This window comes from Pseudoalteromonas sp. MTN2-4, from assembly GCF_042848605.1.
Taxonomy (GTDB): Bacteria; Pseudomonadota; Gammaproteobacteria; order Enterobacterales; family Alteromonadaceae; genus Pseudoalteromonas.
On the sequence record NZ_BTGK01000002.1, the window covers coordinates 749,727 to 807,397 of the forward strand.

General features: G+C 39.4%; 44 protein-coding genes (2 of these 44 cut by a window edge). 17 read left to right on the top strand and 27 right to left on the bottom strand.

What is annotated here, in order from left to right; all coding sequences use genetic code 11:
- The 8 genes from ACGHEH_RS08250 to ACGHEH_RS08285 form a co-directional block, all read right to left on the bottom strand.
- Positions 1-344, bottom strand: partial view of a S24 family peptidase gene (locus ACGHEH_RS08250; RefSeq protein ID WP_390443860.1) — the 5' end (the start) only. The gene continues 1,207 nt to the left of window position 1, outside the view; the window shows 344 of its 1,551 coding nt (coding positions 1-344); the start codon lies at positions 342-344; the stop codon falls past the left edge of the window.
- An 83-nt stretch (positions 345-427) separates the two neighbouring features.
- On the bottom strand, positions 428-1,042 hold the full coding sequence (locus ACGHEH_RS08255) for a class I SAM-dependent DNA methyltransferase (RefSeq protein ID WP_390443862.1): 615 nt from the start codon (positions 1,040-1,042) through the stop codon (positions 428-430).
- Between the two features lie 298 nt (positions 1,043-1,340).
- Positions 1,341-3,035 carry an LruC domain-containing protein gene (locus ACGHEH_RS08260; protein WP_390443865.1) on the bottom strand — a complete coding sequence of 565 codons (1,695 nt, stop codon included), beginning with the start codon at positions 3,033-3,035 and terminating at the stop codon, positions 1,341-1,343.
- On the bottom strand, positions 3,032-3,604 hold the full coding sequence (locus ACGHEH_RS08265) for a hypothetical protein (protein WP_390443867.1): 573 nt from the start codon (positions 3,602-3,604) through the stop codon (positions 3,032-3,034). Before ACGHEH_RS08265 ends, ACGHEH_RS08260 begins: the two co-directional genes overlap by 4 nt.
- Positions 3,605-3,902: 298 nt before the next feature.
- On the bottom strand, positions 3,903-5,789 hold the full coding sequence (locus ACGHEH_RS08270) for a M6 family metalloprotease domain-containing protein (protein ID WP_390443870.1): 1,887 nt from the start codon (positions 5,787-5,789) through the stop codon (positions 3,903-3,905).
- A gap of 144 nt (positions 5,790-5,933) precedes the next feature.
- Positions 5,934-8,426 (bottom strand): cation:proton antiporter, encoded by a 2,493-nt coding sequence (locus tag ACGHEH_RS08275; RefSeq protein WP_390443872.1) that lies wholly within the window; start codon positions 8,424-8,426, stop codon positions 5,934-5,936.
- A gap of 57 nt (positions 8,427-8,483) precedes the next feature.
- A complete protein-coding gene (locus ACGHEH_RS08280; RefSeq protein WP_390443875.1) occupies positions 8,484-9,452 on the bottom strand; it encodes a glutathione S-transferase family protein in 969 nt (322 codons plus the stop codon).
- A gap of 108 nt (positions 9,453-9,560) precedes the next feature.
- Positions 9,561-10,043, bottom strand: coding sequence for a DoxX family protein (locus ACGHEH_RS08285; protein WP_390443878.1), 483 nt, complete (start codon positions 10,041-10,043; stop codon positions 9,561-9,563).
- A gap of 158 nt (positions 10,044-10,201) precedes the next feature.
- Here ACGHEH_RS08285 and ACGHEH_RS08290 point away from each other — a divergent pair, with 158 nt between their 5' ends.
- The 4 genes from ACGHEH_RS08290 to ACGHEH_RS08305 all read left to right on the top strand — a co-directional run bounded on the left by ACGHEH_RS08290 (position 10,202) and on the right by ACGHEH_RS08305 (position 17,064).
- Positions 10,202-11,095 (top strand): LysR substrate-binding domain-containing protein, encoded by an 894-nt coding sequence (locus ACGHEH_RS08290; protein WP_390443881.1) that lies wholly within the window; start codon positions 10,202-10,204, stop codon positions 11,093-11,095.
- A gap of 113 nt (positions 11,096-11,208) precedes the next feature.
- A complete protein-coding gene (locus ACGHEH_RS08295; RefSeq protein WP_349287636.1) occupies positions 11,209-13,191 on the top strand; it encodes a HAMP domain-containing sensor histidine kinase in 1,983 nt (660 codons plus the stop codon).
- A gap of 764 nt (positions 13,192-13,955) precedes the next feature.
- Positions 13,956-15,545 (top strand): ATP-binding protein, encoded by a 1,590-nt coding sequence (locus ACGHEH_RS08300; RefSeq protein WP_390443884.1) that lies wholly within the window; start codon positions 13,956-13,958, stop codon positions 15,543-15,545.
- Positions 15,532-17,064: a DUF3369 domain-containing protein gene (locus tag ACGHEH_RS08305; RefSeq protein WP_349287634.1), complete on the top strand. Its 1,533-nt coding sequence runs from the start codon at positions 15,532-15,534 to the stop codon at positions 17,062-17,064. The genes ACGHEH_RS08300 and ACGHEH_RS08305 overlap by 14 nt, the downstream gene beginning before the upstream one ends.
- A gap of 58 nt (positions 17,065-17,122) precedes the next feature.
- On the opposite strand, the gene ACGHEH_RS08310 is transcribed toward ACGHEH_RS08305, so the two are convergent.
- Positions 17,123-17,746, bottom strand: coding sequence for a LysE family translocator (locus ACGHEH_RS08310; protein WP_390443887.1), 624 nt, complete (start codon positions 17,744-17,746; stop codon positions 17,123-17,125).
- A gap of 255 nt (positions 17,747-18,001) precedes the next feature.
- Here ACGHEH_RS08310 and ACGHEH_RS08315 point away from each other — a divergent pair, with 255 nt between their 5' ends.
- The 3 genes from ACGHEH_RS08315 to ACGHEH_RS08325 all read left to right on the top strand — a co-directional run bounded on the left by ACGHEH_RS08315 (position 18,002) and on the right by ACGHEH_RS08325 (position 22,235).
- Entirely contained in the window at positions 18,002-18,682 is a 681-nt protein-coding gene (locus ACGHEH_RS08315; RefSeq protein ID WP_349287632.1) for a response regulator transcription factor, read from the top strand.
- Positions 18,679-20,022 carry a histidine kinase sensor domain-containing protein gene (locus tag ACGHEH_RS08320; protein WP_390443890.1) on the top strand — a complete coding sequence of 448 codons (1,344 nt, stop codon included), beginning with the start codon at positions 18,679-18,681 and terminating at the stop codon, positions 20,020-20,022. The genes ACGHEH_RS08315 and ACGHEH_RS08320 overlap by 4 nt, the downstream gene beginning before the upstream one ends.
- An 80-nt stretch (positions 20,023-20,102) precedes the next feature.
- Positions 20,103-22,235 carry a TonB-dependent receptor gene (locus ACGHEH_RS08325; protein ID WP_390443893.1) on the top strand — a complete coding sequence of 711 codons (2,133 nt, stop codon included), beginning with the start codon at positions 20,103-20,105 and terminating at the stop codon, positions 22,233-22,235.
- A 108-nt stretch (positions 22,236-22,343) separates the two neighbouring features.
- On the opposite strand, the gene ACGHEH_RS08330 is transcribed toward ACGHEH_RS08325, so the two are convergent.
- The 6 genes from ACGHEH_RS08330 to ACGHEH_RS08355 form a co-directional block, all read right to left on the bottom strand.
- Positions 22,344-22,580: a hypothetical protein gene (locus ACGHEH_RS08330; protein ID WP_390443895.1), complete on the bottom strand. Its 237-nt coding sequence runs from the start codon at positions 22,578-22,580 to the stop codon at positions 22,344-22,346.
- 93 nt (positions 22,581-22,673) lie between these two features.
- Positions 22,674-25,832 carry an efflux RND transporter permease subunit gene (locus ACGHEH_RS08335; protein ID WP_390443898.1) on the bottom strand — a complete coding sequence of 1,053 codons (3,159 nt, stop codon included), beginning with the start codon at positions 25,830-25,832 and terminating at the stop codon, positions 22,674-22,676.
- A gap of 15 nt (positions 25,833-25,847) precedes the next feature.
- On the bottom strand, positions 25,848-27,605 hold the full coding sequence (locus tag ACGHEH_RS08340) for an efflux RND transporter periplasmic adaptor subunit (protein ID WP_390443901.1): 1,758 nt from the start codon (positions 27,603-27,605) through the stop codon (positions 25,848-25,850).
- Positions 27,605-28,090 carry a DUF411 domain-containing protein gene (locus ACGHEH_RS08345; protein ID WP_390443904.1) on the bottom strand — a complete coding sequence of 162 codons (486 nt, stop codon included), beginning with the start codon at positions 28,088-28,090 and terminating at the stop codon, positions 27,605-27,607. The genes ACGHEH_RS08340 and ACGHEH_RS08345 overlap by 1 nt, the downstream gene beginning before the upstream one ends.
- 91 nt (positions 28,091-28,181) lie before the next feature.
- Positions 28,182-28,550 carry a hypothetical protein gene (locus ACGHEH_RS08350; RefSeq protein ID WP_390443907.1) on the bottom strand — a complete coding sequence of 123 codons (369 nt, stop codon included), beginning with the start codon at positions 28,548-28,550 and terminating at the stop codon, positions 28,182-28,184.
- Positions 28,551-28,581: 31 nt separating this feature from the next.
- Positions 28,582-28,974: a hypothetical protein gene (locus tag ACGHEH_RS08355; protein WP_390443908.1), complete on the bottom strand. Its 393-nt coding sequence runs from the start codon at positions 28,972-28,974 to the stop codon at positions 28,582-28,584.
- Between the two features lie 156 nt (positions 28,975-29,130).
- Here ACGHEH_RS08355 and ACGHEH_RS08360 point away from each other — a divergent pair, with 156 nt between their 5' ends.
- From ACGHEH_RS08360 to ACGHEH_RS08375, 4 genes are all read left to right on the top strand, one after another.
- Positions 29,131-31,272, top strand: coding sequence for a DUF6351 family protein (locus tag ACGHEH_RS08360; RefSeq protein WP_390443911.1), 2,142 nt, complete (start codon positions 29,131-29,133; stop codon positions 31,270-31,272).
- 289 nt (positions 31,273-31,561) lie between these two features.
- A complete protein-coding gene (locus ACGHEH_RS08365; protein WP_390443914.1) occupies positions 31,562-31,897 on the top strand; it encodes a gamma-glutamylcyclotransferase family protein in 336 nt (111 codons plus the stop codon).
- A 157-nt stretch (positions 31,898-32,054) separates the two neighbouring features.
- A complete protein-coding gene (locus tag ACGHEH_RS08370) occupies positions 32,055-32,810 on the top strand; it encodes a hypothetical protein (protein ID WP_390443916.1) in 756 nt (251 codons plus the stop codon).
- 261 nt (positions 32,811-33,071) lie between these two features.
- Entirely contained in the window at positions 33,072-33,506 is a 435-nt protein-coding gene (locus ACGHEH_RS08375; protein ID WP_390443919.1) for a hypothetical protein, read from the top strand.
- Positions 33,507-33,551: 45 nt separating this feature from the next.
- Here the strand turns inward: ACGHEH_RS08375 and ACGHEH_RS08380 are convergent, their stop codons facing one another.
- The 9 genes from ACGHEH_RS08380 to ACGHEH_RS08420 all read right to left on the bottom strand — a co-directional run bounded on the left by ACGHEH_RS08380 (position 33,552) and on the right by ACGHEH_RS08420 (position 46,588).
- Positions 33,552-34,124 (bottom strand): PepSY-associated TM helix domain-containing protein, encoded by a 573-nt coding sequence (locus ACGHEH_RS08380; RefSeq protein WP_390443921.1) that lies wholly within the window; start codon positions 34,122-34,124, stop codon positions 33,552-33,554.
- The gene (locus ACGHEH_RS08385) at positions 34,114-34,587 is read right to left on the bottom strand and encodes a DUF4920 domain-containing protein (RefSeq protein ID WP_349287618.1); all 474 of its coding nucleotides are present in this window, start codon (positions 34,585-34,587) and stop codon (positions 34,114-34,116) included. Before ACGHEH_RS08385 ends, ACGHEH_RS08380 begins: the two co-directional genes overlap by 11 nt.
- An 11-nt stretch (positions 34,588-34,598) precedes the next feature.
- Positions 34,599-35,744 (bottom strand): cytochrome-c peroxidase, encoded by a 1,146-nt coding sequence (locus tag ACGHEH_RS08390; RefSeq protein WP_390443924.1) that lies wholly within the window; start codon positions 35,742-35,744, stop codon positions 34,599-34,601.
- Between the two features lies 1 nt (position 35,745).
- Entirely contained in the window at positions 35,746-35,970 is a 225-nt protein-coding gene (locus ACGHEH_RS08395; protein ID WP_390443927.1) for a hypothetical protein, read from the bottom strand.
- Between the two features lie 37 nt (positions 35,971-36,007).
- On the bottom strand, positions 36,008-38,710 hold the full coding sequence (locus tag ACGHEH_RS08400; protein ID WP_390443929.1) for a TonB-dependent receptor plug domain-containing protein: 2,703 nt from the start codon (positions 38,708-38,710) through the stop codon (positions 36,008-36,010).
- Positions 38,711-38,712: 2 nt separating this feature from the next.
- Positions 38,713-41,526 (bottom strand): cadherin-like domain-containing protein, encoded by a 2,814-nt coding sequence (locus ACGHEH_RS08405; protein WP_390443931.1) that lies wholly within the window; start codon positions 41,524-41,526, stop codon positions 38,713-38,715.
- A gap of 277 nt (positions 41,527-41,803) precedes the next feature.
- Entirely contained in the window at positions 41,804-42,979 is a 1,176-nt protein-coding gene (locus ACGHEH_RS08410; RefSeq protein WP_390443934.1) for an anhydro-N-acetylmuramic acid kinase, read from the bottom strand.
- A gap of 2 nt (positions 42,980-42,981) precedes the next feature.
- Positions 42,982-44,925 (bottom strand): ATP-dependent DNA helicase RecQ, encoded by a 1,944-nt coding sequence (locus tag ACGHEH_RS08415; RefSeq protein ID WP_390444195.1) that lies wholly within the window; start codon positions 44,923-44,925, stop codon positions 42,982-42,984.
- Positions 44,926-45,037: 112 nt separating this feature from the next.
- The gene (locus ACGHEH_RS08420) at positions 45,038-46,588 is read right to left on the bottom strand and encodes a methyl-accepting chemotaxis protein (protein ID WP_390443936.1); all 1,551 of its coding nucleotides are present in this window, start codon (positions 46,586-46,588) and stop codon (positions 45,038-45,040) included.
- A 259-nt stretch (positions 46,589-46,847) separates the two neighbouring features.
- On the opposite strand from ACGHEH_RS08420, the gene hemH reads away from it, so the two are divergent.
- Positions 46,848-47,864, top strand: coding sequence for a ferrochelatase (gene hemH, locus ACGHEH_RS08425; protein ID WP_390443939.1), 1,017 nt, complete (start codon positions 46,848-46,850; stop codon positions 47,862-47,864).
- 48 nt (positions 47,865-47,912) lie between these two features.
- Here hemH and ACGHEH_RS08430 read toward each other — a convergent pair whose 3' ends face one another.
- From ACGHEH_RS08430 to ACGHEH_RS08440, 3 genes are all read right to left on the bottom strand, one after another.
- Positions 47,913-50,423, bottom strand: coding sequence for a putative bifunctional diguanylate cyclase/phosphodiesterase (locus ACGHEH_RS08430; protein WP_390443941.1), 2,511 nt, complete (start codon positions 50,421-50,423; stop codon positions 47,913-47,915).
- Positions 50,424-50,569: 146 nt separating this feature from the next.
- The gene (locus ACGHEH_RS08435; protein WP_390443942.1) at positions 50,570-51,973 is read right to left on the bottom strand and encodes a YfcC family protein; all 1,404 of its coding nucleotides are present in this window, start codon (positions 51,971-51,973) and stop codon (positions 50,570-50,572) included.
- Positions 51,974-52,095: 122 nt separating this feature from the next.
- Positions 52,096-53,679 carry a diguanylate cyclase domain-containing protein gene (locus ACGHEH_RS08440; protein WP_390443945.1) on the bottom strand — a complete coding sequence of 528 codons (1,584 nt, stop codon included), beginning with the start codon at positions 53,677-53,679 and terminating at the stop codon, positions 52,096-52,098.
- Between the two features lie 555 nt (positions 53,680-54,234).
- On the opposite strand from ACGHEH_RS08440, the gene ACGHEH_RS08445 reads away from it, so the two are divergent.
- The 5 genes from ACGHEH_RS08445 to ACGHEH_RS08465 form a co-directional block, all read left to right on the top strand.
- Positions 54,235-54,708 (top strand): DM13 domain-containing protein, encoded by a 474-nt coding sequence (locus ACGHEH_RS08445; protein WP_390443948.1) that lies wholly within the window; start codon positions 54,235-54,237, stop codon positions 54,706-54,708.
- Between the two features lie 152 nt (positions 54,709-54,860).
- Entirely contained in the window at positions 54,861-55,289 is a 429-nt protein-coding gene (locus tag ACGHEH_RS08450) for a DUF3429 domain-containing protein (RefSeq protein ID WP_390443950.1), read from the top strand.
- A gap of 48 nt (positions 55,290-55,337) precedes the next feature.
- Positions 55,338-56,177: a GGDEF domain-containing protein gene (locus ACGHEH_RS08455; protein WP_390443953.1), complete on the top strand. Its 840-nt coding sequence runs from the start codon at positions 55,338-55,340 to the stop codon at positions 56,175-56,177.
- 72 nt (positions 56,178-56,249) lie between these two features.
- Entirely contained in the window at positions 56,250-57,338 is a 1,089-nt protein-coding gene (locus ACGHEH_RS08460; RefSeq protein WP_390443956.1) for a methyl-accepting chemotaxis protein, read from the top strand.
- 95 nt (positions 57,339-57,433) lie between these two features.
- Positions 57,434-57,671, top strand: partial view of a class I SAM-dependent methyltransferase gene (locus ACGHEH_RS08465; RefSeq protein ID WP_390443958.1) — the beginning only. Its footprint extends 554 nt past the window's final position; only the first 238 of its 792 coding nucleotides appear in the window; the start codon lies at positions 57,434-57,436; the stop codon falls past the right edge of the window.

Below are 57,671 nucleotides of genomic sequence, written 5' to 3' on the forward strand. Positions count from 1 at the left end.
TGTCCTAAACTACGAATATTATTTTGTTGGCATTCATATAACACTGAAATGACTTTAGATTGCGCTCCGGAATTTTGTTTGAGGAGCGCATCTGCTCCCGACTTAAGATTCGAAAACGGCATAGCATGATGCCAATATAATTGAAGTATCTTCTCAGCTAATAAACTATGCTCAATTTTGAGGCTCTCATTAGTACTAACATCAAGCTTTTCTATACATATATCTGCAATCGCATTTAACAATGCATACTTATAGGTAGCAACAAAGTCGCCCTCAGATAAAATTCTCTGGATAAATGAAATAAATTCTAACTGTAGTTTTTCGTTTGGCTTTATATCTTTCACGTCCTAGCATATTCCTTATACAACGATGTAGGATGTTTTAGTTAGATGCGAATTAATCATTAGCCGCACCTGAGTAGGTGTTTTTATTTCTTTCTAATCAACCCATTCAACCAAATCTCGCCTTTTCGCTCTGGCCTTTGATCTTCACTTTGCCATGTTTTTTCAAGCGTTAACTGTGGCTCTGCGTCTATCAATGCTTCTAAGCTTTCTTCGGTTAAGTTTGTGTAGTGCCTGTCATTTATATCTCGCTCACCCTCACCATATTTAAAACTAACGTAAAGTACACCGTTTGATTTTAAGGCGTTGGATAATTTGGTGAAACGGTCTGGCAGTTCACGGTATGCAACATGAAGTAAGCTTGCACAACACCAAATTCCGTCGTATTGGTTTTGGTCTGTGATTTGTTTAAAAGTTTTAACGTAAACAGGTTGCTCTAGGTGAAAGCTAGCAATTTCGGCTAATTCTGCACAAGCATCAATCGCCGTTACTTTATATCCTAAATTTTTGAAATACAGAGCATCTCGGCCTGAGCCACAGCCAGCATCTAAAATATGCGGTTTTAAGCCATTCGGGCAACCTTCGGCTGATGGTAAGTGTGGTAAGAAGGCATTGTAAAAATCGCTCATATCTATATGAAGCGTGCTGTCTGCGAATGCGCTGGCATTCTGAGCGTAGTAGTCGAGCGTTTGTTGTGTCATGTGTTTATTCTTTACCAGTGTGAGAGTGGTGACGTTGGGTTTCACGCCTGTGTAGTTTAATATAGCTGCTGCTCGCCAAGTTTCTTTGTAACTTAGTTGTTTGCTAATTTAGCTTAATTTTTTCTAGATGAGTAGTGATAAGAATCAATAAGTTATTCATGTTTGCTATTAATAAGCTTTTGATTTAATTTTTGTTTAAAACTTAATCGAATGCACTTATTCGTAAGTCTCTATTATTGCCAAAAAAAAGGCCACCCGAAGGTGGCACAGTTACTCTCAGTCTAGTTGGGAAAACTAGCTAGTTACACTTCCAACATTTACCGCTTGCCGGCAATGTGTACCAGTTTCCATGGGAGTTCTTATTAGACTCAACCCAATTTTTTAATGTTGGATACGCAATGGTGATGTCTACTTGTTCGTAAGGGTGTTTCCAACCACTCTCGATAATGTCTACAGCCCATGGTAAGCCAGACGCTGTCATGTAAGTTTCACCACCAATTGAAGTGTTGTCATCTGCGGTACCAAACTTAGAAGTATCAGCTAACGCTGTATGGGAATGGTTTGGAAGGTGTATCTCATTGCCTCGTTCAAAAGTACTATAAATAAAAGGATTAAATGGTGCTGCACCTAATGCCGTTCTATTTACAGCTTGGGTAAATACGACGCGCATAGTGACGGGAATTTCGGCTCTATCGTCACCTTGTTCGGTATTGAAAAAGCTAAAACCTTCAGTGCTTGGTGCATGTTGATTAGCATTATCAACAATCACAAGTACCAGCTCTTCTGAGTGCCCAGCTTCTGGGGTTAAAGTGCTATTTACTCCGGCTATGCTGAAGCTGGCTTGTGCAACATTTGCATCGGTCGTACCTGCCATGGCAATGGCAAAACTATTGGCTTTACTTGCGCCTCTGCCTTGTATTGCGGCGGTCATGGTGACTTCTTTTACTTCGTTGCTTGCATTGGTAATAACATTAAATGAATGCGTTAAAACAAAATCATTTAAATCGAAGTCGCCTTTGGAAGGCCAGTTGTCTTCGAAAATCAAAGTACCCGGTGTTGACTCATTATTGAATGCTCTTTCAGAGTCTTCTGGATAATCATCATTATCGTCATCAATACCATCACCATCACAGTCGTTTACCTTATTCCAAGTATAAACAACGGGGTCGCTGCTCAAGCCATTGTCATCTACCGCGATGACTTCTACACGCCATATTTCATCATCAAGTACTTGTGAAGCTAAAACCGTATTACCTGTATGGTTGGTTTTGCCAGCAAACTCGTCGTCGATTAAGTAGCCTTGGCCAACATCAACATACCATCTATATGAATAAGTAACGGGGTCGCCATCGGGATCGGCATTAGCTGAGTTGCCAATATTTACACTGAGATCTGTTGTACCATCTATACAGCCTGCTGGTAAGCCAACTAGCTCGGGTGTGTTTGGCGCATTGTTTTCTGTGAAAGTATAAGTAATGGTGAGCAAACTATAATCTAGAGTGGTTGCCCACCTTCTAGATGTATGGTTCATATCTATATCTAGAAAAACATTAATCAAACCATCATCAGTAATATTTGATGTTGGGATTGTAAAAGTTGTTTCTGACCACTCTTCATTTTGGCCTTGTAAAAGACCTGGGTTTAAATCAACTCCATCGACTGAAATACCATCATATTCGCCACTTGTTCCATGAAACGGCTCTGAATCTACATCCCAGCCTCTGATCAGCATGGTCGCACTCAATATTTGCAAACCACTTGTATTATAATCAGCAAAACTATGCTGCCATCCATAGTCTTCATTAAACCAAGAGTATTCTTCAAAACCATAGCCATTTGGCGCTATGTAATGTGGTGCACTACTGCTTTCGTCAACTCTTTGAGTATAAGTAAAAGTGCCATCACCATTGTCTACTGTCGTTTGTGAACTTGGATCTGAGTTGGCAGCCAAACTTACGAATGCCATTGTGATAATTGATATGTGCTTTTTCATTGTGAATCCTCCAGATCAGAGGCAACCGGAATGTCGCATTCAATATTCAAAGACGTTGTTAGCTCACTAACTGGTATGTTTTTTGTGCAATTCTGACCATTCGCTTTTGCTGAGATCCTTACTTGCATAACACTCGGGGATAACTTCATCACAGTGCGTACACTACCCACTTGAGAAGTGAGACTTTTTAATGGGGTACTAACTACATTTTCATTCTCATCTAACGCTTCAACTTTGATGAAATGCTTGCCACCAATTGGAGCTCCCTCGATTATGGTTTGGTTATCTGAGCTTTCGGCTTCTATTTGAGTGATTGAGCTCACAACGTTAACCGATACCTCTTTGGTTTCTGATGTAGCCCAATCAAAATTTGCAGGAATTATTAAATCTGACAGCGATGTGTCATCTTCTGATGAAGTCACATAATTATCGTTTGACGAAGCGCTACTTGATGTTGAGTCTGTTGGCTGAGCTTGTTGTTGAGCTGGTACTGAGCTACTGTCATCGCCGCCTCCACCACCACAAGCTGTCAAATATATTAGTACGACCGTTAAAATTATTGCACGCATAACATTGCTCCCGATTATGGATATAACAATGTCACGCAAGTCTCAAGCCACATGTGTTATCACTTATTTTCAGTAACTTAAACTTTTATAAATATGCGATTTGTGCATTTTGCAACGCAATTTCATAATGAAGTGTTTTAAAAGGAGGTTTTCTCGAAAAGACTTTCAAAAAGTATTTAAGTTCGCTTATAAAGTTTTTAAGCGTGTGAGCCTTACTAAGAATAAATACTGCTAAACATGTTTGATAGGCAATAAAACAAAATGCTTCGCAGTACTAGTTCGCTTTAAATAATCTAACTTATCTGGTTTCTTCTAAACGATAATTACCCGCACCAGAATACGAATAAACAATATAACGATAGTAGCCAGACGATGCTTGATAATTGATAGACTCTGTTGAAGTCGGCGACTCAGACAAGCCTACTTGTTGCCAACGACCACCTTGCCAACGCTCAATTTTTAGATCAAAGTCTGCAGAGGTTGGGCCGGTTAATTTTAAGCTTATGTAGCCCCCATCGTAATAAAACCAACTACCGTTTGGCTCAACAGCTTGTTGTTTATCAGCTAAATAGCCTGTGTAAACAGTCCCGGTTGGCGGCTCTATCACTTGCTCGTTTACTTTAAAACTGATGGTTTGCGCTGCAGCACTAATGTTTGAAATGCTTAAGCCCGAGTCACTGCCATTCCACCAAAGTGAATTAGTGCCTCGTGAGGTTAGTGCATTAGGCAAGGTGTTTGAAAACTCACCTGCATAATCAAATAAATCTGAACTATCACCGCGATTACGTTTATTTTCTGGATCGCGATTGCCATCTGCGTGCTCCATTTGAATATAGGGCTTCCACTCATTTGAATTATTACCCGAGCTATCGACGTGCCAAATTGCTAGCCCTTGATCTGGCTGCTCTGAGTTCTGCCCGCTTTTATAAATGGCTTCGATATAAAACGCTTCGTTTTGGTTGCTCGGGTTAGTCCATTTATACGAAGCGTTTGAACCTGAAGTATGACTCAGTGTGCCTTTTGGCGCATTTGCATTTATTGCTGGGTTTAGCTCGGTGACAGTGTCCCATCCTGCAATTGCTCGAAAATGTGCGACTGGTGGGGTTGGTTTAAATCGGTTAGTTTGCCCTATTGCGCCATATCCCATTACACCAAAACTGGCGACCGAGCCTTCTGAGCTGCCATCGTAATCGTATAAGTCGGGCCAATTTGTGATTAAGTGGCCAGACTCATGCACAAAGGTACCGATTGATAAACTACTGCGCATGTCGGTTATTTGGTAGCGGTCGGTACACACGCCGTCGGCACAAAACCTTGGACTAAGGCGTGCCATGTGTGGCCATAAGCCTTTTGACCAACTGCTGTCTGAATTACCTGCATAGAAAATGTTTAAGCCACGAATTTGATTACTGCTGTTGGTAGTGAGTGTCGAAAAGTCGAAACCTTGTTGATACTCAAGCCAATTAAGCGCTTCTTTGATTAACTCTTGTGAGCGAACTGTTGAGCTTAAGCTAGAGTCGGCATAGTAGGCTTTGTTCTTCTTCGCCGTGTAGTATTGCGTGACAGTGTTGGTGTAATCAAGCTTTCCACCCGACACTTTTGTGAAGTAGCCTCTTACAGATTGTGCATTGCCAAACTCGGTGTAATTGGCATCATTGAGAAAACGCTCAATTTGGGCTTTACTGATCGTGCCACGCTCATCAGGAAAGTCGATAATGATAGTAAGACCTTTCACCTGCCCTGATATTTGTGCGTCTAACTGTGATGTTTGCAAGCGTGATTGTACTGAGTGAGTATGTGCATCATACTCACCCAACATGCGCTGCTGCTTTGCTTCAACTAAGCGTAGTTTGGCTTCGGTACTTAGCCCTTCTTGTTTTGTGTGAAGCTTCGTACTTTGAATGCCTAGCTGATTTTTAGTGCTCACTAATACACCAGTTGAGATTAACTCGCTCCCTTCGTCATTTAATTTGGCATATACCATTCCCTTTAATGCGTTATCAAAAACAACGAGACGACCATCTACCGTTCTTTGCTCTGCGTAATAGCTATTACCATTGAGTGTTAGGGTGATCACTTCACCATTGGGTTGTGAGAACTGGTATTGCTCATTCTTGTATGGAATAGCAGCAAACGCAGTAGAGCTGCATAGTAAGGTTGCTAATGCGGTGAGTTTTAAGTTCATGATTATTCCTTTCAGTTTGTCTGTCCCCAAATCGGACAAGAAAACTATTAACCTAAAATTTACATTTGGCAAATATTTTGTGAAAGGAATTACAAACGGCCTTTAATAATTCTTTAATTTTGTACTTCGCTCTTAATAAAAAACTTAACTTGAATAATTAGCCAATAGTTTGCACATTACTCGTGTTAGATCCGGATCGTCAGCCATTAATGCTTTCAACTTTTCGCAAGGTAGCCACATAATTTCAACTGGTGTTTCACTCACATATTCTATGGCATTTTGATTCGCTAATAATGCAAGCACACCAATGGTTTCTCCAGGTCCTTTACTAATATGAACTTTGTTTATGTGGCCATTTTCAGTTTGTTTAAATTTTTCTGCAATGCTACCTCGGCTAACAACGCCAATTTTATTGATTTGCTGATTTTCGGCACAAATCACCTGCCCGGTCTCGTAAACACTGACCTCAGTTAAAGCTGAAATTTTTTCTCTGGTCTGGCTTTTTAAGTCTTTTAGCCATGAAATTTCAGCCTTTAATTTCTGCTCTCTAGATTTATTAAATATCGACACTTTTTGTAATGCCGCCATTCTATGCTCAACATCATCAAGCAACCTTTGCGCCTCTGGTTTATCTAGCACAGCTTGCTTTAATTGCTCTTTGATAATTGCTCTTTCTCGATTAAGTAATAAACGCGTTGCTGATTGTGATTGTAAGGCCTGAATAATTTCAGGAAAACTTGTATAAAGATCTTGAATTCGTTCAATAGTGAGTTGTTTATTAGCCTGTACAGCTGAGCGAACGGCTGCTGCAGCTGCTGGTGAATGTGCTAAGGTATCGATGTGACTTTCTAACGTTTCTTGCGCTTGAATAAATCCTCTTGCAATATCGTAACCCAAAGCTAACTTGCTAAAATATAGCTTCAACAACAACTTATTCGACCAACTATAGGCCCTAAATGGTTCAAGCCACGCAGGTAATTGCCAAACACTAAAAAGTTTTTCTCTATCCTCTATTTTTGGCTCTCCATCGAGCGCTCTTTCGACGGCTTCAACCAAGCGATTTGTCGCTTGTTTACCTAGCACACCTTGCTCAAATTGAGTCCAATAATGCTTTCTTTCTGTTTCAAGTAAACGGCGTTTATATGCAGTGTCTAATTCTTCTTGAGAAACTTCACTTGAATCTTCAACTTCATTAAGGGCTTTAATTTGTGCCGATTGCTTCACACTCGTCCAGTCTGCACCTTTTAAGAACTCATTACTCATCATATCTGGTAACAAGTCATGTAATGCCAAATTCACTTTATTTTTTGCTTTATCAACTGTCGCTTGTTTTGCAGGAGGAAGACTATTCAAACCTAAAAGTTTTAACAGTGCCCCCATTGTTCCACCATTAATAACTATGGTTAAAACTACAATACCAGCAGTGAGAAATAGCACTCTGTCTCCGAGCTCTTTTGGCAAAACATCACTCGCAGCAACTGTGAGCGCTAACGCCAAAGATACCGCACCTCTTAATCCTCCCCAGCAAAGTACCGCTGATTTTTGAAAATTGATACCTATACCAATTCTTTTCAGCACAGGCATAAATACTGTGATAGAAAATGCGCGAATGATTAAAATTCCTAAATAGAGAAGAAATAGAGCCTGCCAAGCGTCTAGGTCATTCAATGGGACGCGAATTGCGACCAAAATACCTACTAAAAGGAAAATGATTGTATTGGCCATATAAGCCATCATTTCCCAAAAGTGGTGAAGAAAGTCAGCCACTTCGGGACTGATCCGTGTTCGTCCAACACTTGCAAAAATAATCGCAAGAGTCACGACTGCAACCACACCAGAGACATGAAAAGTTTCAGCAATAAAAAAGACCGAATATGCTGCTGCAATTGTTAGTGATATCTCAATCATGGGATCATTAAACACCCTGTCTATCCATAAGACGCAAAGCCAACCCATAATCAAGCCAATTACTAAGCCCACCAAAACCACGATTAAAAATTGCAGAACAACTTCCCAAGGAGGGGCTAAGGTTGCAGCAGAGCCAGAGCTCGCACTTGCAATAACCCAAGCATAAAATAACGAAAAGAAAACAATTGCTGTACCATCATTTAATAATGACTCACCTTCAATTAATGTTTCAAGTCGCTTCCTTGAGCTCACTTCTTTTAGTAAAGCGACAACCGCTACAGGATCAGTGGCGCTAATTAAAGCACCAAACATAAGGCAAATCGCCCATGTCCATCCCCAATGTGAAGGCACTAAGACATTGATTAATTCTGCAGTTAACCAAATTGCTAACATCAAACCAGGTACGGCCAGAGTTGCAATTTGAGTAAACATACGCCTAAACAAATGCACTTCCATAGCAAAGGCACTTTCAAAAATCAGTGTGGGTAAGAATAAAAACAAAAATAAATGGGCATCGATTTCTGAAATTAAACTTAAACTACTGCCAATGACGCTTAAATTATCAGTAAATAAATCTGCTCGATGCAATAAACCAAACCCAATGCCCAACATCAACAATGCGACCGTATATGGTATTTGCGTGCCTTTTAGTCCATGGCGAACAATTGCTCCTGTGATCAGAGCAAGAATAACGAACAATAAAACTTGAAGGCCAACCGCAAAGCTCATACCAAATGCCCTAGCAATGACGTTTAGTTGAGCATAGTTAAATTATCAGTAGATGACCTAATTATTTTTAGTTATTGCCTCGTTCTCATTTCTATTATGAGGCGCGTTAAAATCTAGCTCTGGACCATTTGGGATCACCCCTGTTGGATTAATGGTCTTGTGACTCGCGTAGTAATGCTCTTTGGTGTATTCGATATCAACGGTGTTACTCACCCCCGGCACCTGATACAGCTCTCGAACATAATTGCTGATATTTTCGAAGTCTTTCAATTGAGTACGATTACATTTGAAATGACCAAAATACACGGCGTCAAAGCGGATAAGTGTCGTGAACAAACGCCAATCAGCTTCGGTGATTTGCTCTCTAACTAGATAACGATTTTTACTTAAATGATCTTCTAGCCAATCTAGACTTTCAAATAAAGCATCATACGCTGTGTTATACGCTTCTTGTGTCGTTGCAAAACCCGCTTTATAAACGCCGTTATTAATGGTGTCATAAATGCGTGCATTCATCTGGTCAATTTCAGGTAATAAAGCTTCTGGACTGTAGTCATCTGTATTGCCAGTGAGTTCATTAAACGAAGTATTAAAAATACGAATGATCTCCGCCGATTCATTGTTGACTATGGTTTGGGTCTTTTTATCCCAAAGGATTGGAACCGTGACGCGGCCTTCATAACTTGGATCTGATTTTAAATACAGCTCATAGGCATATTTGAAGCCATAAAGTGGGTCTTTTTCATCATCAAACTCCCACCCATTTTCTAGCATTTGAGCTTGTACAACGGTGACATCAATTAAAGACTCAAGCCCTTTTAGCGCCCTAAAAATCAATGTGCGGTGTGCCCAAGGACACGCTAAAGAAACGTAAAGGTGATAACGGCCAGCTTCAGGTTGATAAGGGTTATCACTGTCTGTGCTAATCGTGTTTCGAAATTTACTGTCTTGGCGTTTAAATGCACCTTTGCTTTCTTTGGTGTCATACCACTTATCAACCCATTTGCCGCTTTGTAATAAACCCATAATAAATCCTCTCAATGCTATAAATATTTTGCTTTAAAGAAGTCACCTATGAGCAGTGACTTCTTTAATTTTTTACGCTCTATAAATTTTCGAACTTATATCTCGATTTTAGTTACTGGCAGTTTGAAGCTGTGCTTTACCTTGGCTAGTCAACTTAGACGTTAAAACACGATCTAGCGAAAACTTACCACCACCTTGGAATACCAAAGAAACGCTGATAGCAAACAGTGACAACGCAAATTCATACCCATTGTTCGACATAAATAAACCGTTTTGGAAATGCACTGCAAAAATGGCCACCAGCATAGTAAAAGCAAGTGCAACAGCAGTTGGTCTAGTAAGTAAGCCGACTAATAAAAAAATTCCGCCGAAGAACTCTGCGCTTCCCGCCATAAGTGCCATTAAATAGCCCGGCGCTAAGCCGATTGACTCCATCCATTGGCCAGTGCCTTCAAGGCCATAGCCACCGAACCAAGCAAATAACTTTTGTGCGCCATGGGCAATAAATAAAATACCTGCGACTACGCGAAGTGGTAAAGCTGATAGTTGCTCGTCAGTTTTTAGTACGTTTAGTAAAGTTGATGTGTTCATTTTGCTGCTCTCTTAAATTTAGTTAATTGTGTTTTTCAGTGTTTCTCTAAAGAAGTGAGTTCATTATAGGTAAGCATGAGAAAACAAATAACTGGCAGAATTTGACAAGTTAGTTCAAAATATTTGAACAATAATTTTGAACATATGCTTTAAGTGATATGCAGCACACTCCTCTAACATTAGAAGCTTTACTGGTACTCGACGCCATTGACCAACGTGGTAGTTTTGCAAGCGCTGCTGAGCAGCTTAATAAAGTTCCATCAGCTATTTCGTATATTGTGCAAAAACTCGAAGAACAATTGGGCGTGACCTTATTTGTGCGCCAAGGTAGACGCTCAGTGCTAACCCCAGCAGGCCTGCATCTTCTTGAAGAAGGCCGCAAAGTATTACTCGCTGTAGGCAAATTGACTGAGCAAACACAGACAATCGCTCACGGTTGGGAGCCCAAAATACGTATCGCCATTGATACCATTGTCGATGAACACAAAGTATTTAAAGCCTGTTATACATTTTTAGCTGAGCACGAAAACATCGAACTAGACTTTAAAGAAGAAGTGTTAAACGGCACTTGGGAAGCATTAATAGAAGATGAAGTTGATTTGGTGATCGGTGCATCAGATCCTATTCCAGCGCAGCAAGGTATACGAGCAAAGACGCTGACTGAGTACCATAGTGTTTTTGTTGCAGCGACAGAGCACCCGCTTCATGAGCTAAGCAGAACGATAGAGTCATCTGACATTTTTAGATATCGCACTGTGGTTGTGCACGATTCTAGCCGAAATGTCATTGCAAAGTCCTCAAACATCATTGAAGGCTCAAAGCATTTATACGTTAGCAATTTACAACAGAAAATCTGCGCCATTGAGGCAGGTGTCGGTGTTGGCTTTTTACCAATTGATCAAATAGGTGCTCAGATTAAATCAGGTACATTAAAAACACTCACCTTGGCAGAGCCATCAGTACCGCAATCATTAAATATTGCCTGGAAAGTAGTAAATAAAGGGAAAGGGTTAAAAGCATTAGTTGAGTGTATTGAAGCACAATTTAGTTAATCGCCTAGCAAAATATTATTTTCTTCTCAGCTGTGGTTATAAAAACTGTGTTGAAACTATTTATAACTGACCTATGCTTTTAGAATTAGCTAATAACTTTATACGAATTTATTGTGAAAAGTCGCTTTTTTGATATTGCAATTAATGTCAGTAAGCAAATGTCATTTGCTCATAAGTTTATGGCTATCATTGCCATGCTCTCTATTCCTTTACTGTTTCTGTTGATTGTTCTTTTAATCGATACCAATAAAAATATTCAAAAAACTCAAAAAGAAATACACGGCGTCAATTCTCTTGAGACACTCATCACCACCATTTATCAAATACAGGATTTTCGAGATCATGCTGTTTTACAAGAAGTGAATTTAGATGAACATTTAATTAAATTCGTTTCAAAAGAAAAAGAAGTAATAACAGAGAAAATTAAATTGTTGTCCACTAGCTTATCTGAGCAAAAAACAAACAGCAATATGATCCGAACACAAATTGAAAATGTCAAAGCTGAGTGGCAGCAATCGAATCAAACCGAAGCGATTATGCGTGGGGGGATTGAATCACAGTTTCTTCATTTTGATAAAGTGGTACTTGAGCTTCAACTTTTGGCAAAGATCATCACATTTGAAAGTGCCCTTATTCATGACGATAACCCTGTCAATTTCTACCTTATCAACAACTTTGTTAATGAAACACCTAAAATTTATAAAAATATCGGCTTTCTTCGTGCTACAGGGGCTTATGCTCTGAGTATGCCCAGTATCGATAGTTACACATATCACACGTTAGAAAAGTTCGCGGCTCAAGCAGAAGACAACATAGCATTAAATAATTACGCATCTACTCACATCTCTGTGTACCTCAATAAAGATTTTAACATTAAAAATGGCCTGCAAGAGCAGCTAAACAGTTCTCAAAAACTACTAAATTACACTTATGAACAAATATTGGATGAGCCAGATACACTTCCAACTTGGAGAGAATATTTGGATTTTTATTCGAATGAAATAAACAGAATGCGTAAGTTTGACGCTCAAGTTTTAGAGTATGTTGAAACGCGTTTAGAGATTCGATGCGCTGAGCAAAGGTTTAAATTTTTTGCATTGCTAGTTGTCACACTCTTGTTATATCTGGTTGTAATTTATTTTGTTTATGGCATTTATCTTCAGCTTAAAGCAACTTTGAGAGATTACTCACAAAAAGCAATGACATTAGCCAAAGGAGATTTAGATACTCGGATTGATGACCTATCTAAAGATGAATTTGGTGACTTAGCAAAGACATTTAATGAGATGGCAGAAATTATATCGGTTAATCAAAGAAAATTAATTGAAGCTGAAAAAATTAGCTCACTTAGCAGAATGATCTCTGGTGTTGCGCATGAAATCAATACACCACTTGGCATAATTATCACTAGCCATAGTTTATCTAAATATTCTCTAGAAAATCTCGAGCAACTCTTTAAAAAGGGAGTATTAAGCGCTGACGATTTGAAAGAATTTATATCATCTTGCAAAGAAGCCGACTTACTAATAGATAGAAATCTCGACAAAGCAGTCAATTTGATTGAAACATTTAAGCAAGTAAATAGCTCTCTGAATGTTAGTCCACAAAAAGGGGTCGAAATTAAATCACTGATTGAATTCGCTTATTTACCTATTTCAGAATTAAACCAAGATGTCGAATTTATTATTGATGGAGACGAATGTGAGATAGACACTGATGTCAATTTACTCACTCAAGCACTAAGCAACATTATTGAAAATGCAATCGAACATGGGCTTGTAAAGCAAGATCTCAAACAAGTAAAAATAGCGATAGAAAGTGATGACGATAAATTGTACTTGTCTATTTCTGATAATGGCACCGGTATTTGTAAAGACGAGATAAACCAGATTTTTGAACCCTTTTACACCACAGATCGAATTAAAGGTAAAGTTGGGTTAGGTATGCATATCGTTTATTTAATCATCACACAATCTCTAAATGGCACTATAAAAATTATTAGTGAAGAATGTAAATACACTCGACTCGATATTAGCTTACCCAAATATCGTGCTGATTGCGAAGAAATTGACATAGACTTAGATAACTACCTTTAAACTATTTTAATTAACCTAGTGACAAAAAAGAACGAACTTTTTTCTCAGACAGATGTTTAAAAAGCTTTCTATTTTTGTAGTTTATAATCCTAAAAAAACGCATTAAAACAACCAGCATGAGCTTGTCTAAACATGGCCTTTTATAGAATATTACTTGGCACATCTAAACCTGCCTCTAGATAATACCGCTATCAGGCCAATAATCACCTAGGCACAAACTAATCCTTTTAAATTTTTTACATATTTTACTTTTAAAGCTCTCAATCTTACGAAGATAAATTGCGAATACTCGATAAATTAATAGCTCTTTATTTAAGAATATAGGAAAGTACGCCAATTTAGACGCTCTACCTTAAATTATATAAGAAGAAAAATTAATCGAGAGAGGTTTATTTATTTTGCTGTAAACTGACTTTGATAGTCCAATAGAGTAATCATGAGTATCACCAAATTAAGGTCTACTTCATCGGATCCCAATGGTGCCGGATACCACTCTAGATAATAGAAGTAGAAAATAGCCAGCCAAGTAAAGTCACAACCTACCTGCTTAATTAAAACTTTAAGAATTGCAAGCAATAAATCGAGAGCGAGTATGAACCTAGCAAACTTGTATCTCTTTCATTAATTTGAACAAAACTTGCCCAGCACGATAAGCATGACTAAATTTAATACAGTTAACTACACATTTAATGTCGCTATTGGGGTAAAAATTGGTCAGATCTATATCAATTAAGTTTCTCAGTATTGTTCTATCGATCTATTTAATGCTGACTTTAATAGTGACAGCTATTCATATTTACGTTGAATATCGTCATGCACATGAGGAGGTTTACACTGTATTTGAAGCCTCTGAAAATACATTTAAGCATATTCTAGCTTCTGATTTGTTGAACTTAGATTATGAACAACTTAGTACTACAGCCAAAAGCATATTAGGATTGCCTCACATCACTGGAATTATAATCAACACAGATCAAAATGAATCTATTGTAAATATAGGAATTACCTCAAATAACAAATCTCAAGACAATGCCCTTATTTCTCATACATTTCCACTGACCATTTCTGTCAAAGACACAATAACTGAAATTGGAAAGGTAACCTTTTACTCAAATACCAATTTTATTTTTAATAGCATTCGACAAAGTATTGTGATGTTTTGTGTCAATGCCGCGATAAAAACAGCCGCCGTTTTTTTACTGATTTCAGTTGCTTTTAAAATGCTCTTAACGACTCCACTGGGACAATTAGCTAAACAAGCAAGCGACATAAATCCTAATAACTTAGACAATTCCATGATCAGTGTTGCAAAGAACCATGAAGATGAACTGGGTACTTTACAATCTGCACTTAACTCGATGATTAAAAAAACTTCTGAAGCATTTGCGAGCTTGGATGCATTAAATAAAGAGCTTGAAAGAATTGTAGAAAAAAGAACTCAAGAGCTACAAGAATCAATCACTCAACTTAACGAGCAACACGCCCAGCTTGAAAATGAAATAGAAGTCAGGCATGAATCAGAATTAGCATTAGCTAAATCACTCACGGAGCTCAAAAACGCTCAATCTCAACTGATTGAATCAGAGAAAATGGCTGCTTTAGGTGGGCTTGTTGCTGGTGTTGCACATGAGATAAATACGCCAATTGGACTCAGCTTAACAGGTATTTCTCACTTTCAAATAACTGTAAAAGAAGTCGCCAAGTTATTTGATGAAGGTGAACTAGAAGAAGATGACTTCACAAGATTTATTAATGAATCTCAAGAGTTATCAAGTACGATACAAAACAGCTTACAACGTGCAGCTGATTTAATTAGAAGCTTTAAACTTGTTGCAGTTGATCAATCAGCCGAAGAAATCCGACAATTTGACATCATTCAATATTTAAATGAAACCATGGTTAGCCTTAAAAACAAGCTTAAACAAACCAAAGTTGTCTTTGAGGTCAATGCTGAATCAGCACCATTAATCATTAATAATTACCCTGGTTCTTGGGCGCAAATTTTTACAAACTTGATTCAGAATACGCTGATACATGCTTACGCACCTCAATCAGAAGGAAAAGTAGAATTAAACTTCTATACTAAAGAAGAAAGCTTAATTTTTGAGTTTATTGATGATGGCAAAGGAATGACTCAAGAAACCGTCAATAAAATATTTGAGCCTTTTTACACCACTAATCGTGCCAATGGTGGCTCAGGCCTTGGTATGAATGTGGTATTCAATATAGTTAGACAAAAAATGCATGGCACTATAAGTGTCGAAAGTGATTTAGATAAAGGTACAAAGTTCATAATAAATGTACCTATTGATATTAAAATAAACTCAGAAGGTGAAGAGAATGGGCTTATTTAAGAAATCTTCTAAGCCGAAAGAGGCGCGCAAAGCACCATGGAAGGTTCTAATCGTTGATGACGAGCCTGATGTTCATGCTGTAACGAAATTAACTTTGAACCGGTTCGAGTTTGACGAAAGAAGCCTTGAATTTATTAGTGCATACAGTGGAGAAGAAGCAAAGAAAATTCTCTCTGTTCAGAACGAAATAGCACTCGTTTTACTAGATGTAGTAATGGAAACGGACGATGCTGGTTTAAAAGTTGCAAAGTTCATCCGAGAAGAGCTAGATAATCATTTTATACGAATTATTTTACGAACGGGCCAACCTGGCCAAGCACCAGAGAGAACGGTGATCACTAATTACGATATAAATGATTATAAAGACAAAACAAGTTTGAGCAGTGATAAACTATTTACCGTTGTATATACTGGTTTGCGTGGTTTTAGAGACATTCAAGATATAGAGCTTGCTCGAAAAAAGCTAGAAAATCACCGAGAAGGTCTAGAGAGAGTTATCGACTCAACAGCGAGTTTATTTCGTATTCGCTCCATTCAAGAGTTTGCTAGTGGCTTATTAGTACAGATAGCAGCACTTCTTCATGCAGATAAATCAACAGCAAAAAATAAAAACAACTTTGCTGTAAGAAGAATCGACGATGAACTTCAATTTCTAGCAGGCACTGGTGCTTATTGTCCGAAAGAGGGCAACCTTGTAGAGCCACCTGAAAATATTCAAGCAATGATTGAGAACGCCTGTAATAGCCGTAAAAGTGTCATTGAGAATGATTGCTTTGTCGGCTATTTTGAGACAATTAATGCAGGTGTAAACCTCATTTACTTAGAGGGAATTAATCAAATAGATGAATTGGATAAGAAGTTGCTTGAACTTTTTTCTAATAATATTTCAGTCGCTTTTGATAATTTAGAGCTTGATAAAGAGATCTTTGAAACTCAATCAGAAATTATAGAAACCTTAGGCGAAGTAGTCGAAAGTCGCTCAAAAGAAGCCGCTAATCATGTTAGGCGTGTAGCGCACTTATCTCGAGCTTTAGCACTTTGGATTGGCTTACCTGAAGAGCAAGCGCAAGAACTATACATGGCCTCCCCAATGCACGATGTTGGCAAAGTTGCTATTCCTGATTCTGTTCTTTTAAAACCAGGTAAGCTCACCGAAGAAGAATTTGAGGTTATGAAAACGCATGTAAATATTGGCCATGAAATTTTTGCTCGCTCTAAACGTCCAACATTAAAAGCAGCAGCTATTGTAGCTGGTCAGCACCACGAAAAGTTTAACGGGCTTGGATATCCGAATGGTTTGAAAGGTGAAGATATTCATATCTATGGCCGTATTGTAGCACTTGTAGATGTATTCGATGCCTTATCACATTCTCGCTGCTATAAAGAAGCTTGGCCATCTCAAGATGTTTTACAGAAACTTGAAGAAGAAAAAGGACAACATTTCGATCCTGACTTAGTCGATGCTTTTGTCAATAATATGGATGAAGTTAGAAAGATTATGGAAGCTTACCCTGATTAAGCATTAAAATTTTAATCATGAAGAAACCGAGCATATCAAAAATGCTCGGTTTCAATTTCTAGGCCACCAACTGCTGGTACAACACTCTTGCTGCAAGTAATAAAAACGCAGTGCCTAGTAACTTATCAATCACAGCTTGTTTTTTAGTTAAATCAAACTTCTCTCTTGCTTTGGCACTGGCAACCGATACAAAGAAGTACCACGCAGTATCAATAGCCAATACAGTGCCGCACATTAATATGGCGACAGTGAGCGTCATGGCTTCTGGTTGTATAAATTGTGAAAACAAGGCGATAAAGAAGATAGCAAGCTTAGGGTTTAAGAAAGCAATGGCAAAGCCATCTTGCGCGGCTTGCTTATAACTCGTTGCACTCGATTGAGCAACATCTAGGCCTGAAGACTTACTGGTCAAAATTTTATATCCCATATACGCTAAATACGCAGCGCCTGCGTAAACCAGCGTTTGAAATACGATAGGAAAATGGGTAATTAAACTTGCTAAACCTGCTATAGATAACGCAGCATAGATACCAACGCCAACACCGTGTGCAACACTTGCTGCGATGCCATGCCCTGCACTGTTATATAAAGAATGACGTAATATGACAGCCAGACTCGGACCCGGTGACATAGCGCCTATTGCGCAAATAGTGGCTAAGCTTAGCCAAGTTGTTAATTCCACAACATTATCCTGCATAATCAAAATCGCGGTTAGTCTAACGACCTCACTGTAACTGAGCAAGTTATCTAATTACCCTCAGATACCTCACATCTAAACAAACTCGAGTAAAAATATTAACAGTATGTTTTAAATGCTATTTTTGATTTAGTTAACCTTCTAAAACTACCCCAAGAAAGGAACATAATGATTTACACATCCGTCTGACAAGCTTATTATTGCAAATAATAACAGTTTCCATTTGCAATAATATATTCCATGACCTCTATTCTCCTCATTGAAGACGACATTACACTCAGCAATTATTTATCAGACTTACTGAAAAAAGCAGGCTACCTCGTTGAACAATGCTTTGATGGGGAACATGGTTTTAATAAAGCCAAATCGGAGCAACATCACCTCGTATTACTCGATAAAATGCTGCCAAAACTTGATGGAGTCACTCTGCTTAAACAATTAAGACAAGTAAGTCAGATCCCCGTGATCATGGTTTCGGCCAAAGGCGCTGAAGAAGAGCGAATATTGGGATTTACTCATGGGGCTGATGACTATGTCGCCAAACCTTTTAACAGTCAAGAATTACTTCTTCGTATTGAAAGTCTATTACGCCGTGCCAAGCCCGACATAGAAAGTAGCAGCCAAGAACATATGCACTTTGATGGCTTATCTATAAATGTGAACACACAGCAAGTACACCTTAATGATGTACTTTTAGATTTTACCCCCATACAATTTAAATTATTGTGGAACCTGCTTAGTAAGCAAAACGTTATTATCCCAAAAGCGGAGTTGCACGAAGCTGTATTAAATAAAAAACTGGGGGCATACGACCGCAGCATCGACATGCATTTAAGCCGTGTAAGGCGCAAGCTTAATGAAGCAGGCTGGCAGGGAGATCGCTTACAAACAGTGCATGGCAAAGGGTACTGTTTTAAATGAAGCGTAAGATTTTCTGGAAACTGTTTTTTATCCTTGCAACAGGCCTAGTGACATTTTTCTATTTGGTTCACACCATTACCTTAAAAACCGAAGAGAAAATGAGCTTTATAAAAGCTGAGCATAGAGCTGAGTTAAGGGCTTGGGGCGAAAAAGCAGAGTCATATTACGTTCAAAAGGACTTTGTTGGGTTACAAAAGTACCTTCAAGACATAGAGCAACAAGAGAACGTGTGGGTGTCTGTCGTCGGTTTTAAAGCTGAGCAATTTGCGGGTAAACCTTACGATAAAGACATCGTTGGTTATTATCATTTTGGGCGCAGCATTGATTGGAAGATCCACCTCTACTTTTCTGATAACCCGATTATGGAGTTGCCTTTTCAAGAGTATGGCGCCAGTTTTCTAATTCGATTACCTGAGCGAATGCGACCGGGCACACATTGGTTAACAACGAAATTTGCTCTACAGATAGTTATTCCGATGGCGCTACTAATATTACTCACCTTGATTCTATATAGGCACATTATTACGCCATTACACCGCCTCGATAATGCCACCCTCGCATTCAGCAAGGGTGACTTATCAGTTCGAGTCGGCCAACACTTTGCTAAACGTGATGATGAGTTGTCTCACCTTGCCAATACGTTTGATTCAATGGCATCAAGAATTGGAGAGCTTATCGAGAATCAAAGGCAGCTCATAGCTGACTTATCTCATGAGTTGCGAACGCCATTAACTCGTTTAGATATTGCCGTTGAGAACTTTGACTCGAGTAATAGCTCACAGCATTTAGAACGTATTTCAAGGGAATCTAAGCAAATTAGAAAACTTGTTGAGAATACCCTCACTTTTGCTTGGCTCGAAAATGAACAGCCCAAAATCAAGCAGGAACAAGTAGAGTTAGTTGATTTACTCGATGTCTTGATTGAAGACGCCAGATTCGAGTTCGCCTGTAAGTTCATAGAGAGTGAACTACCGAATTCTGCAGTGATCTCTGACTCAAGTCATAAAGCACTCTGCCCAGCGATAGAAAACGTACTTCGCAACGCCCTAAAGTACACGCCATGCAAAGAAACCGTTTCGGTTAGACTCACACAACAGCAAGATCATTACCTACTAGAAATCAATGATTCGGGTCCTGGGATCCCTGAGCACTTGCTAGATAAAATCTTCGAACCCTTCTTTAGAGTTGACGACAGCAGAATGGCTGAAAGTGACAGCTTTGGCTTAGGGTTAGCATTGGCTAAACGTCACCTTTTAAGTGTTGGTGCAAATATCTATGCCCTTAATCAAAAAGGCGGCGGCCTCAGCGTTAAAATCACCATTCCAAAGTTGCAAATGTAACAGTTGTAAAAGTGCTACCAATCACAATTGCAAATAGGAATAATTCTGATTTATAAAATATCAGTAATTAGAGATGTCCCATGACTTTTAAAGCGACTCCTGTGTTCAAAACAAAAATACTATCTACCCTTATTGCCGGCTTATTGAGTACTCAAGCCCTTGCAACCGAAAAAGACACTGACAACAAAGACATTGAAAAAATTGTCGTTGTCGGTGCAACAACCAACTCAGAAATTACGCCTGAGCAATTAGATAATTACCAAGCCAATGATTTAGAAGATATCTTTAGAGCGACCCCTTCTATTACGGTTGGCGGTTCACTCGGTATTGTACAAAAGGTATTTGTACGTGGCTTAGAAGACTCGATGATGAACATCACTGTTGATGGCGCGCCACAAACTAGTACGCTTTTCCACCACGTCGGCCGTGTGTCAATTGAGCCAGAATTATTACGTAGTGTTGAAGTACAAGCGGGTGCTGGTGAAGCAACAGCTGGCAGTGGCGCAGTCGGTGGTGCCATTCGTTTTAAAACAAAAACTGCAAACGACTTATTAGATGCGGATGAGCAGTTTGGTGGATTGGCAAAAGCGAGTATTTTCTCTAACGATGCCAACAAGCAAAGTGTTGCATTATATGGTCGTGTTACTGATTCAGTGAACGTGTTAGCGTCTTATGTAAATGTCAGCCGAGACAATATGGAAGATGGCGAAGGTGATTTGATCCCCGGAACAGGCTCAGATCAAACTCTGGGCTTTGTTAAAGTAGATGCCGAAATTAGTGACAGCCAATTTATCACTGTAAGTTACGAAACACGCGAAGAAGAAGGCGAGTTTGGTAAGCAAACAAACTGGGTTCAAACCATTGACGCACCACTATTCAAAACATGGTCAGATCGTGAAACTTTAGTGCTAAACCATGCGCTTTATTTAAACGAATTCATTAACTTAGAAACCACGCTTTACTCAACTGAGTCTTCTTTAAAGCGCGAGCTTTACACTTGGAATGCAGGTATTAAGACCACAGGTTTCGATATTAGAAATACCAGTGACCTAGGCGATCACGTTCTAACCTATGGTATTGAACAAAAGAATGATGAAGTTAATTCTGAGTCATACGAAGCATTTGGCGGCAAAGCAAACGAAGACGGTACTGTGACTGGTGTGTATGCTCAGGACCATTGGCAAATTACTCCTGACCTATTACTCAGCTTTGGTGTACGTTATGACGCCTATGAGCTAGACCACACAGGTCTTGAAGCAAACTGGGTTAAAGTTGATGGCAAATGGGTTGTTGAGCATGATGCGCAAGGTAACCCTGTCACAAAGAGCAAAGACTTTTCAGTTAAAAAACAAGACGGCTTTAGTAAAAACATCGGATTTAAATACACATTAGCTGAAAACATTACCTTGAGCGCAGGCTATGCAGAAGCCTTGAGAGGCCGCCAAGTTGCTGATGCATTTACCGCAGGTGAAGTAAACGACAATCCTGAACTCGCGCCTGAAGAGGTAGAAAACATTGAGCTTGGCCTTGAATACAACGATGGCACATGGCTATTCGAAGCATCTGTTTACCAGAGTACTATCAATGGTGTGGTATTCGATAAATTCAAAGGTCGTGAAGGCGTTTTTTACGAAAATATCGGCGACTTAGAAAGCAAAGGAGTTGAACTTGTTGCAGGCTACCAAGCAAATCAATTTGATGTGTTAATAAGCTTTAACCATAACGATGTTGTACTAAATAATATGCCATTTATCTGGCCTGATAGTTCAGTAGAAGGCGGCAAAAAGCAAGTCATTCGCAATAACGTAGATATTAATGCCTATGAGTATGGTGGACTTGGTAATGCTGTAGGTGACGCACTGAATATCAACTTTAATTATGAAGTAACAGATAGCATCAAAACAGGCTTTAATTTTAAGTATGTTGCGGATTTAAATGATATCGAAGTAATGCACCGCTCTTTAGAATTAGGCTGGGTAGATGAGCTAGGTAGCATCGATAAAGAAGGCTACAACTTAGTTGACGTATACGCACGTTACGAACCAACTGAGCAGTTACGTTTTGACCTTTCTATTCAAAACTTATTTAACGAAACATACCGAAGCCACGGCAGTGTTGGCGACTTTAGTAAGTTTGGAAAGGGCTATGAAACATTAAAAGGTATGTATGAGCCTGGCCGTGATATACGCTTAAGTGTGTCTTATCAGTTTTAAATTTGCTGGAAGGAAATCAAAACTTAAGGCATTTAATGATTTAAACTGTAATCATATAAAAGAGAGTTTAACCCTAGGTTGAACTCTCTTTTTTATACTCGGTTAAAATCAAGTTCTGTGATCTGCTGCAAAACCACCTTGTGATTTACAAAGGGAAATTAGCACATCGCCCTCTTCCCAAGAGCTTAATTGCTTACTCCATAAAATGTTAAATGGATTGCCTGCAACAGGCTTATGGCAGGTAACATGACCGTAATATTCAGGGAAAGAATTAATATATGCAGAAGCTGATACAGATACCCCCATTGTCAAAGCTGCGACAACGCTGGTTAGTAAAGTTTTCATAATGATTCCTTATAAATTATTTTTATAGAATGTTGTTAGAGATTAAAAATTGTTCCTTTTTTAATCTCTAGCTATAAAACCATACCTACTTTATTATTGCAAACGCCTAGGTGATCCTAACTTTTCATTAAACTTTTTGACCTCACCTGTTTTCATTAAACAATAAACCGCTGGTAAGACAATCAAAGTAAGCAGCACCGCGCTCGACATTCCGCCGACCATAGGTGCTGCAATTCGACTCATCACTTCAGAGCCTGTGCCATGGCCATATAAAATCGGTAACAAACCTATAATGATGGTTGCCACTGTCATCATCACAGGTCGAACACGTAACCCTGCGCCATGTAAAATGGCTTCTAAATAATCAGATTTACCAATGGCTGTGCCTTTGGCTTTGTGTTCATCTTTTAAATCTAGCAGTGCTTGATTCAAATACACCAACATGATCACGCCAATTTCTACAGCAACACCAGCCAGAGCAATAAAACCAACGCCAACAGCAACCGAGAAATTAAAACCTTCTAGATACATAAGCCATAATCCACCGATCATCGCCATCGGCAATGTTGCTATGATCACCACAACTTCGCTCAAACGTCTAAAGTTGAGGTAAAGTAAAATAACTATAATCGCCAGCGTTAACGGCACAACATAGCTCAGCTTCTCTTTGGCGCGCTCCATATATTCATACTGCCCGGCCCAATTAATTGAATAGCCAGCAGGTAACTCAAGCTCTTTGGTAAGTAACGCTTTGGCATTTTCAACATAATTGCCGACATCAATGTCTTCAATATCAATATATGTCCAACCATTTAAACGGGCGTTTTCGCTCTTGATACCCGGCGGACCACTTTCGATATAAACATGCGCGACATCACCCAATGCAATACGCTGGCCTGTCGGTGTCACCATCGGCATTCGCGCTAATTGCTCAGGTGAATTACGGTAGTCTTGCGGATAACGCAAGTTCACCGGATAACGCTCTTGCCCTTCAACGGTTTGGGTTACATTCATTCCCCCAATGGCTGTTGCAACCACTTGCTGTACATCGGCGATATTTAAACCATAACGGGCCGCCTTGATACGATTAATATCAACCTTGATATAACGACCACCAGCAACGCGCTCTGAATATACTGACGCCGTGCCGTCCAGTTTAGGTAAAAGCGTTTCGAGCTGTTGACCAATATCTTGAATAACATCGAGATCTGGCCCTGCCACTTTTATGCCTACAGGTGTTTTAATGCCCGTTGCCAGCATGTCGATACGAGTTTTGATTGGCATAACCCAAGCATTGGTCACACCGGGTAGTTTCACCAATGCATCCAGCTCTTTTTTCAAACTCTCAGTGGTAACACCCTCGCGCCACTGTGACTTAGGTTTTAACTGAATAAAGGTTTCGATCATAGTAAGCGGCGCCGGATCGGTAGCGGTTTCAGCACGGCCCACTTTACCAAATACGTTCTCAACCTCAGGAATAGTGCGAATTAGCTTGTCGGTTTGCTGCAACAACTCTCTGGCTTTACCAATAGAAATGCCCGGATACGTCGTTGGCATATACATTAAATCGCCTTCATCTAAAGGCGGAATAAACTCACTGCCGATCTTATCTAGAGGATAAAAACCAACCACTGTAACTGTAATCGCCGCCAAAATTGTGGTTTTAGGAAAACGTAAAACGCCTTTCAGAACTGGCATGTAGATAGCAATTAGTAATCTATTCAGCGGGTTTTTACGCTCAGGTAATACCTTACCGCGAATAAAATAACCCATTAACACAGGCACTAAGGTAATCGCTAAACCAGCAGATGCTGCCATGGCATAGGTTTTGGTATACGCAAGCGGCGCGAACATGCGCCCTTCCTGAGCTTCAAGAATAAATACAGGTAAGAAACTTACGGTAATAATCAGCAAGCTAAAGAATAGCGCAGGCCCTACTTCACTGGCGGCTTTGCCCACCACTTGCCAACGGTTTTCATCAGTCAGTGGGGTCTTTTCCATATGTTTATGCATGTTTTCAATCATTACGATGGCACCATCTGTCATCGCACCGATGGCTATCGCAATACCGCCTAACGACATGATGTTGGCATTAATCCCTTGAAAATACATGACGATAAAGGCGACTAGAATACCCATAGGTAAGCTTATCACTGCCACAATTGAAGAACGTAAGTGGAACAAGAAAGCTGCACAGATCAGAGCAACAACTATCAGCTCTTCGGTGAGTTTGCCCCAGAGATTGTCGACTGCTCGATCAATTAAAGCTGAGCGATCATATACAGTGACAATTTCAACGCCTTCAGGTAAGCCCGCTTTTAGCGATTCTAGTTTAGCTTTCACGCCATCAATGGTGGTTTTGGCGTTTTCACCAAAACGCATCACCACAACGCCACCAACCACTTCGCCTTCACCGTTTAGCTCAGCAACACCGCGGCGCATTTGCGGACCGAGATTGACCACGGCCACATCGGCAATGGTAAGCGCCACGCCTTTTTTATTCACACCTAAAGGAATTTGCAGAATATCTTGCACACTTTGAATATAACCCGTCGCGGTAACCATATATTCCGCTTCAGCCATTTCAAGCACCGATGCGCCTGTTTCTTGATTGCCCCGCTGTAATGCTGTTTGCACATGATTTAACGGAATACCATAGGCACGCAACTTATCAGGATCAACTTGTACTTGGTACTGCTTCACCATACCGCCAACTGCGGCGACTTCTGAGACACCTGCTACAGATTGCAATTCGTATTTTAAGAACCAATCTTGAATACTGCGCAGTTGGCTAATGTCGTGTTTGCCTGTTTTATCGACTAACGCATATAAATATACCCAACCCACCCCAGTGGCATCAGGACCCAGCTGAGGTTTTGCACTACTGGGTAAACTTGGCGCAACTTGGCTTAAATACTCTAGCACCCGCGAGCGTGCCCAGTACAAGTCGGTCTTATCGTCGAAAATGATATAAACGTAAGAGTCGCCAAAGAAGGAGTAACCCCTTACCGTTTGTGCACCCGGCACCGATAACATGGCAGTGGTGAGCGGGAATGTGACCTGATCTTGGACCACTTGCGGTGATTGACCGGGATAACTGGTTTTTACGATCACCTGTACATCAGATAAATCGGGAATGGCATCAACAGGCGTGTTCTTTAACGAGAACAATCCTGCACCAACTAAAATTAAACTCATCAACACCACAAAGAAGCGGTTGCTGATAGACCAGCGAATAATAGCTGCAATCATATTGCCTCCTCGTGATTAGTGGTTAGCGTGTTCGCTCATCGGCATATCACCATCCTGCATAACCTTTTTATCGGCTACTTTGCTGATGGCGATGACTTTAAAATCTTGTGCAGTATCAAAAGTAAATTCGATATTATCACCCGTTTTGAACGTTGAAATATCCAGTTTATTGATAACCTCAAAGTCCATCGTTGCAGGCCCTCTGCCCCACTTTTCAATGGCTTCACGACTGATATTGATGATACGAACGTCAAAATCAATGGCATTGATCACACCATTTACGGTGGCTTGTGTATCTGGCGCTGCGACTTCAGCTTTACCCATTATGTGAATGGCTGAAACCGGATAGCTGCCATCATCTTGTTTGGTGATCTCAAAATGTAAACTGTGGCCTACTTCTAGCGCATCAAAGTCAGCTTGATTAAGCACGCCAAAATCCATCATCATTTGTGGCCATTGCCATGCTTCAACTGGCGCATGGTCGATTGTTACACTTTGCTCTGAATCTGACTTTGCGGTAACCACCCCTTCAGCCCATACAGAAGTTGGCTCTTCGGCAAATTCCATACGTTTAAAGTCAGAGGATTTACTCGATTCAGAGTCAATCAAGAATTGCGCCGATGTGACGACGGTATCGCCTTCATTGAGACCTTCTAATACTTCAATTTGATCTTGATAGACTTGGCCAATTTGCACGGCAATAGACTTAAATTGCCCATCACCCAACGCTAAGACCACGCGATTTTGTTTGCCCGTTCTTATAACTGACTCGATTGGCGTAAGAATGCTATCTTGTTTTGTTTTACCGCTTATTTGCAATTGCGCATACATGTTTGGCTTGAGCGCACCATCTTTGTTTTCAAAACGAAGACGTACACGTAGCGTACGATTTTTTTCATCTAGCGTTGGATATATGTAATCAACTTCACCATGCCAAGCTCGGGCTGGTTGATAGTCTAGAGTCATGTGCACGGGCAAACCAACCGTTACCGACGCTGCATCACGCTCAAAGACTTCGGCTTCAACCCAGACATTGCTTAAATCGCCAATGCTCATCATGGTTGTGCCCGGTTGCACGTAATAACCTTCACGAATTTTTAAGTTGGCAACCACCCCATTTTGCGGCGCATAAAAAGTAACATTCTGGCTAACATTTTTGTCTCGCTGTAACTGCTCGATAAAAATATCGTCAATATGAAGCGCTCTTAATCGAGCCTTGGCGGCTTCTATTAATCCAAACTCTTTGCCACGCAAAGCGATTAAAAACTCTTGTTGTGCGTTTACAAGCTCTGGAGAATACAAGGTATAGAGCGCTTGGCCTTTTTTAACTTTTTGACCAGTTGTTTTAACGAATAGTTGCTCAACCCAACCCGATACCCGCGGGTGAATATGTACAAGGTTGTCTTCGTCATACTGAATATAACCCACGGTATTAATTGTTGCCGTCATGTCTCTCAGTGTGACTTGCGCAGTTCGAACTCCTAAGTTGTTTATCACTTCAGGAGAGATTTTAATTGCTCCCGGCCCGTGCTCATCTTCGCTATTAGACTCTTTGTATACAGGAATTAGATCCATGCCCATTGGAGATTTGCCGGGTTTATCTCGACGGTAGTTCGAGTCCATTGGCGCAACCCAATACAGCGGCTTTTTTTCATCGCTTTGTTCAGCATGCGCACTGTGATCTGCATTTGATTGGGAATAAAAGTACATACCTGCACTGCCCGCTGCAATGCCTAAACTGAGCAATACTGCATTGGTAATAAATTTCGACATCAGAATTGCTCCTCGTAACTGTTTACTTCAGCGAATACTTCGTAGCTGCCATCTTTTTTTAATAACAGCACTTTATAGGCTTGAAACCTTTCATCAATTTCCATCCCAGGTGAGCCTAGTGGCATAGCAGGTACACTTAACCCAATGGCGTTTTCAGGGGGAGATTGCAAAAACTGCTTAATGAATTTCGCAGGTACATGACCTTCGAAGGCAAACCCATCGGCATGCACTGCGGTATGACATGAGCGATATCGCGCTTCAATGCCGTATTGGCTTTTTATTTCGCTCATTTGCGGGGGCGAACAGTTTTTCCCTTCGACCTTAATACTTTGCGAGGTGAGATGATCTAACCATAAGGTACAACAGCCACAAGTCGGGGTTTTCGCAACCAGTAGCTCTATGGCTTTGTCTTGTGAAAAACTGTTGTTTGAAAAAATACTTAAAAATAACGAAAGTGAAAAAATTAACTTTGAGAAAACTCGCATCGCCTGCGCTCCTAATCACAATAAAAACAAAACAATAAAATAGGTGATTAATCGGACACATACGCCAAATTTTAGGCGCACTTATCCTAGGTTAGGCAAAAATCGGCGGGCGATAGAGGTTAGAAATCGTTGCTGCTGGTGGCGTTAACGACGCATTTTGAATTTTTTCAAAACTAGAGAAAAAGCCAAGCGTCTGAACTGATTGAGGTACATAAGTAAAAGCATGACAGGCATTAATCGGGCAAACACATTCAACCTCGCAGCAATCCATTGAAGACATTGTTTCGTCTTGTGACATTATGTCTTTCGACATTCCATCTTGCGCCATAGTATGGTGCATCATGCTATCTTTAGTCATTATGGTCATATCACATTCATGGGCAGCAAAAGCCGTCATTTGGCCAAATGGCGAAACAACTAAACTTAAAAACAGCATGATTGATGCGATGAATTTGAACATAACAACTCAATAGATTTAACTGCTACTAATGCTAAACAATTTTTGTCAGGATGGCAAAGCCTGTAACTATACTTAAATAGCCTAGCAGTAAAGTATTTGCAGGCACAGCATGCATTAACATACTGGGCATTTGCTTATATTGCTTGTATTTCAAAACAAAAAAGCTGTGCCCTTCAAACTGAGCGAAGCGTTCAAAATAGGGTTTAAGTTTTTTTAGATAAGGTTCAAAGAAAGCTTTGATGGCGCTTAAATAGAACATACAGAACGTCGATGCCCCCATGACTTCAAGCATCAAAGTCAGCTCCATCGCTACGAAAATTTCTGGCCCTGCAAACACAACAACAATTAACATTGCCAAGCTGTACCAAGAAAATTGTTTTATTTTTTCAATGAGTTTTTTATTAGGCTTAACTAATAGCTTCATGTCCTTATTTCCTTTTTCATACCTGCGAAATGCTAAATCCAGATACTAGCAAAAAGCGGTTAAATATAAAAACCGATTAATTAACAAACAAATAACAACGGAGTACTGAAGTTATTTCTAAACTTAAAGAGAACGCCATAATCCAAAGGTGATGTTATGAGTAAACTAACGTTGTGGATCATTGGTGGGCTCTTAAGCGCAATTATTGCCTTTATTGCATGGCAGCAACTCACCCCGCCAGATCCATTCCTTGCAAGACAGGTGAAATCAATTGCACCTGCTGAATATAACTATTTGATCGATTTTTACCCCCATATTTCTGAACACCAACGTCCTGAAGAGACGTACCCCTTCCCCATTCCGCTTGGTGGAGTTGGGCCTACAACCAATTTATATTCCGGGCCAAACCAATACCCCTTCTTTTGCATGTCAGTAGATTCAAAAGTCGGTCAGCCTGAAGTAGATAACCAAGAAGGTCTAGGTGTACCAGTCACAAGTGAAACCGGTGAACTTTTGGGTTTCAGTAAAGACTGTGGCGTTAAATCACACTTACAATACTTTGCCATCAATACCGATAAACAGCCCGAAAAACTCACCATTGAACAGGCCAAAAACTATCAAGGAGCACTATTTAGAGCGGAGCAAGGCACAATTAATCGCTTTATTTATACTATTGTCATGCCTATCAAGCCTGAAGAAGTGGGAGACAGATTAGCAAAGTCTAAATGGAACAATCGACTGGTATATCAGTTTAATGGCGGCTCAGGGATTGGTTTTAGACAAGGTCGACAAAAAACCCATAAAGTTATGCAGCGTCAAGTTGACCAACTGCTTGATGGTTACGCCATTATCAGCTCTAGCGGTAATAAAACCAGCTATACCTATAACATGCTACTAGCAGAAGACACCGCTCGGAGAGTTAAAAAGCAATTCACTAGTTTGTATGGTGAGCCACTTTATACAGTGGGTGTAGGCGGCTCGGGTGGCGGCCTTGCGCAGTATCTGATCGCTCAAAATAGCACTGGCATTTTAGACGGCTTGCTGCCCCTTTATAGTTATCCGGATATGATCAGCCAAACCACCTATGCGCTCGATTGCGACCTGTTAAACAACTATTTTACCTTTAGAGCCAATGATAGAAAGGCATGGCGAGACTGGGATAGACGCCGCTTAATTGAAGGCATGAATGCCATTAATGACTTTCCGCAACGGGCAGGTTTTCTGCAACCTCTAAATCAACTTATGGCTGGGTTTGTGCCGAGCTTTCCCGATGGTAACAGCGAATGTATAAACGGCTACTTTGGGCTATCTGCCTATATTAACAACCCAAAACAGGGATTTTTAAGACCTTTATTCGCCGATTCTGTGGTAGAACAGAATAACTGGAGTTATTGGCAAGACATGAAACATGTGCTCGGCACAGACAAGCAAGGTTTTGGCCGTTCAACTTGGGACAACGTGGGGGTGCAATATGGGTTAAATGCACTTCTTGAGAATAAGATAAGTATCGAGGAGTTTTTTGATATCAACTACAACATTGGGGCTTGGAAGTCACAGCCCACAATGCAAGTAGAGCATATCCTTACACCGCTTGGTCCTCACAAACCACTTTGGCTCTCTCTTTGGGGCAGTGAAAACATTTATGAAGCAAACCATGGCCCAGCACAGCGTCATACTGCCAGCCTTGAAGCCATTGAGGCAGCTTACCGCTCGGGCCAGGTCTTTATTGGCAAAGTTGACCTGCCAATCATTGATGCCAGACATTACCTTGAAAATGAGTTAGATATGCATCATATGTCAGCCTCATTTTATAGTCGTTTACGAATAGATAAAGCCAATGGCGATCATAAAAATCACATTATTTGGGTCGCCCATAAAGATCATGACCCAACACAAGCTGCATTTGCCATGATAGATAAATGGCTTTTAAACCTTAAACAAAACCCTAACCTGAGTGTCATTGAGGCAAAGCCACAAGAGTTAGGCGATACCTGCTTCGAAGCCGATGGCAGTACCTATGCAAAAGGCGAGGATGTGTTTGATGGAAAGTGGAATCAAAAGTCAGACGGCGCATGTCAGTCACGTTTTCCAATGTTTAGTACCAGTCGAATTGAATCGGGCGGCCCTTGGGCTGGCGACATCTTCAAATGCCATTTAATTGATGTCGAAACAGCAATAGAAAAAGGCATGTACGGGACCCACCCTATTACAAATTTAGTTGATCAATTAAAGACTGTTTTCCCCCATGGGGTGTGTAATTATGAGCTTGGTGATATGGGGCGCCCAAGTAATATTTAACATCTGTAGGCGCGGGTTTATCCCGCGCTTTTATGAGTGACATAAAATTGTGCCTACAGATCAATACGATCAGTTCTAAAATGTCATCTGCACATTGACTAAATTAAGACCCGGTAGCACCGACTTTATGTCGGGTCCATCAATGCTTTTATATCTGTCGACACGGGTTCACCCAGCGCATTTGTGCGCGACATAAAGTCAGCACCTACAGGGATTAATTATGAATATCTGTTTTAATCGCTTTAAACTCTTGTACAATCAAAACTTGTTTTATGTATGGGAAACTTACATGCACGCTCTTTTCTCTTATGGCACGCTACAGCAACCTCAAGTTCAACTTGATACATTTGGCCGTTTGCTTGAAGGCCAAAAAGATACCTTGATTGGTTACAAGCTCGGGGAAGTTAAAATCACTGACGAAGCAGTCATTAAAAGTAGTGGAAAAGAATACCACCCAATTCTAATTAAATCGGATCTTGAAGAAGACACTGTTGATGGTACGGTATTTTTAATCACAGACGTAGAATTACACCAAGCCGATGAATATGAAGTTGATGACTACCAAAGAGTCGAAGCACAATTAGCTTCAGGTAAAACTTGCTGGATCTATGCGGCAGCATCTTAATTGAATTCATCCAACTACAAATTCGGACCTTTATTTACACTCAATTACACTTAATTTGTATACATAAATAAAAGTCTGACACTAAAATTGAAACACTTGCTTAATAAGCTTTTAAAATTAAACCTTTACTCGTTCTAAACTATAAAAAGGAAAGATAATGCGCAAATTAACTTGTCTCGTTTTGCCATTCGCTTTAGCAACCATTAGCGGTTGCTCCACGGAAACAACTGAATCCGATAATGTAAAAACCCAAGCAATTTGGTCAAATATTTATGTAACATCAGGTGGAGAAGACAGTCGAGTTATCGCTGAACTGAATTTATCAGGAGAGTTTGGCAATAATATTAGTTTATCAAGTTCAGATACACTTGAGGCCACAGTTGCGAACGATACCAAAACCTTAGAAAAACATACTGAGGTATTTGATGTTGATTATCGAGCTGTATTTGAACAATTTAATGAGAATACCGAATATACTGTGAAGTTCGTTCGTTCAGAAGACAATATTACACTGACAAACACCCTCACCTTGCCAGCACCTTTTGAAATTCTTGCACCGCAAACTAACCAATCTTTTTCTAAAGAAGAGCAGCTTGTTATTGAATGGTCTAACTTTAACAGCGGCGATAAATTAGATGTCAAACTCAGCTCAGCATGCAAATTAAAAGACGGCGCGACTCAGTTTAATAATGAATCATTTGACAATATTACTGATGATGGAAAGCTAACCATCGATTTAGACGCCCTAGATATGTTTAAAGATGAGAATTTAAATACCCGCCAAGATTGTACCGTTGATTTACTTGTTGAACGATTCAGGTTAGGAAATGTAGACAGCAATTACGCAACCGGCAGCAAGAGTAGAGCATCTCAACAACGTCGTTTAAAAGACATCATAGTAACCTTGAGATAGCGAAATTATTTTATTTTAAGTTATAAGACCGTTAAATAAATTAACCTCACTGCTCTAAATTAGAACAAATACAATTCTCTTAAGAAGCTTTATAAATTTTAAAGCTTCTTAAAATCATAAGGTTAGAGTAAATACACTTCAAGCGACCAGTTAGTCATATTCCTGTAATAAAAATCCCTCATAATATCCATCATCTTATACAACAACCTATTTAAAGTTATGAACCACTCACCGTTATTGCTCGGATTCACACCCCGTACAATGAACGACTTAGATAATTACAGTGTGCAACATACCTGTCAGTACGACACATTAAAGCTAGATTATGCAAAAGAAGGCATAACCTTTAATTGCGTCTTACCGTACGATGCACAGATCGGTGATGTGATTTCATTATCAGCAACAAAACCTGATGCGAGAGCAGAAAGTTTTAGTGCAGAAACAACTTTAACGAAAGCTGATTTAGAAAATAAGAATGCAATATTAAAGCTGATAGGTGAAGGTGAAACCGATGATTACCTGATGCAGCTTAACTTGCTTGGTTTGCATGGCTCAATAAAAAATTCAGCTGAGTTTAATGCACATATAAAAAGCCAAGCGATTAAAAACAAAAAAATGAACGCTATTTCCCCTTGGCTCATAAGTGCTAAAAAACAGGGGGCAAAACTGGTGTCAGTGATGCTCTCAGCTTTTTAGATTACTAAGCTGTTTTTCAGCTCCGCTAATTTAGCGGAGCTTTTTTTACCAATAAATAAAACCCAAAGGAATAATAAAACCAAAAGCGACTAATATCGCTCTTCTCCCCCAAGGACTATATTTTCCTTTGACCATAAACAATGCGCTTATTGCTAGGAAAATAAGCAAGCCAGCAAATAAATCCGAAAAAACTATCCATGCTTTATGGGTTTCATTTAAATGCAGTCTATTTATAGCTTGAAAAACTGGGCGAGCTTCAATATGTTCAAAAATAAGCTGGTGATTATCAAGGTTAAGGGTGATGTTACCATCATTTTTCAAAAACACTTTAAACTCAGTCGGTGAGGCCCAATACGTTGCTTTTACCTCTAACCCTTCATCGATATAGTTAAATATTTGCGAAAGTAAAATCTCATCACTCGTTTCATGCCACTTAGTAACGGGAGCTTGGATCAGTTTATGTGTTACTTGATAGTTTGGATTCCAGTCATCTTTATGATTCACCGCAATACCAGATACAGCAAAAACTAAAACCATGCCGATGCAAAAATAGCCTACATCTCGATGTAGGCTTCTATTGAAACGATACCAATTAATGTTTCTCAATTTATTGATCAAGGATCGAAACCCCAGTAGGCACTAATTGATATATAACTAACGGCTCAGTGACAGAGGCAGGGTCAAACACTTCATTCTTAGCAATGGCTTGCTGAGCTTTAATTTGCTTTGTGCGCTCAAGATCAAACTCGATTTTATTCAGTTTTCCGGTTGCGATAGCTTGACTGCCTTTTGCACTCATTGGGAAAACCATGTCGCCGTCTCTAACCTTAATTCTCAGATTTTCAAAACGCTTATCAGATGCTATCGTCATCCAGCAGCCTCGCTTTTTACAAACTCCTACAACAGTGCCTTTTATTGTTACAGGCGAACTGAGGTATTTATCTGGCTGTTGCAAAATAGTCGAAATTTTTGTTACTTGCTTCACATCAACTTCTGTACCAAAGTTTAAATTCTTAGCAAATGCCAAATCTGGAAAGCTTAATAATAATAAAGCCGCAACTAACATAGATTTGTAATACATATTATTCCTTATTAATAATCATAAAAATTGTGGTGAGGGCCTCTAGCAGGCGATGCAGTGATTGAATGTAAGAAAGCTTCAAGGGCTTTCATTTCTTCGTAGTTTAAATTTAAAGGCTTTAAAAGCTTTGATGTCACAGGAGACATTTCATCATTAGGGTCTTTAGTAAATTTAAATCCGCCCGCATTATAGACGTTTAATATCCCTTCCATATTGGCGAAACTCCCATTATGCATCCAAGGTTTGGTATTCATAACACCACGTAAGCTTGGTGTTTTAAATTTACCAACATCATCAGGCTGTTTCGTCACTTTGAATCGCCCTAAATCTTCTAACTCACGTTTGTACCATGTAAGCCCTAGGTTATGAAATTTATTGTCACTAAACAATGGGCCCGAATGACAATTCATGCATCGTGCTTTTGTTCTGAATAAATGCAGACCCCAGAGAGCCTGATCTGATAATTTCTTAGAAAATGCCAACTTGGCTTTTTCATTTTTTTGCTTTGAAGATTGTATGAAATAGTCAAAGTCACTCGACCTAGACAAGATGGTTCTTTGATAAGTGGCAAGCGCTTTTGCAATGTCTGTTGCTTTCACCCTATCCGCATTGAATACTTTTTTAAATTCTGCTTTGTAACCTTCATTTTGATTGAGGCGTTGTTCCAACTCTTCAATTGAAAAATTCATTTCCACAGGATCTAAAATTGGCATTAAGGCTTGCTCCTCTAACGAAGCTGCTCTGCCGTCCCAAAATAACGTTTGCCAAAACGCTGAGTTTTCAATACTTGGCGCGTTTCTTCTACCTTTTAATCTATCATGACCGAAAGACACAGCGCGACCATCGGCCCAACCTAAATCTCTGTCATGGCAGCTTGCACAGGCAATTTGTCCTGAGCGAGACAGTCTAGGATCATGAAATAGCTTTTCTCCTAGAAGCACTTTTTCTTTACTAAAAGGATTAGCTTGCGGGAAAGTTGGTATTAGTATTAAACCAATCTCAACATGCTGAACGCCCTCATCTAAGGTTGGCTTTGGCCACAAATGCGCTGGTTGTAAGTATTGCTTTCTTAAATTGTCGATATTTATATCATTTGCCAATGATAGCATTGGCAAAAATATAAATACCAAAGTGATGACGGTAGTAAAACGGTGCATGTTATTTATGCTTTAGCTCAAACATTTCTGGATCTTTAGCTGCCAATTTTTTTGCCGCATTTAACTGAGATGCTTTCACACTAATACAATGTTTTTTCTCATTTTCGCGAGCCGACACAAACTCAGTGCCTAGTTCATGCTTTTCTAATTGAATTGCATGAACATCGTTTGCAGGTTCGTAGCAAAGTGACGCAACAACGGCTGTGGTCAAAAGTAGTGATGTCATAATGATATTTCCTATTATTTATGTGTTTGATATGTTTCTAATATGAGTAATTTAAGCCAAGCCAAAAACGCCGTCCAAGCTCTAAACCCGTCGAAAATGGCGCCACTTGATAGGTACGCTTGTTAAGTAAATTTTCACCTTCGAATGAGAAAGACAAGGTGTGCTTACCAACAAGTGGTACTGAATACTTAACACTGCCACTCAATAACCAGTAAGCAGGCCTTTCTTGAATACTGTAAACTGGGTAGCGAGTTTCACTTGGCTGGCAACCATCACATAAAGATGAAGCACTCTTCACTGATTCAGTTGTGCCTGTGTTGTAAAGTGCATCTTGCTTAGAGTGATATCGAATAAATGAAGAGACAGACCAGTTTCCAAAGCGCCCACCCCAACTCAAGTTGGCAATAATAGGGCGATTAAAATCTTCTTTGACTAAATCAAGGTCATGTTTAGTCACCAACGCGTATTGAGTACTCGGCACTGTGGAACTTTTGATACTACTATTTGCAAGAAATACGAGTTCATCATTGTTGTAGTCAAAGTTTAAAAAGCACTTTGGAAAATCAGGACAAGTGCGCGCTTCACCATCAAAGGTTTTTTCATCCGTGACATTCTTCACGTGTGATACGTTAAATTGCACATGCTGATTATCAAACGATGCCATCCAAGACAGTGAGTAACGATCATATTGACTGTAACCTGAGTTGGCGCCATACAGGATTGATTCTCCCGAATCATTAAACCCTTTTTCTCGATTAATTTGATCTTTGTTGCGTCTGTTTATCCATTTCAACTCCACAGTGCCACCGAATAGTTGATGACGATAAGCCAGTGTAAATTCGTCACTATATGGGGTTTTCAAATCTTCGTAGACATGGCGGTGGCCTCTGTTTTTCAAAGCGCTTTGCCAATTTAACACCCGATTATTAAATGCGGCTCTATACTCGTTATAAGTGGGTAATTTCGCTTCGTTTAATTTGTAATTTAGGCCGTCATTAGCATAATAACGACTCGCGCCAAAGACGAATTGAGCATCATCATTAAAAAAGTTGTAAGAGCCTCTTAGCCTCGGAGAAACATTATGATTTTTAAAAAAGTCGTTGAAATCATAACGAAGACCCGTAGCAACAACTAAGTCTTGCCATTGTATTTCATGATCGACATAGGCCGAGAACTTGTTCATGTTTGCTTCGGACTCAGCCGCTGGTATGACGGTTCTGCCCTGAAAATATTGGCCAGACGCAATAATATTCTCACTGTATAGCAGTAAATCGCTTTCATCTGTGAAATCGAGCGGCCTTCCTAACTCTTGCTCTAGCTGTGAAAGCGGTTTTTTATATTCACTCTCAATACAATCTATGGTGTAGCCTGCGCAGTTAATGTTTGCAGCAGAGACGGCATCATTGAAGGTAATAGAATCTTCTAATCGATTAAACTGTGAATATAAATACTCATATTCAAAACCAACATTGGTTTGATGAACTAAACCATTTGAGATTATCTCTGAAAACTCAAAGTCATGTTTAAACAGTACTGAGCGTTGATTTTTCTCAATATCACCAAAGCCTCCTTCAAGGAAAGTTTTAGAGTAGTGAGACTCAGGAAGGGCTTTACCCGGTTGATTTAACCAAACAAACCAAGCTGGTGGCGCATCTTTTGAATTTTGACTTTGTTTGTACACAAACAAGTTTTCAAAAGCCCCCCATGATCGTTCTCCCTCCCATTTTAAAGAGGCTTTTTGTCCGCCTCCCTCTACGGAATAAGGTGAATTTTTAGCAGTTTCAGCAAAGTACTCTCCACTGTATGGTCCATGAAAAAGATTTAAGGTAAGTGAGTCATTTGCTGTTATCTCATATTCAAATTTAAGCAGTGCATTATAGTTTTCTTGTTGCTCAATCTTTAGATCACCAACGCGTTCTACACTTTCTTTAGAGCTTAAAAGCTGAATTTGGGCAAGAAAGCTTAGGTCAGCTGTGATAGGCGATGACACATAAGCACTGTAAGCACTTTTTTCGAACACAGCATCTTCGTCTTTAAATCGACCTTCATGTCTGGGTGAATAAAACCGATTGTACTTTACAAAGCTATCTGCGGTTTTTCTAAAACTAAAACCCGCTTTTAATTCATCAGCAATCTTTCTAGTGTCGGCAATCACAACGCCACCTGAAAACGCACCATATTTTGCAGGGACATTGCTGTCATACACTTCAATGCTTTCAACCAACTCAAGATTTAAAAAAATTTCCTGACTGTGGCCAACAACGTCATCCAGAAGATCTTTATCTGACATTTCGCTTGAGTCATTTAACAAAGAGTTATTTGAAACACCATCGATTAAATAGGCTGTTTGTGCACCTGAGGCACCAGATATAGATACCTCTGATGGACGAATATTTGAAACCTGATCGGCCGATTGTGCTGATTCGGCATATTGCACTCCCGGAAGTATTGCCAGTACCTCATTCAGATTGCCATTACCGAATCGATAATCTTCAATCATTTTACGATTAAGGTTGTAGCGCCCCTTACTCGAGAAAGAAATTGGGTTAATTTTATCGCCTCGTACTTCTATTACTTCGAGAAGTGAACCACATTTGTCTGACTTTGATTGCGTGTCGCATTTTACAAATTCAGACTGTTCAATTTGCTTATGTGTTGTTGGTGGCTTGCTTTCTTCATTTGAGAAAACAGGAGAAGTTAGCACAAGGCTAACCGCTCCTATATAAAATGTATGCTTCATGACTACTTTTTAGACGCATCTAGAGGATATGCGTCTTGGTCATCATTGACACCATCGTTATCACTATCAAGGTCTAACTCTATCCCAGAGTCAGTGATCATTTGCTCGGTTGCAAAAGGCGCAAAGAAGTTCGCTTTGCCATCACCATCTGTATCTACAGTCGCAATATTCGTTGTTACGAATTGATTTAAAACACTGAGTGCATTGGCAACTTGGTTGATAATTGAATCTATTTCAACCTCACCTAAACCTGATTTATCTTTTAACGCAAGTGCTTGTTCAAATTGACCCAGTTTTATGAGTTGTTCTGAAAACACTGTATAAAAAGTCGCTTTTTGCTGTACAGAGCCATTCGCATCTAATCTTGCTATATTCCACGTTACTAGCTCTGCCCACAGCGCATTGGCTTTGTTTAACTCAGCAGCAAAATTATTATTTTGACCCGCTGATTGCTTAATCGCACTTTGGAGGGCAACAAAGTTTAAATCTCTATAACTCGATTCATTAAAGAACTCATTTGTCGAAATAAATTGATATTCAGCGTCAATATTATTTTCAAGCTGTTTTATAAGGGCAATAGCCTCAGCCAAATATTGATTTGCAGTACTGTGCATACCGCCTCTAGCCAAACTCACAGCAAGTTGCATTGTGTCTTTCGTTTTTTCGCTTAGCTCTTTCTCATCATAGGCTTGAATAGACGCTTTTACCTTTGCGATCACTGACTCTGCTTGGCTTTCTTGTCCAAGCAGTCCATGATGTTTAATTAAATCTAAATGTGCTTGCGCAACGTCTTCGATTAAAACATCTGTGCCCTGAGGAGTGGAGTAATGTGTATTTGCAATGTCACGGCATGCCGCAAGTGCATCAATCGCGTAAGTGTTATACTTTTGTTCAGCGGTTAACCTATTAAGCTCTACAAAAGTATCAAGAAGAAGGTTACAGCCCGTAACACCCGTAACAAATTGTGTTGTATCAAGATTTTGAGCTAGATATTTTTCGTCTTTCAGTACATTTAATGCTTCCAATGCAAACTTGCCAGCAGCCTCATAATGGCCCTGTTCAATTAAAATCGTTGAAGCACCAGGGCTTTTGCTACTGAAGGCTAATAAATTAGTAAATAGCGGCCTAAGGTTCTCATCATCACGGGTGTTAAGTACTTTTTGTAATGCGTCATCTTTATTTGTTGCATTACGAACACTCGCCAATAAACGTGCTTCTTCAGCCTCTTCAATCAGCATACTTCTGTAGAAACTGGTTTCGTCATATTTAACAGCTAAGATATCTTCTACGCTAAGTTCTGGATACAAAACGACAAAGCGAGGCGCCATATCAACTAATCCAAACGGGTATTCTACATGTGTTACGTCAGCATGCTCATCGGCAAGAATTGGGTAGTTTTCGTCAATGCCAGCTACACCATGTAGCGCTAAACCATCAAGTAAAGCCAGTTTCGCGGCTTCTAACTCACCTAGCTTAATATAGTTATCAATTACAAAACCTAAAGCTACTTGACGGACACTATGATAAAACTTTCCTAGATTACCGTTTCTGTCGTTACGAACTTCCCTTGCTGCAATCAATTTAGAGTAACCGTATAAACGGTCATTCATTTCAACAGCTCTCAACTTGTCGGATTCGTTACGGGATGATTGCCAGTATTCGATTTCAGAATCAACTGAATCTCTAAAAGCAAAAACCAGTCGTAATGCTTGTGTTGTCGCATCGCTATCTAGAATCGTCTTGAATAAAATATCAAGAATATTGTAACTCTGATTGGCAAGCTCGAATTCACCTGCCTGCCTGTAAGAAATAGCCAATTCATCAAAAAACATTTGATCGTTTGAGCTGAAATTGGCCAACCCTTTATCTGCGATATGTTTCGTATAAAGGTTATTAGCTCTTAACCTAAATGCATTTGCCTCTGTGTATAGGCCTTGATTGTTGTAATGATTTGAGACTGAAAGAAGTGCATCAGCAAGCTGCTCTTCTTTAACGATCGCACTTTCGGTTAAAAACCTTTCTACTTCTTTGGTTAAACCCGCAGCGGCATAGCCTGAAGCTAAATTTGCATTAAGCAAACCTAAATTCACATCGTTTTTAACTTGTGGCAGCATACTCTCTGCACGTTTTAGATGTGAGTGACTACTTGCGTAATAGTAATATGCACGATCAGCATTGGTAGTTAAGCCTGTGGCTATCGCGATTTCTTTGCTAACAGAAGCGCCATTACTATCTGTCACTGTTAACTCAAACTTATCTTCTGCAACGGTTAATGACTGCGGCGTATAAGTAATTTCACCCGTTTGGCTATTTATTTCAAGCTCACCATTTTCTGGTGAATGAGTAATAGAATAGGTTAATAAATCTTGTTCAATATCAGTGGCAGACACTAAGCCTTTTTTGACTTCTGCACCACTGATCAAGACTTTATCAATTTCGATCACTGGCGCATCATTTACCGACTCAACATTGATTTTAAGTACTGTTTTAACCGTTTCAGTCCCATCAGTGACTGCTACTTCAAGACTATCTTCACCAAAAAAGTTGTCATTCGGTGTGTAGTCTATTTTACCGGTCGAAGGGTCTAATTCAGCAATGCCGTTTGCTGGTGCATTCGCAATAGAATAAGTGAGTGTTTGTGCATCAGCATCTGATGCAGATACCGTTATAGAAGCTGAATTATCTTCTTGCAAAGATAAAGTGAATTCAGCCTGAGAGAATATTGGCGATGTGTTTTTGTCTGCTTCAGTTGAACTTGAGCCACAGGCGCTCAGCATGATTGCACTAACCGCAACAGAGAGTAGTTTTAGTTTCATTAGATTATCCCATTTAAAATCGAAACGGATCCTAATGATAATTATTATTATTAGCAATAACTAAATTAAATTGTTACATATAATAATTAGGAATAAAAAATCTTCACTATTAAACATTGAAATATAAAGAAAATTCTACTTTCTCTTAACTGAGTAGTAAGATTATTAAAAAGACACAGGTGTTTTTGTAAGAGATGAATGAGTCAAATTAATGAAAAAAAGCCCTAAAATTAGAGCTTTAACACTATTTCATTTATTCAACTAAAATGATTTGAAATTATTCAGGAAACGATAATTTTCCCATGCTTACGCCAAATTCAGACGAATTACCAACTAAACACTCGTTTGCCAACACAGCAAATAAAATCGCTTCTTTTGCATCTGGGTCTAAATCAATTTTATTACTGTTTTCAATTACTATGTCAGTAGAGACTAATCCCTGAATTCTTTGCATCAATATTGGATTATGCACCCCACCACCACTGGCATACACATTTAGTTTTTTACTTTCTGAAAGGTAATTTAGCTGCTCAGCTATTAGTAAAGCACTCAACTCACACAAGGTTGCCATAACATCTTCATGTTTCAAGTAAGTGGTATTTGAGCTTTCCTGTGCAGTTTGTAAGTAAGCTAAATTAAATACCTCTGGTCCTGTTGATTTAGGGAGTTCTAACCCAACAAAATCGTTATCTAAAAGCTTAGATAATAAAGCTTGGTTAACGCAGCCTTTCGAAGAAATAGCGCCATCACTATCAAACGCTTGGTCGAAGTGCTTCTGCATATAGGCGTCCATGATGGTGTTACCTGGGCCCAAATCACTACACAGCATGTCGTCGAAGCTACCTGCCTTTGGTAAATAAGTGATATTGGCGATGCCGCCTAGATTCAATAAAACACGGTGTTCAGAATTCGATGAGAAGCAAAAATAATCGCCAAACTGTGCAAGTGGCGCACCTTCACCGCCAGCCGCAATATGCTTTTGTCTAAAGTCGCTCAAAGTGACTATGCCCGTCTCGACAGCAAGGTGATCACCATCACCGATTTGTAAGGTGGCATTACCAAAATCTTCATAATCATGCTGATGCTGAGGGCAGTGATAGATTGTTTGACCATGACTGGCTATGGCATCTATATCTTTGGGATTAACTTGCCACGCTTTTAAAGCTTGGTTGATCAGTTGACCGTGATACTTCCCTATCCAAGGGTTTAGAAGTGTGAGATATTCTAGCGATACTTGTGGTTTGGAAAATACAGTTCTAATTTTACTTTTAACTTCATCAGGGTAATCAACTGTTTTAAAGTGTTTTAAAGTCACTTCGGTACCCGTGCCACAACCACTTATTTCACACATAGCGATGTCTAGCCCATCTAATGAGGTACCACTCATTAAACCAATAATCTGGCGTTTTGGTTTTTGTGAAATGTGGTATAGCTGTTCAATGTTTTTGCGCACTTTTAAGCCCCAAACCCTAATTGTTTCACTTTACTCAGCACCGCTTGATAACGAATATCTGTACAACAGCCAAACCCAGCGCGTTGTCGAAATTTCGAAGATGTCGATAGAGGTGAAGTCATGCCTGTTAAGAAACGGGTGAGTATTGCTAAACTTGGCGCAACACCTATTTGCATTAAATGTTGCCTCAATGCATTCAAGTCATTTCTTAATGCTTCATCTGATGGGAACTCAGTTAATTTAGACTGCTCAAGTTTAGCAACTTGTCCTCGACACGCTGAGCAGTGACCGCACTGCTCTAGCGCATTTATGTCATCAAAATATCTTGCCAAGTTGTAACTCAAGCACGTATTTAACTCAAAGAAACGAAGCATAGCAGCAATACGCTTAACCTCAGCTTGCTCTTTTTCAATAAAGTAGTCAGCAAGCTCTTTCGCTAAATCTGGCTGAGCTAACTTACTTTCATCAACTTGATACACTTGCATCATTCGCTTTGATTCAAGCTCAATAAGCCCTTGTTCATGTAAATAATCTAAGGCGGCAACAATGCGGTTTCTGTCATGGCCTTGTTGCACTAAGGCTTGAATATCAACAGTACCCCACACTTTTTTAAATTGTGTATTGGCAAATATTTGCTGGATAAATTGCTGACGATTTGGATCAAACAGGCTTAAAATTTTGTGCTCCGTGTGCAACCATTTAAATCTAAAGTCGGCATAAAACGCGTATTTAGCTTCTATCACACCTTTTAATTCGAGTTGTACTAGCAGGGTTTTGAGCGCAAGGAGCCTTATATTACTGACCTTAGACGCACTGAGTTCTTGCATTTCCCACAAACCATGCTGTTGCTGAGATTGAATTTCTTCTATCAGTGCTTGAATACTCGTTTGCTCAGGCGTATCGGCATATACAAAGTTCTCAAGCGTAGCAACACCATCTAAACTAGCTAGCGTGATACATTCAGAAAACTGTCCATCACGGCCTGCTCGCCCTATCTCTTGGCTATAATTTTCTATCGATTTTGGCAAGTCATAGTGCACCACAAAACGGATATCTGATTTATCTATACCCATACCAAACGCAATGGTTGCTACAATCACTTGTTTTTGGTTATCCATGAAGTCATTTTGAATATTTTGACGAAGACCATCGTCTAAACCTGCATGATATGCAGCAGCATTAATGCCCGCAGCTTGTAATTGCTTTGCGACTTGTTCGGCTTGTTGTTGCAGCGTTACATAAACAATCCCAGCCCCAGTTTGCTGTTTTAAATAACCTATAAGTGCGGGAACTTTGTCTTCTTCGGGATAAGCATAAACGCTTAAATCTAGATTAGCGCGATAAAACCCCGTTTGAACGATATGCTCAGGTTTTATATCAAAGCGGCTAGCCATGTCGTGCTTTACTTTTTTTGTGGCTGTCGCAGTTAATAACAATACCAGTGGAATATCTAATTCGTTACGATAGTCAGGTAACTTAAGATAGTCAGGCCTAAAGTTATGACCCCATTCAGAGATACAGTGCGCTTCATCAACGACCAGCATAGAAATTGGTACTTGCTTAATGAATTCTCTAAAACGCTCGTTTTTAAAACGCTCAACCGAAATCATCAATACCTTGGTGCTGCCATTTCTAACATTTTGCATCACCGACTGACTTTCTTCTCGACTTAACGTGGAATCTAAACTGGCTGCATTAATGCCTTTGCTTGTTAAGAACTCAAGCTGATCTTTCATTAACGCCAGTAATGGCGAAATCACTAAAGTTAAATCGGGTAACTGTAATGCTGTTAGTTGATAGCATAAGGACTTGCCTGACCCCGTTGGAAAGATAGCAAGGCTAGAATGGCCGTTTACTAGCTGGGTGATTGTTTGCTCTTGGCCTGGTCTAAATTCTGAGAAGCCAAAATATTGCGCTAAGGTTTGATGAAGCACCGACTCGGTCATGATGCGAAATTCCATGTTAACAACTGCTTAGCTAAGATAGCATATTATCAACCCCAAATAATACTAACGATCTTATCATCAGAGTTGATATACCAACTGTTTAACGTGGTGTTTAGCGTTTAAAACGCACGACTAATTCAACCATATCTTGAGATACTTGAGTGAGTGTTTGGCTTGCCTGCTCAACACTTGAAGCGCTGTTTAAACTGTCACTCGCTAGTGAAGCAATATTAACGACTTGCTGATTAATATCGTCTGAAACATTTGCTTGCTCTTCGATGGCTGCTGCAATTTGCAATGACATATCATTAATTTTGTCAATCGATTCATTAATTTTAACTAACATATCGCTGCTTTGTAACAAATGAGTCATGCCCTGCTGAGATTCTTGCTCACCTTGTTCAGCCACTATAACCGCATGCTCTGTACTTTGTGATAATTCATTGATAATTCCTTGGATTTCTTGTGTAGATTGCTGGGTTCTTTTAGCAAGACTGCGAACTTCATCAGCAACGACAGCAAAGCCTCGCCCTTGCTCACCTGCACGAGCAGCCTCAATTGCAGCATTTAGAGCTAACAAGTTTGTTTGCTCCGCGATTTGTTCAATAAATTGCGCTGCATCTGCGATACGTGAAGTTTGCTTTGATACTCCTTCTACAGATTGCTTGATGTTTAACACAGTATTCGTCAATGACTCAATTGCACGCTTAGTTTGCTCGCTGTATTGCGCACTTTGTGTTGCAAGATCGTGTGATTGACCCGCTTGCTCAGCCGTTGCTTGAACATGACCCGACACATCGTTAATGGTCATACTCATTTCGTTCATAGCTGTTGCGACTTGCTCAGTCTGTAATTGCTGCTGTTCTAATTGTGTATTGGCATTTTGCGCCATAGCTAAAGAGGAGCTAGCTCCTTTAGATACATGCTTTGCCGCATCAGCAATACGGGTAACAACGGTGTCTAAGTGCGCTCGCTCACTGAGAATTCGTACATGTAAGTCAGCAATGTCACTTGGGTAAGTTGAATAAACAGACTTAGCAATGTCATCACTAAAGCTACTCGAAAGCTCATTGCTTAATGCTTTAAAGTAGTAGTTCTTTTGTTTGCTTTTTAGGACGATGGTTAAAATAGTGGCAAGAATAGAAGAAGCAAAAGCCGCGACTTGATAACCTGAAATAAATGCAGCCACACATAAAGCCAAAATGACTGCGAGTGCTGCGTAATAAGTATCGACTCGGAAGTTAAACCCGGTTTTATTCTGTTCCGCTTGAGCGTAAATAAGTTCAGCACGCTTAATTGCTGATTCATTCGGTACACTTCTGACCGACTCGTACCCGACTACTTTGCCATGCTCTGTGACAGGGGTAACGTAGGCATCAACCCAGTAGAAATCACCATTCTTACAACGGTTTTTAACCAACCCCATCCACGGCTTACCTTGTTTAAGTTCTGCCCACATGGTTTTGAATGCCACTTCAGGCATATCAGGGTGACGAACAATATTGTGGGGTTGACCAATCAACTCTTCTCTACTGAAACCGCTGATAGCAATAAATTCTTCATTACACTCGGTAATATTGCCTTGTAAGTCTGTCACAGAGATTAATTTCACATCAGAAGAAAAGGTTTTGCGATTTGCAGTAATTGGCTGGTTGTTTCTCATTATGCCCCTCTAATGTAAAACAGCAGAATTTAGATTGATTTCGGGGCACGAAATCTACTAATAAATTATTTATTACGCAAACAATATTTAATAATTAGCGTAAAAATCAATACTAAATAACTATAAAAATTACACGCTTTGCGCTGATTCAATAATGATCCTATTTTAGGTGTCGAACGTATTGAAAATCTTGTAAAATCTTCCACTCTCAACACCGTCTCACTTTTTTAAAGAATGGTAATTTATAAAGGAGCATTTTGTGTCTCGTTTTTCAGCGCTCACTGACAACCCGCATGAGGGTCGTTTTAATAAAAAGACTGGTATTTTGGTAACCAACTTAGGGAGCCCGGATGCACCAACGCCTAAAGCCTTACGTGTTTATTTGGCCGAATTCTTATCTGATCCAAGAATTGTCGAGATACCGCGCCTAATATGGTTAATGATACTTCATGGGATTATTTTACGAATTCGCCCAAAGAAATCAGCCAAAGCTTATGAAAGTATTTGGACTGAAAACGGTTCGCCGCTTATTCATATTTCTCAGCAACAAGCAGACAAAATTGCCGAGAAGTTAAAAGCCAATAATCATAACGTAGAAGTCGAGCTTGCGATGCGTTATGGCAACCCTTCAATTGAAGCAGGTTTGGAAAAACTAAGAGATAAAGGTATCACTCGCATTGTCGTGTTTCCTTTATACCCTCAGTACTCAAGCCCGACAACTGGCTCAACATTTGATGCGATTGCACGTGTATTAAAAAAATGGCGCTGGGTTCCTGAGTTCCATTTTATCAATGGCTATCACACAAACCCACTATACATAGAGTCTCTTGCTAATAGTATTCAAGAAGACTTAGATAAACATGGTACGCCACAAAAAATTGTTTTCTCTTACCATGGCATGCCAAAACAATTCTTAGATCACGGTGACCCGTATCACTGCCTATGTCATCAAACCACGCGCTTAGTTGTTGAAAAATTAGGCTTAGATAAAGAACTAGTTATGACGACTTTCCAAAGTCGCTTTGGTAAAGCTGAGTGGTTAAAGCCATACACTGATGCAACCCTAGAATCTTTTCCTAAAGAAGACATCAAAGATATTGCCATTATCAGTCCGGCATTCAGCGCTGACTGCTTAGAAACATTAGAAGAATTAGAGGAAGAAAATCGCGAGATTTTCGAAGAAGCAGGTGGTGAAAAGTATCGCTATATTGCAGCCTTAAATGACAGAGATGATCATATTGACGCATTATATGATGTGTTAAAGCCAAACTTATAAACACATAATAAACAGGCACTCATTTTGGTGAGTGCCTAACTTTGAATACTATTTATTAAGCATATCTAAGCAAACTGATATCGGTTGAGCTGGGCTATAAAAGAACCCCTGCACATTATGACACCCAAATTGTTTTAACATATTAACTTGGGATTCCTGTTCAACCCCTTCTGCAATTAATTGTGTGCCAATATCATCACCTAATTCAACAAGGTATTTCACCATAGCTTGCTTTTTCTTGTCATCGATAAGCGTATCAATAAAAGAACGATCAATTTTAACGAAATCAACCTGACTCTCTAATAGATGGCTTAACGAAGAATAACCAGTACAGAAATCATCTAGCGCAATTTGCACGCCTCTCTTTTGAAGATCACCCAGTACTTGCCACGTATATTGATTGGCAGCTACAGATTCAGTCACCTCAATCGTTAATGCATTATAAGGCAAGTTGTTTTCTTCAATCGCGTTGATAATCTGTTTATATTGATCGTTACTTGCTTTGAATTCATTAACAGAGCGGTTAATAGAAATTGATATATGTGTATGACCTTGTCTGTGAATTTTAGCCAAGTCTTTACAGCTCTTTTCTAGTACAAACTGACCGATTTGATGGATAAGACCAAACTCTTCGGCAATTGGAATAAACTGCCCCGGTGAGATAGCACCAAGCTCACTATCAGACCAACGCACAAGTGCTTCGAACTTGCAAATTTTCCCTGTCGTTGAATCAATTATAGGCTGGTAGTGCACTGAGAGTAGTTGGTATTTTATGGCCTCTTTGAGTTTGTCTCTGAGGTGTATTTTCTGTAAATAAGCATTTTGAATAGCTTCATTGTAAAGTGCAATTTGACCTGGTGACGTTTTCTTTGCTGAGCCCAAAGCATGCGTTGCATGACTGATTAAAGTTGATGCAGTCAAGGGTTGATTTGATGTTAATTCTGCTACACCAATACAAGCTGTGATCTCTACCGACAATTCATTAAATACATATGGAAGAGATATTTTAGACTGAATTTTCTCAGCCACAAGCATCGCATTATCTATGCCGCTGTTCTGGAGTAAAATAGCAAATTCATCACCACCATAACGACAAACTATATCCTGCCGGCGTACGCCATTCTTTATTCGCTTAGCTACTGACAATAAAACATTATCACCAATCTCTGAGCCATAAACGTCATTGACTTCTTTAAACCGATCTAAGCCAATAAATAAAACTACAGACTCTTTTTTCTTCGCGCGGTTTTCCGAAATAACTTGCTCTAAGTTTTCTAAAAAAGAGCGACGATTGGTCAGGCCTGTAAGCGGTTCATGATTTGCGTAAAACGTTAATTGGGCTTCATTACGCTTCCATTCAGTAATGTCTCTGAATATCGCGACATAATTTGTAGGTTGATTTAACTCATCTTTAACAACACTTAAAGTCAATTCTTCTGGAAAAATTTGACCATTTTTACGTCGATTATAAATTTCACCTTTCCATGTACCCGAAGTGTCTAGCGCATGCCACATATTTTTGTAAAACTGTTCGCTTTGCTGACCTGATGAAAGGACCCCAGGGTCTTGGCCCATTAGTTCAAAGCCTTTATAACCTGTCAAATCTTCAAATGCTTTGTTGACCATGATGATTTTGTTTTCATGATCTGTGATCATAATAGCGTCTGTTGCGTGTTCGAAAACCACATTGGTTAATTCTAGCTGCTTTGTTAGTGCATTGATTTGAGATATGTCTTGCACTGTAGCAGTAAAAACACGTTCAGATATTGGGCCGGTTTCGTTTTCAATATGCCCAATAATGCGCATCAGGCCTTTGCGCTTAGACAATAACTTATGACGCACTGTGGTATCGATTTGCTCAATATCCCCAAGCTTTAAAAGCAAGAGCAAGTCTTCGAGTCTCTCTTTATCTCTAGGCTCTAAACACTCTAAAAAACAATCTAGACTTAACTCTATATCATAATGTTTGCCAATAAGATGGCGCATTTCTTTACTAAACCAATGCTTATCTTGTTCTAGATGCCAATTCCAAGAACTCAGTTTTGCAATGCGTTCACCTTTAGCAAGCTGCTTTAAAATCAAATCTTGTGAAGCCATTTCTAAATTATGATTTAGTTCAGCCCCAACGATGTAACTTAATTCTTTTAAAAACGATTGCTGACTTTCATCTAACAGGCGTTCGTCTTCATACATACAAACCATGATCCCAATCGGCATGTGATCTAACGCTCGTAAAGTGACACCAGCATAACTATTGATGTTTAAAACTCTTAATAATTCATCATCAAGATAAGTCTCTTGCAAACAATGATTAAGCATGCAGACCCCTTCACTATCTTGCGCATCATTGCAAGGGGTACCTGCAAGGTCATAAGTGATATTTGGTTGCAAAACTCCGTCCTTAGCATAACAAATTGTTTGTACTTGAGTTCTTCTATTAATAAATTGACCTATTAGGCAATGAACCGGTTCAAGCTTATCAAACATCATTTGAATGGCTTGTTCATACCTAGCTTGGCTATTCTCAAGACTGTAAAAATGGCTAAAAGAAAGTGTCATATGACCCACTAAATAAAAGACGTATATACAAAATGCACGAATCGTAATAATAATGGAAGGGTTTTGAAGTGTTTTGTAGTTAGATCAAAAAAATGCAGATAAATTGCTGCAACTAATCATTGTTGCAGCAATTTCAAACGATGTAATTATTGAATTACTGGCTGAACATCTAAACCATAGCCAAATATTACGGCTAAAACGAGTACGGTTGATGCTGCTGCCATAAGTTTAAGCATAAGTGGCAAACAGAATCTGAACCAATGCGTGTAAGGTACACCCGCCATACCTAAAATACCCATTAATACGGCATTTGTAGGGATGATCATATTTGAGAAGCCATCACCAAACTGATACGCAAGTACTGCAACCTGACGTGGTACACCCACTAAATCGCCTAATGGTGCCATCAATGGCATAGTCACATAGGCTTGCCCAGAGCCTGATGGTATAAAGGTGTTTAATAAAGTTTGGATGATTAACATGCCCACCGCTGATACTTCAGCACCCACATAAGAAAGCGGTAAAGACATCGCATGAACTAATGTATGTAAAATTTGACCATCTTCCAGTACCAATGCGATACCACGGGCCACACCGATTAAGATTGCAGTCGTAACTAGGTCTGACACACCTTCGATAAAACGATTCGCAGTTTCGTCTGCAGATAATTTACCTAATACGGCAACCACAGCACCCCAAGCGATAAATACACCACCTAATTGCGTTAAGTACCAGCCTTTTGTAGAAATACCCCAGATCGCAATAACCAGCGTAACGATGAAGCTACCTAAGATCATCTGGTGGCGTTTATTTAATTGCGGGTAAGATGGTTTTTCTTGACCTTCTAAAGGACAAGGCACACCTATCATCACTGATTTGCTTGGATCTTCGTATACTTTTTTAGAGTAGCTCCAAACATGATGGAAACCAATTAAAACAAAAGGAATGAAAATAGCAAAACGTAACCAAACACCCGAATATTGAGGCACTTCAGCAATTTGTTGAGCAATTAGTACAGTGAATGGGTTAAATGCTGATACACCGTAACCGATACCATAACCCGCTACAATCATACCTACCGCTGTCATTGCATCAAGACGCATAGCCTTACAAAGGCCTACTAGGATTAATACAAAGGGAATGTATTCACCTGCCGTACCGATTGCACTCGAAGCAAGTGCAAAACAAAATACAACCATGAAGATAAGACGCTGTGGTTTAGTGCCATGCTTTTCTAAAAGGCGACCGATTAGCGCATCAACAGTGCCTGTTGCACGCGCGATTGCGAGCACACCACCAACAATTAATACAAAGAAAATAACATCTTGCGCCGCAGCAAACGCGCGTGGAATAGAAGTTAGTAGATCCCATGGGGTAAGATAAGTTTTGTCTGCAACCTGCGCATAAGTGCCTGCCACAACCATTTGACGACCTGATTCAGTCGTACTTGTTTCAAAAAAGCCCTGTGGCACAACCCAGGTTGCAAATAAAGCCACAACCATCATGCCCAATAACAAAATCAAGGTATGGGGTACTTTGATATTACCCATTTACACGCTCCTATTCTTATAGATCTGAGACTCTCGAGTAGTCTGGAGCGCGAATAATACCTAAATCAGCGCCATTATTCACCTTCAAGATGTCAACAAATGAAAACAAGAATTGAAGAGGTCTAGTTTGAATAAGCTTGCTCTGCAATGTGTGTACGATTCCTACCAGCTTCTTTCGCACTGTAAAGCGCTCTATCAGCTTGCTTCAACACAGTATCTATATCTTCGCTCAAATTTGGCCAATGAGATATGCCTATCGAAGTTGTAACGATACCGACTTGCTGAAAATTAAATTCAGCGAGGCTAAGCCGAAGCCTTTCTGCGATTTTATATGCAACATTTAGCTCTACATTTGGCAAGAAAATCAAAAACTCTTCTCCGCCAGAGCGACAAACTAGGTCTTGCTCTCGGGCACAATTTTGCATAAGCGCTGCAAACTCTTTAATGACAATGTCACCAATATCATGTCCATAAGTATCATTTACTCGCTTAAAATGGTCAATGTCTAGTGCCAGTACTGAGAAAGCTTGTTCTTGTGCCACGAAGTACGAAATCGCGTTCTCCATACCTCGGCGGTTTAGCAATTGAGTTAATTGATCTTTTTGTCTGTCTTGATCAAGTCTTTGAATCGTTTGTTCAATACGTTTATGGCTTGATAAGAATGCTTGTTTTAAATAATCAGCTTCAAAATACCAAGTGTTGATTTTATTTGCATCAAACTTACTATCGAGACCTTCTTCTTTTAACGCCTGAGCCAAGCTTGCCAATGGTTGGGCAATCTTGGTACCAAACAACAGGATAATAATCAAAGTCAGAACTATAAGTGGTAATGTGCTTAATAAGACATCAATGATTGTATTCGAAACCTTATCCAGCGTTGCTGACTTGTGACTCTGCGAAACAACTCCCCAATTTGGCAGTTTCGCTGGGGCAAATCCAGCCAACATTTTCTGATTATGTGAGTTATCTGTAATCATACTGCCTGATATACCTGATAAAACCGCATCAACTATTTGGTTGTTTGTTATTTTTTCACCAATTCTAGTTACATCTTTGTGGAAAATAATATGACCATTTTGGTCTACAACGTATGTGTAGGAATCATCACTATGGTGGTGTTTATCTAGTATTTGATTGAGAATATTTTTTTCTTGAAGATAAATAGCACCACCTACAAAACCGACAAACCTTTTTTGGCCGTCAAATACTGGTGTAGTGATGCTAACGATTAAATTACCGACCGGAGACAAGAAAGGTTCTGAAATATAAGTTTGTTGTCTAGTTAATGGTTCAAGAGCTTTCTCATCTTCAATATAGGTATTAACTAGATTTAATGATGAGGGAGATACGGCACGTACTTTGCCATGCTTATCAACAAAAATGGTTGCATTAAAACTATCTGTTTGTTCTAACAAACGCTCTAATTCAGTTTGTAAAACAGTCGGGTCATCATGATTATTTTTTAAGGAATCTGAGGTATATTCGAGCTGAGATAAAACTGTCCCAAGAAAAAGGTCTGTTACATTGGCTATTTTGCTCGCATAGACTCTATTTGCTTCTAAGGTATCATTGACGATCAAGTCTTTTTGAACTTTATAAACAGCAAAAAGTGCGTTTCCAAGCGTTAATAGCACACCGAAAAAAGCCAATATCAAAACTAAGCGTTTTAAATCAAGTCGCCTGAAGGCACCAAAAACATTAACCAAATGAACCTCTAATGGTTAAAAGTGTAAATACAAACCCAACATTACAAAGTTACCCTTAGAAAAAAATAAATCATTAATCTAAATCAACTTTATGTTTTAAATTTTATATACCAATTATAACAATAAAAAACATCAAGAACCTCAAAAAATTGATTAAGATAACAATTTATTTACCAAAAATAAGATAGTCGTTTTTTCTATCTGACATCGGTATAATTTCAATATCTTAATTTGTGCTGATTTTTATGGTTCGCAGTAAACTCAAAGCCCTGACTACTCATCTTACTGTTGCTTGTGTATTGCTCGCCACTTTATGGCTACTTGTCAGTGATAAGCATGTTTTGGTTATAGGTAATTCGTTAATCCTAGTCTATGTTGTTTCTTCTCTTGGCTTTTGTATAGTGCCAGAAAAAGATAAAAGTAAAAAAAAGAAACCCTAGCACTCAGATACGTACCATGGATGCTAAAAAGCCCATCATTGTACTTCTATATTTATTTGAGCTAGAAGCGTGACAAACGACTATACTCCTAAAAAAGATATGTTCAGGATATGTTTTGAAGAAAATTAAACTTTTTGTATCAGCTACTATCATTTTTCTGCTTGGTTTTGTAAGTGGTGTTTACACGTTACCTATTTTAATGGCTCCATCATCACCTAGCATGCTTGAATTTGCCACAGCAACAATCGATACAAAATACCAAGCGACGATCCCCGATTCTTTAAGTGGTTCAGACTTTCTGCATTTCGGAGAAGGCACTTTTTCACTGTCTGACAAAAATGTTGTCTTTCAGGGCAAGTTAGCTCCAGGTCCTGATTATCAAGTTTATCTATCGCCGACTTTTGTGGAAGATGAGCCTCAGTTTCTTCAACATAAACAAAATATGATTAGAGTGGGGGGAGTAAAATCATTTAATGGTTTTATTTTAGAAGTACCAAATAGCGTTGATGTAAGTAAATATTCAAATGTTGTCATCTGGTGCGAGGCATTCCAAGAGTTTATTACTGCTGCAAATTACAAAACAGGTTAGAAGTGCTTTTCACCAATGATACGAAATATTTGTAAATACAGGCTCTGCTTTAGATCTTAAATTTTTCTTCTAACAGAAATCGATCATGATTGATCTAGTTCTGTATAAAACTGGTATCATATTGAAATAGTAAAAATTATATTGGTAACACCATGCACTCTTTCTCAAATCATGTACAGCTTGGCTATTATGGTGTCTTACCATTTTTAGCATGCATATTCGGTAGTTTGATACTTGGAAGTAACGAAGCGCTTATTCAAGCATTTACGATTTATAGCCTTGGGATTTCAGCCTTTTGTGCAGGAGTAATGTGGCGCCCTGGAGAGCAAAGCATAACTCATGCAGTGATGGCCGTATTGCTTATTATTCCCTTCCCTTTACTGGCTTTTGCCAATACAACAATAACTTTAGCTTATTTGGCTCTTTGTTATCCATTAATTCTACTTTTCGAGCGAGGTATGCCAGCGTGGCAGTCCTACCATAAGGACTACCACAAGATGCGTTTTGTTCTGACTTCTGTTTTGTTTGTCAGTCATTTATTTATGATTGCACAACAAATTGAGCTTTCTAACAACATTTAACTGTTAAATCTGCTATATGTAGTATGTGGCACAAACTACATGTAGCAGATGAAGATTAAATATTTTTATTCATTTATAATAGTAATCACACTTTGCCTTTCCTTTTTACTTTTGAGAAAGCCTGGTATTGATATAGATGCATTCGAAGAACTGTTTTGGTTTTCGTGTACCAGTTTATTAATTGGTTATGGCGCCCAGTATGTCAGTAACCGTTTTTTAGTCATCGCTTGGGGAATGTACTGTGTTGGACTATTTCTTGATGTACTCGATGACATTCTGAGTAAAGACACACTCCCACTTTTGGTCGCTGATACTTCTCTAAAAAAGATTGGCTTGATTTTAACTTGTGTGGTGCTTTACAACGTTATTCATCGTGAAAGAAAAATCATAAACAAATTAAATAATGAGATATCACGACGAAAAAAGCTCGAAGAGAAACTGAGCTTTGAAGCTAATCATGATCACCTAACCCAGCTCGGTAATAGAAAATCTTGCTTTGAAAACTTTGTTAATTTGGGCAGCAAATATCCCTTTCTACTCTATTTTGATCTTGATAATTTTAAATCTGCTAATGATGCACATGGTCACCAAACTGGTGATGAAGTATTAATCTTAATTTCAAACACTTTAAAATCGGAATTTGGCAATGAAAACTGTTTTAGATTGGGTGGGGATGAGTTTGTCGCTTTTAGTAAAACACCACCTGACAACATAGAAGCGTTAAGAGACAAGTTAATAGAGCATATTTTTGAGTTTGGAGTGGGGGTAAGTATTGGAGTGGCCCAAATTACTTCTAAAGAATCGCCAGATGAAATTATGCACCGTGCCGATTCAGCCATGTATTCTGATAAATCACACAAAATAATTCGTCAAACACCAAGAACTTAATGTGCTTATTTCTGGCACTTTTTAGATCATGCTGATAGTCTAAAACTAATTTCTATTTGTGAGGGAATCGCTGTGTTCGGTAACTTATTTAATAATCAACAGCAAGAACAAGAACTTCAGGCATTACGTCAACAAGTACAGCTTTTACAGCAAGACAACGAAAAGCTTCAATCTGAGAATGATAACCTTAACGAATTGTTAGTCGAAACCCAGACTCAACTCAATGAGAACACCGATAACCAACTCCTTCAATGCGCCATTAATGGTTTATCTCAAGTACGAAATATCAGAGAAACTGTTAGTCAAAGTTTTAATTCAATAGAACAAGAAAGCCAATCTATCAATAACATCAATTCGATTTTCCAAACATCTGAAAAATCTTTGTCTGACATTTTATCAGGTATGGACGGTCTCACACAAAACATGGCAACCATGACGACCAACATTTCCGGCTTGTCGCAAATGGCTGATAATATCAATACATTCGTTACCACTATCTCTAAGATTTCTGACCAAACTAACTTACTGGCACTTAATGCTGCAATTGAAGCTGCACGTGCAGGTGAAGCGGGTCGAGGTTTTAGCGTTGTAGCTGATGAAGTTCGTGCGCTTGCGAATAATACCAATGAGTCAGCAAACGAAGTATCAGACCTTGTAAAACAAATCATGGATACAACACAACAAACGGTAAACGCCGTTAATGTGATCCAAAATTCAAACAACGATTTATCCGAGAGTATCGCGCAGCTAAACGATGATTATTCAAGCATAGTGGGTACCTGTGGTTCGATGAAAAACACCATCATGGATACAACCACACAAACATTTGTGCAAACAGTAAAGCTAGACCATGTTGTATGGAAATCAGATGTCTATAACCACCTTATCGGTTTAAATTCGCAACCGATTTCTGCATTTGCTGATAATGCCAGCTGCCGTTTAGGGACGTGGATGAATTCTGAAGGGCAGAAAAAGTTTGGGGATTTAAGTGCATTTAAACGCCTTGATGCCCCTCACAAGCAAGTTCATACCAATGGTGTTGAAGCAATGAATTTATTTGCTCAAGGAAACAAACAAGGCTGTATTCAAAAGCTTAATCAGATGGAACAAGCATCTGCTGAAGTTATGTCTTTGCTAGATGAATTAGCTAGACAAGCTTAATAGCTTCTTCCTGATAAACTAGTGAAAATAAGGAGCCTCGTATCTTGAGGCTATAAAATATATAATCACGCCATTGTTATTTGTACATTATAGTTATGAAACTAAATAAACAGTGGCGTATTTTGACCGTCGGTGATGGCGACCTCAGTTTTTCCCACGCACTCTCTTTACAATTTCCTCGTTCACAGCTTATTACCAGCGTATATGATTCAGAAACTGTATTGCTTAATAAATACAAAGATAATGCGCTCAATGCTTTAAAACAAAAACAAGTAGAAGTATTAACAGAATTTGATGTTACTGAACCAAGCTCATGGCAAAGGGTTGCTAGTC

Excerpts from the sequence above, each read along its gene's own strand:
- ACGHEH_RS08320 (WP_390443890.1), top strand. The coding sequence starts at position 18,679 with ATGAAGCGTAAGATTTTCTGGAAACTGTTTTTTATCCTTGCAACAGGC.
- ACGHEH_RS08455 (WP_390443953.1), top strand. The coding sequence starts at position 55,338 with ATGAAGATTAAATATTTTTATTCATTTATAATAGTAATCACACTTTGC.
- ACGHEH_RS08400 (WP_390443929.1), bottom strand. The coding sequence starts at position 38,710 with ATGAAGCATACATTTTATATAGGAGCGGTTAGCCTTGTGCTAACTTCT.
- ACGHEH_RS08265 (WP_390443867.1), bottom strand. The coding sequence starts at position 3,604 with ATGCGTGCAATAATTTTAACGGTCGTACTAATATATTTGACAGCTTGT.
- ACGHEH_RS08420 (WP_390443936.1), bottom strand. The coding sequence starts at position 46,588 with ATGAGAAACAACCAGCCAATTACTGCAAATCGCAAAACCTTTTCTTCT.
- ACGHEH_RS08385 (WP_349287618.1), bottom strand. The coding sequence starts at position 34,587 with ATGTATTACAAATCTATGTTAGTTGCGGCTTTATTATTATTAAGCTTT.
- ACGHEH_RS08305 (WP_349287634.1), top strand. The coding sequence starts at position 15,532 with ATGGGCTTATTTAAGAAATCTTCTAAGCCGAAAGAGGCGCGCAAAGCA.
- ACGHEH_RS08340 (WP_390443901.1), bottom strand. The coding sequence starts at position 27,605 with ATGTCGAAATTTATTACCAATGCAGTATTGCTCAGTTTAGGCATTGCA.
- ACGHEH_RS08280 (WP_390443875.1), bottom strand. The coding sequence starts at position 9,452 with ATGGGTTTATTACAAAGCGGCAAATGGGTTGATAAGTGGTATGACACC.
- ACGHEH_RS08360 (WP_390443911.1), top strand. The coding sequence starts at position 29,131 with ATGAGTAAACTAACGTTGTGGATCATTGGTGGGCTCTTAAGCGCAATT.
- ACGHEH_RS08370 (WP_390443916.1), top strand. The coding sequence starts at position 32,055 with ATGCGCAAATTAACTTGTCTCGTTTTGCCATTCGCTTTAGCAACCATT.
- ACGHEH_RS08315 (WP_349287632.1), top strand. The coding sequence starts at position 18,002 with ATGACCTCTATTCTCCTCATTGAAGACGACATTACACTCAGCAATTAT.
- ACGHEH_RS08335 (WP_390443898.1), bottom strand. The coding sequence starts at position 25,832 with ATGATTGCAGCTATTATTCGCTGGTCTATCAGCAACCGCTTCTTTGTG.
- ACGHEH_RS08395 (WP_390443927.1), bottom strand. The coding sequence starts at position 35,970 with ATGACATCACTACTTTTGACCACAGCCGTTGTTGCGTCACTTTGCTAC.
- ACGHEH_RS08330 (WP_390443895.1), bottom strand. The coding sequence starts at position 22,580 with ATGAAAACTTTACTAACCAGCGTTGTCGCAGCTTTGACAATGGGGGTA.
- ACGHEH_RS08450 (WP_390443950.1), top strand. The coding sequence starts at position 54,861 with ATGCACTCTTTCTCAAATCATGTACAGCTTGGCTATTATGGTGTCTTA.
- ACGHEH_RS08435 (WP_390443942.1), bottom strand. The coding sequence starts at position 51,973 with ATGGGTAATATCAAAGTACCCCATACCTTGATTTTGTTATTGGGCATG.
- ACGHEH_RS08285 (WP_390443878.1), bottom strand. The coding sequence starts at position 10,043 with ATGAACACATCAACTTTACTAAACGTACTAAAAACTGACGAGCAACTA.
- ACGHEH_RS08255 (WP_390443862.1), bottom strand. The coding sequence starts at position 1,042 with ATGACACAACAAACGCTCGACTACTACGCTCAGAATGCCAGCGCATTC.
- ACGHEH_RS08345 (WP_390443904.1), bottom strand. The coding sequence starts at position 28,090 with ATGCGAGTTTTCTCAAAGTTAATTTTTTCACTTTCGTTATTTTTAAGT.
- ACGHEH_RS08260 (WP_390443865.1), bottom strand. The coding sequence starts at position 3,035 with ATGAAAAAGCACATATCAATTATCACAATGGCATTCGTAAGTTTGGCT.
- ACGHEH_RS08390 (WP_390443924.1), bottom strand. The coding sequence starts at position 35,744 with ATGCACCGTTTTACTACCGTCATCACTTTGGTATTTATATTTTTGCCA.
- ACGHEH_RS08405 (WP_390443931.1), bottom strand. The coding sequence starts at position 41,526 with ATGAAACTAAAACTACTCTCTGTTGCGGTTAGTGCAATCATGCTGAGC.
- ACGHEH_RS08355 (WP_390443908.1), bottom strand. The coding sequence starts at position 28,974 with ATGAAGCTATTAGTTAAGCCTAATAAAAAACTCATTGAAAAAATAAAA.
- ACGHEH_RS08430 (WP_390443941.1), bottom strand. The coding sequence starts at position 50,423 with ATGACACTTTCTTTTAGCCATTTTTACAGTCTTGAGAATAGCCAAGCT.
- ACGHEH_RS08375 (WP_390443919.1), top strand. The coding sequence starts at position 33,072 with ATGAACGACTTAGATAATTACAGTGTGCAACATACCTGTCAGTACGAC.
- ACGHEH_RS08325 (WP_390443893.1), top strand. The coding sequence starts at position 20,103 with ATGACTTTTAAAGCGACTCCTGTGTTCAAAACAAAAATACTATCTACC.
- ACGHEH_RS08350 (WP_390443907.1), bottom strand. The coding sequence starts at position 28,550 with ATGTTCAAATTCATCGCATCAATCATGCTGTTTTTAAGTTTAGTTGTT.
- ACGHEH_RS08300 (WP_390443884.1), top strand. The coding sequence starts at position 13,956 with ATGCTGACTTTAATAGTGACAGCTATTCATATTTACGTTGAATATCGT.
- ACGHEH_RS08290 (WP_390443881.1), top strand. The coding sequence starts at position 10,202 with ATGCAGCACACTCCTCTAACATTAGAAGCTTTACTGGTACTCGACGCC.
- ACGHEH_RS08365 (WP_390443914.1), top strand. The coding sequence starts at position 31,562 with ATGCACGCTCTTTTCTCTTATGGCACGCTACAGCAACCTCAAGTTCAA.
- ACGHEH_RS08275 (WP_390443872.1), bottom strand. The coding sequence starts at position 8,426 with ATGAGCTTTGCGGTTGGCCTTCAAGTTTTATTGTTCGTTATTCTTGCT.
- ACGHEH_RS08415 (WP_390444195.1), bottom strand. The coding sequence starts at position 44,925 with ATGACCGAGTCGGTGCTTCATCAAACCTTAGCGCAATATTTTGGCTTC.
- ACGHEH_RS08270 (WP_390443870.1), bottom strand. The coding sequence starts at position 5,789 with ATGAACTTAAAACTCACCGCATTAGCAACCTTACTATGCAGCTCTACT.